General features: G+C 67.0%; 47 protein-coding genes and 2 pseudogenes (1 of these 49 only partly in view). 19 read left to right on the forward strand and 30 right to left on the reverse strand.

Annotated features, from left to right (window positions below):
* The 9 genes in view from NP4_RS30650 to NP4_RS30690 are tightly spaced (at most 35 nt apart) and all read right to left on the reverse strand, a layout consistent with a single transcriptional unit that may run on beyond the window.
* Positions 1–296 carry the start of an ABC transporter ATP-binding protein gene (locus NP4_RS30650; RefSeq protein WP_068005408.1) on the reverse strand. It extends 478 nt beyond the left edge of the window, so 296 of the gene's 774 nt are visible here — the first part of the coding sequence; the start codon lies at positions 294–296; its stop codon lies off the left edge, out of view.
* A complete protein-coding gene (locus NP4_RS30655) occupies positions 293–1,120 on the reverse strand; it encodes an ATP-binding cassette domain-containing protein (protein ID WP_068005410.1) in 828 nt (275 codons plus the stop codon). The genes NP4_RS30650 and NP4_RS30655 overlap by 4 nt, the downstream gene beginning before the upstream one ends.
* Positions 1,117–1,962 carry an ABC transporter permease gene (locus tag NP4_RS30660; protein ID WP_068005413.1) on the reverse strand — a complete coding sequence of 282 codons (846 nt, stop codon included), beginning with the start codon at positions 1,960–1,962 and terminating at the stop codon, positions 1,117–1,119. Before NP4_RS30660 ends, NP4_RS30655 begins: the two co-directional genes overlap by 4 nt.
* Positions 1,959–2,909 carry an ABC transporter permease gene (locus NP4_RS30665; protein WP_068005416.1) on the reverse strand — a complete coding sequence of 317 codons (951 nt, stop codon included), beginning with the start codon at positions 2,907–2,909 and terminating at the stop codon, positions 1,959–1,961. The genes NP4_RS30660 and NP4_RS30665 overlap by 4 nt, the downstream gene beginning before the upstream one ends.
* 10 nt (positions 2,910–2,919) lie before the next feature.
* Positions 2,920–4,473 carry an ABC transporter substrate-binding protein gene (locus NP4_RS30670; protein WP_068005418.1) on the reverse strand — a complete coding sequence of 518 codons (1,554 nt, stop codon included), beginning with the start codon at positions 4,471–4,473 and terminating at the stop codon, positions 2,920–2,922.
* A 35-nt stretch (positions 4,474–4,508) separates the two neighbouring features.
* Positions 4,509–5,522: a TauD/TfdA family dioxygenase gene (locus NP4_RS41765; RefSeq protein WP_068005420.1), complete on the reverse strand. Its 1,014-nt coding sequence runs from the start codon at positions 5,520–5,522 to the stop codon at positions 4,509–4,511.
* A 35-nt stretch (positions 5,523–5,557) separates the two neighbouring features.
* Positions 5,558–6,820, reverse strand: coding sequence for a tetratricopeptide repeat protein (locus tag NP4_RS41770; RefSeq protein WP_169813827.1), 1,263 nt, complete (start codon positions 6,818–6,820; stop codon positions 5,558–5,560).
* A 1-nt stretch (position 6,821) separates the two neighbouring features.
* The gene (locus tag NP4_RS30685) at positions 6,822–8,399 is read right to left on the reverse strand and encodes an NAD(P)/FAD-dependent oxidoreductase (protein WP_068005424.1); all 1,578 of its coding nucleotides are present in this window, start codon (positions 8,397–8,399) and stop codon (positions 6,822–6,824) included.
* Positions 8,396–8,818 carry a nuclear transport factor 2 family protein gene (locus NP4_RS30690; protein WP_114755936.1) on the reverse strand — a complete coding sequence of 141 codons (423 nt, stop codon included), beginning with the start codon at positions 8,816–8,818 and terminating at the stop codon, positions 8,396–8,398. The genes NP4_RS30685 and NP4_RS30690 overlap by 4 nt, the downstream gene beginning before the upstream one ends.
* Positions 8,819–9,008: 190 nt before the next feature.
* Between NP4_RS30690 and NP4_RS30695 the strand changes: the two genes are divergently transcribed.
* Together NP4_RS30695 and NP4_RS30700 are read left to right on the forward strand one after the other, a co-directional pair.
* Positions 9,009–9,965, forward strand: a complete 957-nt coding sequence (locus NP4_RS30695; protein ID WP_068005429.1) for a hypothetical protein — start codon at positions 9,009–9,011, stop codon at positions 9,963–9,965.
* Positions 9,965–10,831 (forward strand): P1 family peptidase, encoded by an 867-nt coding sequence (locus NP4_RS30700; RefSeq protein ID WP_068005432.1) that lies wholly within the window; start codon positions 9,965–9,967, stop codon positions 10,829–10,831. Before NP4_RS30695 ends, NP4_RS30700 begins: the two co-directional genes overlap by 1 nt.
* A 7-nt stretch (positions 10,832–10,838) precedes the next feature.
* Here the strand turns inward: NP4_RS30700 and NP4_RS30705 are convergent, their stop codons facing one another.
* The 10 genes from NP4_RS30705 to NP4_RS30750 form a co-directional block, all read right to left on the reverse strand.
* Entirely contained in the window at positions 10,839–11,429 is a 591-nt protein-coding gene (locus NP4_RS30705; protein ID WP_169813828.1) for a LuxR C-terminal-related transcriptional regulator, read from the reverse strand.
* 308 nt (positions 11,430–11,737) lie between these two features.
* Positions 11,738–12,922 (reverse strand): MFS transporter, encoded by a 1,185-nt coding sequence (locus NP4_RS30710; protein ID WP_068005435.1) that lies wholly within the window; start codon positions 12,920–12,922, stop codon positions 11,738–11,740.
* 26 nt (positions 12,923–12,948) lie between these two features.
* On the reverse strand, positions 12,949–13,902 hold the full coding sequence (locus tag NP4_RS30715) for an NAD(P)-dependent oxidoreductase (protein WP_068005438.1): 954 nt from the start codon (positions 13,900–13,902) through the stop codon (positions 12,949–12,951).
* Entirely contained in the window at positions 13,902–15,212 is a 1,311-nt protein-coding gene (locus NP4_RS30720) for a cytochrome P450 (protein ID WP_068005440.1), read from the reverse strand. The genes NP4_RS30715 and NP4_RS30720 overlap by 1 nt, the downstream gene beginning before the upstream one ends.
* Positions 15,175–15,852, reverse strand: coding sequence for a GNAT family N-acetyltransferase (locus tag NP4_RS30725; RefSeq protein ID WP_082876359.1), 678 nt, complete (start codon positions 15,850–15,852; stop codon positions 15,175–15,177). Before NP4_RS30725 ends, NP4_RS30720 begins: the two co-directional genes overlap by 38 nt.
* 70 nt (positions 15,853–15,922) lie before the next feature.
* On the reverse strand, positions 15,923–17,047 hold the full coding sequence (locus NP4_RS30730) for an ATP-grasp domain-containing protein (RefSeq protein ID WP_068005442.1): 1,125 nt from the start codon (positions 17,045–17,047) through the stop codon (positions 15,923–15,925).
* Positions 17,048–17,057: 10 nt separating this feature from the next.
* Entirely contained in the window at positions 17,058–18,176 is a 1,119-nt protein-coding gene (locus NP4_RS30735) for an aminotransferase class I/II-fold pyridoxal phosphate-dependent enzyme (RefSeq protein ID WP_068005444.1), read from the reverse strand.
* 8 nt (positions 18,177–18,184) lie between these two features.
* Entirely contained in the window at positions 18,185–19,150 is a 966-nt protein-coding gene (gene speB / locus NP4_RS30740; protein WP_068005490.1) for an agmatinase, read from the reverse strand.
* Positions 19,143–20,156, reverse strand: a complete 1,014-nt coding sequence (locus tag NP4_RS30745) for a methyltransferase domain-containing protein (RefSeq protein ID WP_169813829.1) — start codon at positions 20,154–20,156, stop codon at positions 19,143–19,145. The genes speB and NP4_RS30745 overlap by 8 nt, the downstream gene beginning before the upstream one ends.
* 29 nt (positions 20,157–20,185) lie before the next feature.
* Positions 20,186–21,415 (reverse strand): 4-hydroxyphenylacetate 3-hydroxylase N-terminal domain-containing protein, encoded by a 1,230-nt coding sequence (locus NP4_RS30750; RefSeq protein WP_068005446.1) that lies wholly within the window; start codon positions 21,413–21,415, stop codon positions 20,186–20,188.
* Positions 21,416–21,707: 292 nt separating this feature from the next.
* On the opposite strand from NP4_RS30750, the gene NP4_RS30755 reads away from it, so the two are divergent.
* Genes NP4_RS30755 through NP4_RS30790 form a run of 8 tightly spaced genes read left to right on the forward strand, consistent with a single transcriptional unit; the run spans position 21,708 to position 32,848 of the window.
* On the forward strand, positions 21,708–26,441 hold the full coding sequence (locus tag NP4_RS30755; RefSeq protein WP_068005448.1) for a type I polyketide synthase: 4,734 nt from the start codon (positions 21,708–21,710) through the stop codon (positions 26,439–26,441).
* Positions 26,438–27,280, forward strand: coding sequence for a 3-hydroxyacyl-CoA dehydrogenase family protein (locus tag NP4_RS30760; protein ID WP_068005449.1), 843 nt, complete (start codon positions 26,438–26,440; stop codon positions 27,278–27,280). Before NP4_RS30755 ends, NP4_RS30760 begins: the two co-directional genes overlap by 4 nt.
* A gap of 14 nt (positions 27,281–27,294) precedes the next feature.
* Entirely contained in the window at positions 27,295–27,549 is a 255-nt protein-coding gene (locus tag NP4_RS30765; RefSeq protein WP_062509753.1) for an acyl carrier protein, read from the forward strand.
* The gene (locus tag NP4_RS30770) at positions 27,549–28,673 is read left to right on the forward strand and encodes an acyl-CoA dehydrogenase family protein (protein WP_068005452.1); all 1,125 of its coding nucleotides are present in this window, start codon (positions 27,549–27,551) and stop codon (positions 28,671–28,673) included. The genes NP4_RS30765 and NP4_RS30770 overlap by 1 nt, the downstream gene beginning before the upstream one ends.
* An 11-nt stretch (positions 28,674–28,684) precedes the next feature.
* Positions 28,685–29,734, forward strand: coding sequence for an HAD-IIIC family phosphatase (locus NP4_RS30775; protein WP_068005454.1), 1,050 nt, complete (start codon positions 28,685–28,687; stop codon positions 29,732–29,734).
* Positions 29,731–30,480, forward strand: coding sequence for a thioesterase II family protein (locus tag NP4_RS30780; RefSeq protein WP_068005456.1), 750 nt, complete (start codon positions 29,731–29,733; stop codon positions 30,478–30,480). The genes NP4_RS30775 and NP4_RS30780 overlap by 4 nt, the downstream gene beginning before the upstream one ends.
* Entirely contained in the window at positions 30,477–31,142 is a 666-nt protein-coding gene (locus tag NP4_RS30785; protein ID WP_068005457.1) for a 4'-phosphopantetheinyl transferase family protein, read from the forward strand. Before NP4_RS30780 ends, NP4_RS30785 begins: the two co-directional genes overlap by 4 nt.
* Positions 31,139–32,848, forward strand: a complete 1,710-nt coding sequence (locus tag NP4_RS30790) for a fatty acyl-AMP ligase (protein WP_068005458.1) — start codon at positions 31,139–31,141, stop codon at positions 32,846–32,848. The genes NP4_RS30785 and NP4_RS30790 overlap by 4 nt, the downstream gene beginning before the upstream one ends.
* A gap of 3 nt (positions 32,849–32,851) precedes the next feature.
* Here the strand turns inward: NP4_RS30790 and NP4_RS30795 are convergent, their stop codons facing one another.
* Positions 32,852–35,800, reverse strand: coding sequence for an AfsR/SARP family transcriptional regulator (locus tag NP4_RS30795; protein WP_068005459.1), 2,949 nt, complete (start codon positions 35,798–35,800; stop codon positions 32,852–32,854).
* Positions 35,801–35,872: 72 nt separating this feature from the next.
* Positions 35,873–36,919 carry a cytochrome P450 gene (locus NP4_RS30800; protein WP_169813830.1) on the reverse strand — a complete coding sequence of 349 codons (1,047 nt, stop codon included), beginning with the start codon at positions 36,917–36,919 and terminating at the stop codon, positions 35,873–35,875.
* Between the two features lie 155 nt (positions 36,920–37,074).
* Here NP4_RS30800 and NP4_RS30805 point away from each other — a divergent pair, with 155 nt between their 5' ends.
* Positions 37,075–37,857 carry an ESX secretion-associated protein EspG gene (locus NP4_RS30805; protein WP_068005461.1) on the forward strand — a complete coding sequence of 261 codons (783 nt, stop codon included), beginning with the start codon at positions 37,075–37,077 and terminating at the stop codon, positions 37,855–37,857.
* 48 nt (positions 37,858–37,905) lie between these two features.
* Here NP4_RS30805 and NP4_RS30810 read toward each other — a convergent pair whose 3' ends face one another.
* The gene (locus tag NP4_RS30810) at positions 37,906–38,109 is read right to left on the reverse strand and encodes a cold-shock protein (protein ID WP_062509739.1); all 204 of its coding nucleotides are present in this window, start codon (positions 38,107–38,109) and stop codon (positions 37,906–37,908) included.
* 175 nt (positions 38,110–38,284) lie between these two features.
* Between NP4_RS30810 and NP4_RS30815 the strand changes: the two genes are divergently transcribed.
* From NP4_RS30815 to NP4_RS30830, 4 genes are all read left to right on the forward strand, one after another.
* The gene (locus tag NP4_RS30815; protein ID WP_147288122.1) at positions 38,285–38,464 is read left to right on the forward strand and encodes a hypothetical protein; all 180 of its coding nucleotides are present in this window, start codon (positions 38,285–38,287) and stop codon (positions 38,462–38,464) included.
* Between the two features lie 101 nt (positions 38,465–38,565).
* The gene (locus NP4_RS30820) at positions 38,566–39,399 is read left to right on the forward strand and encodes a DUF1206 domain-containing protein (protein WP_068005464.1); all 834 of its coding nucleotides are present in this window, start codon (positions 38,566–38,568) and stop codon (positions 39,397–39,399) included.
* 221 nt (positions 39,400–39,620) lie between these two features.
* Positions 39,621–40,223: a TetR/AcrR family transcriptional regulator gene (locus NP4_RS30825; protein WP_068005465.1), complete on the forward strand. Its 603-nt coding sequence runs from the start codon at positions 39,621–39,623 to the stop codon at positions 40,221–40,223.
* 205 nt (positions 40,224–40,428) lie between these two features.
* Positions 40,429–41,136, forward strand: coding sequence for a lysozyme (locus tag NP4_RS30830; RefSeq protein WP_068005467.1), 708 nt, complete (start codon positions 40,429–40,431; stop codon positions 41,134–41,136).
* Between the two features lie 69 nt (positions 41,137–41,205).
* On the opposite strand, the gene NP4_RS43465 is transcribed toward NP4_RS30830, so the two are convergent.
* From NP4_RS43465 to NP4_RS43470, 4 genes and pseudogenes are all read right to left on the reverse strand, one after another.
* Positions 41,206–41,550 (reverse strand): maleylpyruvate isomerase N-terminal domain-containing protein, encoded by a 345-nt coding sequence (locus NP4_RS43465; RefSeq protein WP_068005470.1) that lies wholly within the window; start codon positions 41,548–41,550, stop codon positions 41,206–41,208.
* Between the two features lie 15 nt (positions 41,551–41,565).
* Positions 41,566–42,471 (reverse strand): hypothetical protein, encoded by a 906-nt coding sequence (locus NP4_RS30840; RefSeq protein WP_068005472.1) that lies wholly within the window; start codon positions 42,469–42,471, stop codon positions 41,566–41,568.
* A gap of 345 nt (positions 42,472–42,816) precedes the next feature.
* Entirely contained in the window at positions 42,817–43,209 is a 393-nt protein-coding gene (locus NP4_RS30850) for a nuclear transport factor 2 family protein (protein WP_068005476.1), read from the reverse strand.
* 41 nt (positions 43,210–43,250) lie between these two features.
* Positions 43,251–44,605 (reverse strand): annotated as a pseudogene (locus tag NP4_RS43470) (carotenoid oxygenase family protein).
* A gap of 312 nt (positions 44,606–44,917) precedes the next feature.
* Between NP4_RS43470 and NP4_RS30860 the strand changes: the two are divergent.
* Together NP4_RS30860 and NP4_RS30865 are read left to right on the forward strand one after the other, a co-directional pair.
* Complete coding sequence (locus tag NP4_RS30860) at positions 44,918–46,918, forward strand: AAA family ATPase (protein ID WP_068005477.1); 2,001 nt, start codon at positions 44,918–44,920, stop codon at positions 46,916–46,918.
* A 519-nt stretch (positions 46,919–47,437) separates the two neighbouring features.
* On the forward strand, positions 47,438–47,776 hold the full coding sequence (locus tag NP4_RS30865) for a hypothetical protein (RefSeq protein WP_068005478.1): 339 nt from the start codon (positions 47,438–47,440) through the stop codon (positions 47,774–47,776).
* Positions 47,777–47,818: 42 nt separating this feature from the next.
* Here the strand turns inward: NP4_RS30865 and NP4_RS30870 are convergent, their stop codons facing one another.
* The gene (locus tag NP4_RS30870; RefSeq protein ID WP_245998760.1) at positions 47,819–48,892 is read right to left on the reverse strand and encodes an alkane 1-monooxygenase; all 1,074 of its coding nucleotides are present in this window, start codon (positions 48,890–48,892) and stop codon (positions 47,819–47,821) included.
* Between the two features lie 764 nt (positions 48,893–49,656).
* On the opposite strand from NP4_RS30870, the gene NP4_RS30875 reads away from it, so the two are divergent.
* Complete coding sequence (locus NP4_RS30875) at positions 49,657–50,916, forward strand: cytochrome P450 family protein (protein WP_068005479.1); 1,260 nt, start codon at positions 49,657–49,659, stop codon at positions 50,914–50,916.
* A gap of 86 nt (positions 50,917–51,002) precedes the next feature.
* Here NP4_RS30875 and NP4_RS30880 read toward each other — a convergent pair whose 3' ends face one another.
* The 3 genes from NP4_RS30880 to qhpG all read right to left on the reverse strand — a co-directional run bounded on the left by NP4_RS30880 (position 51,003) and on the right by qhpG (position 55,899).
* Positions 51,003–52,295: a cytochrome P450 family protein gene (locus tag NP4_RS30880; RefSeq protein WP_068005480.1), complete on the reverse strand. Its 1,293-nt coding sequence runs from the start codon at positions 52,293–52,295 to the stop codon at positions 51,003–51,005.
* Between the two features lie 66 nt (positions 52,296–52,361).
* Positions 52,362–54,386 (reverse strand): 3-deoxy-7-phosphoheptulonate synthase, encoded by a 2,025-nt coding sequence (locus NP4_RS30885; protein ID WP_068005481.1) that lies wholly within the window; start codon positions 54,384–54,386, stop codon positions 52,362–52,364.
* A 22-nt stretch (positions 54,387–54,408) separates the two neighbouring features.
* Positions 54,409–55,899 carry a flavin-dependent monooxygenase QhpG gene (gene qhpG, locus NP4_RS30890; protein ID WP_068005482.1) on the reverse strand — a complete coding sequence of 497 codons (1,491 nt, stop codon included), beginning with the start codon at positions 55,897–55,899 and terminating at the stop codon, positions 54,409–54,411.
* Between the two features lie 1,007 nt (positions 55,900–56,906).
* Between qhpG and NP4_RS30895 the strand changes: the two are divergent.
* Positions 56,907–57,374, forward strand: a pseudogene (locus tag NP4_RS30895) (hypothetical protein); the annotation flags it as partial.

Raw genomic sequence — 57,374 nt, forward strand, 5'->3', positions numbered from 1 at the left:
CTCAGCGGGTCCTGCAACACCACCTGGACCTCGCGGCGGAACCCGTGCAGGTCCCGGCCCGCGACCGCGCGCCCGCGATAGCGCACCTCGCCGCTGTCGGGTCGGTCCAGTGCGAGCAGCAGGCGCAGCAGAGTCGACTTGCCGGAGCCGGACTCCCCCACGATGCCCAGATGCGAACCCTCCTCGAGGGTCAGCCCGACATCGCGGACCGCGTGGCGCATACGACGCGGTTCCCGGAATCCGGTGCGCGGCAACCGATACGACCGGTTCAGTCCCTCGGCCTCGAGCAGTGTCACAGCGCCACCTCCTCGGCATCGCCCAGCGCGCCGGTCGCCCCGGCCGGGCGCCGGAACGAGGCCGCCCGCGCCTGCTCCACCAGCTGCCGGGTGGCCGGATGTCGCGAATGGGTCAGATCCTGGGTCAGATCGCCCTCCTCGACGAGCAGACCGTCGTTGAGGACGAGTACACGCCGGGTCATGCGCGCCAGCACCGCCAGATCGTGGGTGATGAACAGCAGCGCGGCACCCTGTTCGGCGACCAGATCGTTCATCAGCGCCAGCACCTCCGACTGCACCGTGACATCCAGGGCCGTGGTCGGCTCGTCGGCGATCAGCATCGCCGGGCGGGCCGCCAGCGCCATCGCCACGCATACCCGCTGCCGCTGTCCGCCCGAGAGCTGATGCGGGAACGCGCGCACGATGCTGTCCGGATCCGGAAGTCCCACGCGCGCGGCCAATTCGATCGCCGCGGCATGGGCGGCGCGGCGACCCAGCCCGCCGTGCAGTCGCAGCGGTTCCGACATCTGCCTGCCGACCCGCATCAGCGGATTGAGCGCCGACAGCGGCTCCTGGAACACCATGCCGAGGTGGCGGCCGCGAATTCCGGACAGGTCCCGATCGCTGCGGCCGATCAGTTCCACGCCGTCGAAGCGCACGCTGCCGCGCACCCGCGCCTCGGCCGGAAGCAGGCCCAGAATCGCCAGGGCCAGCAGCGATTTGCCGGATCCGGAGGCCCCGATCAGACCCAGCCGATTCCCGGCGTCCAGCCGGAAGTCGATGCCGTCCAACAGGACCCGGTCGCCGATCTCGACCCGTAGGCCGCTCACCTCGAGCAGGGTCATCGCCGCCGCGCCTCGTCTCGCAGCCGGACATCGGTGACGGTGCGCAGCGCGTCGCCCAGCAGGTTGAATCCGAGCACCGTCACCGCGACCGCCAGGCCCGGCCACACCACCAGCAGCGGACGCACCCGAATGAAGTTCTGCTGCTCGTAGAGAATTCCGCCCCACGAGGGCGAGGACGGCGAATTACCGTATCCCAGATAGGTCAGCGCCGCCTCGGCCAGCACCGCCAGCGCCATCATGGTCGACAGCTGCACGATCAGCGTAGGCCGCACGCCCGAGAGCACATGGGTGGCCACGATGCGCCACGTCGACGCACCCGATGCCCGTGCGGCGAGGACGAAATCGCTGTCGAGCACCCGGGCCACCTCACCGCGCATCACCCGCGCGACCGCGACCCCGGAGCTGATGCCGATGGCGACGGCCACCGTGAGCAGCGAGCCGCCGTAGACCGCCGCGAGCACCATCGCCAGCAGCAGCGCCGGGAAGGCGATGCCGAGATCGATGAACTGGGCGAACACCGACGCGACCGGCCGCGGGGTGAGCTGCGCGGCCAAAGCCAGTGCCAGCCCGAGGGTTCCGGCGATCAGCGCCACCAGCACCGCCACCGCGAGGGTCTGCCAGGCCCCGGCCATCAGCTGACTGAACACATCGTGTCCGACCCGATCGGTGCCCAGCAGATGGCCCTCGCGCATCGGCAGCAGCCACGCCCGCCGCGGATCGGTGCCGAGCGGGTCGTAGGGCGTCCACCAGATCGACACCACGCTCGACACCACCAGCACCGCCACCACCAACAGCCCGAACAATCCGGCGGGCCGCCGCCGCAGGGCCGCGAGTACGCTCACAATCTCGCCTCCAGTCTCGGATCGATCAGCCGGTGGATCAGATCGACGACGAACCCGATCACCAGGATCGCGGCGATCAGCAGCAGCATCTCGCCCTGGACCTTCACCAGATCCCGATTGGCGACATCGGACAGCAGCATGCTTCCGACACCGGGGAGGGTGAACACCCGCTCGATCACCACCGCGCCGACGATCAGCGTCGCCGACTGCAGGCCCAGCACCGACACCACCGGCAGCGCGGCATTGCGAAAACCGTGCCGCACCAGGGCCTGCGCCCACGGCAGACCCTTGGCCCGCGCGGTGCGCAGATAATCCGAATACAGCACGCCCATGGTCGCCGAGCGCACGAAGCGGAACAGCACCGCACCCTCGACCAGACCCAGCGTCACGCACGGCAGCACCAGGCTGCGCGCCGCATCGCCGGGATGACCCCAGCGATCGACCGGAAATCCCTGTGCCGGAAGCAATTTCAGCTCGACCGCGAAGACCAGGATCAGCAGCATGGCCAGCCACAGCGCGGGCACCGCGATCCCGATCTGGGACAGCGCGTTCATCAACCCGCCGATCCGGCTGCGGTGCCGCATCGCCGACCACGCGCCCAGCGGCACCGCGACGGTGAACGCCACCAGCAGCGACCCGATGATCAGGGGTCCGGTGACCGCGAGTTTGAGGGCGAGTTCCGAACCCACCGAGGTCCCGTTCAACTGCGAACGACCGAAATCACCGTGGAACAACCCGCCCACCCACGACAGATACTGTTCGTGCAGTGGGCGATTCAACCCCAGCCCGGCGCGAATGGCGTCCACCTGCGCCGGGGTCGCCTGCGCGCCGCCGATCGTGGTGGCCACATCGCCGGGCAGCAGGCGCAGCAGGGCGAAGATCAGGGCACTCGCCAGTGCCAGCGACAGCACCAGCAGACCGGCCCGCCGCAACGAATACCAGAGCACCGCGCCTCCGTCACTTGGCGACAGCGAGCCGGCTCAGCGGGAAGCGGTTGTTTGTCTCGTTCTGCGGCACCCCGAAGACTCCCTTGCGCACCACCGTATTCCCCTGGGCGAGGAACAACCAGTCGCACGGCGAATCCTCGGCGATCTGCCGCACCGCCTTACGCAGCAGATCGTCGCGCGCGGATTCGCTCTCCGCGGACATCGCCTGCTGGTACCACTGCTGCACCTGCTTGTTGTCGTATCCGAAGTAGTAACCGGATTGAACATAGATGCCAAGATCGCGAGCCTCGGCATGATTGACCAGACTCACCTCGTAATCGTGATTCTTGTACACCTTCGACAACCAGGTCTGGAACTCCTCCGAGCGCACGGTCAGCGTGATGCCGACGGCCTTGAAATCCGAGACGAGGATATCGCTGATCGCGGGCGGATAGTGATTGGAGATATCCAGCGTCAACTGCAGGCCGCCGCCGAATCCGGCCTTGGCGAGCAACTTGCGGGCATTGTCGGGGTTGTAGGCGTCGATCGAGGTGAGATCCTCGTACCAGGGATCCTGCGGCGGTACCGGGCTGCCGATCCGAGTGCCCGCGCCGAGCGCCTTGATGATGGCGTCCTTGTCGATCGCCTGCCGGATGGCATGGCGCACATCGGCATTCGCCAGCTCGGGTTTGGCCGGATTGAACGCCATCGTGTACTTGTCGGTCGTGGTGCCGCGCAGGATGGTGAATTTGTCGGTGCCGGTGAATCCGCCGAGCAGGGTCGGATCGGTCGCGGTCTCGATATCGGTCTGCCCGGTCAGCTGGGCGTTGTTGGCCGAATTCGATTCGACGATGAAGTGGAACGTCACCGCGGACACCTTGGGCTTGGGACCCCGGTAGTCGGGCACCCGGGTCAGGGTGATGGTGGAGCCGCGATTCCACTGGGTGACCCGGAACGGACCCGAGCCGTTGTCGGTCCCGTCGAGGGTCGGGAAGTCGGTATTCGCCTTGTACACGATACCGCCGCGCTGGGTGAGCTTCCACATCAGCATGGTGTCGCGACGGCTCAGGCGCAGCACGACCGTATCGGGATCGGGCGTCGAAACCTCCGAGATCGCCGCATAATCCGCCCCGCGCAGCGCCTTGGAGCCGGGCGCGGTCTGTTGGCGCAGCGACCAGGCCACATCCGCCGACGTCAGCGCCGACCCGTCGTGGAACTTCGCGCCGGAGACCAGGTGGAAGGTGTAGGTGAGACCGTCACCGGACTGATCCCAGGAGCTCGCCAGCCCCGGCACGATCTTGTCCTTGGCGTCGGTATCGACCGAGACCAGGCCCTGATACACGTTGTCCAGCAGGATCTGATCGACCGCGACACCCGCGGTGGTGAACGGATTGAGGCTGGTCGGCTCGAGCGCGAAGCGCACATGCACCGCGGCGTCCGTATCGAGCTGCTCGTCCGGCGGCGTCGCCGCCTGCGTCGACCCGCTCGCGTCCACCCCACCCGGACTCTCCTGGCCGGTGCCGCACGCCGACGTCGCGAACGTGGCAATCGCCAGCAGCGCCAGCGCAATTCGACCGAGTCGCATGGTACTCCGGTCCTCTCCCTCGAACTTCCGCCGCCTCACAGCGGCTGCTTGACCGGCATGCCCTCGCGAAAGGCCGCGTGGCCCTCCGGCGGGCGCGGCGCGTCGAACGGATTCAGCCACAGCCGCAACAACTCCCGGGCGATCTCGTCGGTGTCGACGAAGGCGGTCCGGGCGTGCACGATGACATTGTTGTTCAGCAACTGGATGTCACCGGGGCGAATCGCCATGTTCACCTTCAAATCCGCCCGATTCGCGATCGCCTCGAAGGTGTCCAGCGCCAACCGCTCGACCGGGGACAGGGCGATATCGAAACGCTCGTGCGCGGACTCCACGAACTGCCGCAAATAGTATCGGCAGGTCAGTCGCCCGTCATGCCAGGCGTAGACCGAATTGCGGTAGTAGGGCGGCTCGTCGCCGATCTGCTCGTCGCGCCGGTCGTAGTAGAACCCGGCGTAGTACAGGCCGAGCAGTTCGCGGTGGTGGCGCAATAGTTCGTTGTAGATGGTCACCGAACTGGTCAGGCTGCTGATCCCGCCCTGACCCGAATTCCGCAGGCACAGCAGTCCGACGATATCGGAGCTGTCGGTGTGGAAGGGCAGCGACTCGTTGGTCTGGTATCCGCGGGTGGAGGCGTTGAGCAGGCCGCCGTTGCCGTAGTTCTTGACCGGGACGATGATCTCGCCGAGTGCGTTCTGCGTGACCGCGATGCCCAGATGCGCGCACAGACCCCAATACATCAGCTCGATATCGGCGCGCGGAATATCGTCGCTGATCGGAAATCCGCTGAGCACCACGAAACCCCGGCCCGAGACCAGTTCCCGGACCACCCCGTCGAGTTTGTCCGCCAGCGCGCCGAGCGGGAAATCCGCGCGGGTGATATCGGCCAGTTCCTTACCGCCCTCGCGCGCGAACCGCAGCGCGGTGAACAGTTCCGCGGTATCGGCCGCGGTGATCGCGATCGTCCACTGACCCGGGTCCACGTAGTCACCGCTCACCCATGCCGCCGGTCCGGTGATCGGTTCGGTGCGAATGACATCCGATGAACTCATATCGGTTGGTCCAGTCCTCTCTTCTCGTGACACACTCAGGCGCCTCGGGCGGTGACCAGCGGACGCATATCGACCCGCGCGCCGGAGGGCGCCAGCAGATCCGCACCGCGGCCGTGATCGCAGTTGACAAGCAGTTCCAGCACCAGATCGCGCTGAATCATGCTGCCGCCCATGGCCGCGACCTCCGGCAGCACCGAAATGAGCCCGCGCACCGCCAGTTCCGGATTCGCGGCGCAGTAGTCCACGAAACTCTCCGCCACCCGCACCGCGGTGCGCCGGGTGCGCAGCAGATCCTCGGCGGTGCCCGCGCGCTGCTCGCCGAGCTCCGCGGCGATGCGGCGGGCCTGGTCGTGACGCTCGGCCCCGACGATCGCGAGCAGGGCGTGCAGATCGACGAAGGCCGAATTCGACAGCGCCCGAAGCTCGGTCGCCCGCGGCACCAGCGCCGCGAAGTCGTCCGGGCCGGCGATGCCCGCCAGCCGCAACCGCCACAGCAGCGATACCGCGTCGCAGAACTGCATCGCCGAGGACTCCCCCGCGACGACGCGCAGGATGTCGGACACCATGGCCTGCAATCCGTCCCGATCGGCGACCGCCATCGCGGTCAGGGCGCGATGCCAGGTCAGATGCGTGCGCAGCAGACATCGCTCGCCGCTCCAGTGCCCGCTCGTCGCGCTCAGCAGTCGCGCGGCCGACCCGTAGTCGCGCGCCTCGAAAAAAGCGTGCGCACAAGCGTGTACGGCCCACGGATTGTCCACCGGGGCCAGCGCCAGCGCGCGTTCGGCGGCGGCCGAGGATTCGGCGTGCTGATCGTTCTCGCCGTGGGCGAAGGCGAGCATGGCCAGCAGATATGGATACGCCTCCGTCTCGCCCTCGACGAGCAGGGGGCTTTCGAGCAGGCGGGAGAGCATCGTTCGCGATGCCCCGGACAGGAAATCGACCTGATGTCCGGCCGCCAGCGCGAGTTCGTCGTCGGGGAACTCCCGCGAGATTGCCAGCAGCCGGGTCCCGGCCGCGCCGTAGCCGCCGTTCAGCAGCAGCCGCACGACCTCCAGATGCGCTGTCTCCCAATCCGAGAGCGCGGCCGCGTCGAGTTCGCGCAGCGTCGCGGTGGTCGCCGCGGGCGGAAGCACGCCGCCCAGCAGATACTGATAGCCCCGCAGCACCGCGACGACAGGGGCCGCGGCCGTATCGGGATCCAACTCGTCCAACGACGTCGCCATCGACCGATCGAATCTCAACAGCCCGTCGACGAAGCCCACCACGGCCCGCGACGCACCCATACCACGAAACGTCATATCACCCGGCCCGCGGATCCGGATCCGACGGCAGCCCACCGAGATACAGCTCCCGAATGCCGGGCCGTGCGGTGCGCGCCCACGCGACGGCCTCGGCCACCTTCTCGGAGTCGATATCGAAGAAGGGCTGCGACATATCGGTCAGGCCGAACGAGGGCGGCATGAAGTCGACATCGGCGAACAGCTTGCGGAATTCGCGCACAGCCGTATCCACCTCGGTCTCCCGATTCCAATACGACTCGATGATCTGATCGGCACGCCGATAGAAAGCGTCGATGAAGCCGTCGATCCCGGTGGCGGGCGTGGAGATTCGCTCTCCGGGCGACGCCGCGGCGACCGTGCGCAAATGGTGTTCGGTGCGCATGGTGCCGGTCACCTGGTTCACCTGCCACACCCGGAACCAGGCGTTCCAGAGTTCGAAATCGGTGAACGAGCGGAACGCGCCCGAGACCAGGAAGTCGTTCTCCGCGATGAGGCCCTTCTGCAGGACGTCGATATCCTCGAACGTCTCCGGGACGAAGCCGCCTTCGAATCGGTTGAGCAGCCGCTCCGCGAGCCGGTCGACCACCACGGCCGTGTTCTGCATACCGCGCGAGAACAGCGGATCGATGAAACCCGCGGCATTGGAGGTCAGGCACCAGCGATCCCCGACGGTCTGCGTCGCGGTGTACTGCAACCGACCGGCGCTCACCCAATCCATCTCGCTGCGTGCGTGTTCGAACTGCCGGGCGACGTCGGGATGATCGGCGAGAAAGTCCGCGAAGGCCCGTTCCGGATTCGGCAGCGGCTTCTCGTCGCCGTCGTCGATGCGCCAGCAGATGCCCACGCTGCACAGCGGATTCGTGGACCGGTCGTTGTTGTCGAACGGGATGACCCACATCCAGCCGCCGTCGAAGACGTGATGCAGCGTGCCGGTGTGCCACTGCTTGGGGCCGTGGATATCGGTCACGTCGTCGAAGGGCGCCACGCCGGTCATATGGGTGAAGACCGATTTCGATTTGGTGCGCAGGCCGTCTGTGGTGCGCAGGCCGTAGTTCGCGGCCAGCTGCGAGTTGCGGCCGCTGGCGTCCACGACGTACTGGGCCGAAATCCGAGTTCCGTCAACGCCTTCGAAGAAGACGCCGTCCGCGTTGACCTCGATGGCGCGGGTGGGCATGCCCTCGAACAGCGCGCTGCCGCGATCGCGCGCCCGATACGCCAGCCAGCGGTCTACATCGGCGCGATACAGATGCGATTCGGTCTCCACGATCTGCGACAGCGGGAATTGATGCACCTTCGCGGGATCGGCGTGTTTATCGTGGTAGACAAAGCCGAAGTTGTTCTTCATTCCGCAGGTGCCCACGCGGTCGATCAAATTGTCGAACGACGAGAGCGCAGCCAGTTCCGGCGCACCGTACTTGATGCTCATCATTTTGTAGAGCTTGGAGGTGTTGGGAATGGTGGATTCCCCGATCGCGAATCGCGGATGCACCTTGGCATCGACCATGCAGGTGCGCAATCCGGAGGCCTGCAGGCACAGCGCCAGCGAACTGCCGGAAAGGCCGGATCCCAGGATGAGAACGTCGAATTCGTGATTCATTTCCGACCGCTTCCGGCCGACCGCGAACTCAGTGGCGTCTGCTGGTGATACTGCATCAGCCAGCGGCCGTCGCGCCGCACATAGATCGTGGAGATGGCGGCGTAGATGCCGTCGAGTCCGACCCGCTTCTGATACATCTCGTAGAAGACGAGAAAGGCCCCGGGCCCCAGGTCCCGCTCGTGGAACTCGAGAATCTGATATGTCTCGATGCGCGGGGCCAGCGCCACCGCGTCGAGCATGACCTGCCTGGTCAGGCTGGCGTGCGGGGAGGGCACCGCGAAAACCGCGTCCTCGGTCGTGGTATCCGCGTAGAATTCAGCGCCCGTTCCGGCGCTCAACTCACGCCATTGCCGAAATTCGATCTCGGTCGGACTCGGATCCGCCGGATCGTCCGCAACCGGTTCGCTATGGTCTTCCACCGCTCTGGTCATCATGTATCCAGTTCTGTCCCCGCCGGCCATCACGCAAAATACAGTCTGGAGTCTAAACAGGAGCCGGGGCGCGAACATCCCCCTGAATGGGGGGAATCGGCACGCCGACGCGATGGTGTAGCGTCGGGCCGACGAGGGCGGCCCGCACGACGAGACGGATAATTCCATGTGTACCTGCATGTTTCTCCTGGACGAGAAAGCCGGGCGTTTCATCGCCGCCGAGTCGCGCGAGCATTCGCCGTATCGGCCACACGGTTTCGACGCCGCCCGCAAACTCGGGCTGCATCCGCGGTATTCCTACGGCCCGCATTGGCACGATAATTCGGGTCTTGCGGAACGCGCGCGGACGATACCCGCGCCGGACCGCGCGGCGCTGGCCGACGTGTTCGGCGGCATCGATGCCGAGGGCGGCGCCTGGCTGGCCTTCAACAGCCGCACCGGTGTCTATTGCAAACTTTTCGAGAGCGATTACGGCACAGTGGATTCCATCACCCATGAATTGCCGATCGCCTGCGCTGTACACGAATCATCCCGTGCCGCAGCGGATTTCGCCGCAGAGATCCTGGGCCGCGACGATGCGGCCGTACCGCCGTCGCGGATGCTGATCGCCGACGGCCGCGAGATGTTCGTCCTCGCCCGGGACGAGGCGGGCGCGGTGACGACCACGCCGCTGGCCGCCGGGGCTCCGCACGTATTGTCCACCGCCGGAGACGGATTGGCCGAACGGCTCGCCCAGCGCGCGACGACCGTGCCCGCGCCGACCGGCGAACTGTACTCATGGGGCCCGTGGCTGTCGGCATACACCGACCCCGGCGCCGACGGTCCGGAGTATCACGACAAGGCGTGGACCGCTTTCTCCACCTCGGCCGTACAGCCTCCGTTCGTCACCGCCGGTGACGATCTGCACCGTAATGCTTCGCTTTTCCCGCCCGCGAATCCGGAGAATGTGGCGTGGACGAAGAGTGTGACGATATATTCCACCGGACCGGGTGGCGTCGAACTGTTCGCCTACAACGAGCGCCAGCTGTTCCCCGACCAACCTGTGCCGAGTGAGGTGACGAGAATGGGTTTTCCGGCCGCGCCGGACGATTTCTTCGTCGCACTCGCGCACGCCGAACAGATGCGAGGCAGATAATGACGATCGGCATTCCCGGAATCGGAATCGGACATTGGTCCGATCCCGACGGCGAGACGGGTTGCACCGTCGTGCTGTTCCCGGAGGGCACGACCGCATCGTGTGAGGTGCGCGGTGGTGCGCCGGCGAGCCGAGAGCTCGACGTCCTGTCCCCGGACAAGACCGTATCGTTCATCGACGCGGCCGTGCTGACCGGCGGTTCCGCCTTCGGCCTCGCCGCCGCGGACGGGGTCATGCGCTACCTCGAGGAGAGCGGACGCGGCGTGCTCACCCCGGGCGGCCGGGTGCCGATCGTGCCGACGCTGGCGCTGTTCGATCTGGCCGTGGGCAATCCGGCCTCGCGGCCCACCGCCGAGAACGGTTATGCGGCGGCCCGTGAAACATCGGGTGAACAGCAGGTAGTAGCGGGCCGCATCGGCGCGGGCACCGGCGCGTACACCGCGCACTGGCGCGGCCCGCAGCGCAAGCCCGGCGGTCTGGCCTATGCCGAACGCCGCTGGGACGAACTGGTCGTGGGCGCGTTGTGCGTGGTCAACGCCTTCGGCGATATCGACGACGGCTCGGCCGCGGAGGTCTCGCTGGATTCGGTGATGATGCTGCACCAGGTCGATCTCGAGGCGCGGATGAACACCACCATCGGCGTGGTCGTCACCAACGCGAAACTGGACAAGGTCGGTTGCCACATCGTCGCCCAGGGCGCCCACGACGGCCTGTCGCGCGCGCTGACGCCGCCGCACGGGCGATTCGACGGCGACGGATTCATCGCCGCCGCCACGGGTTCGGTGGACGCCCACGTCGATGTGGTGCGCCTGATGGCGCTGGCCGCGGTGACCGAGGCGATCCGCTCGGTCGCCGCCGCGCACTAGCGTCAATTCAGTATTCGAACTCCGCGCGCACCGCGAGGACCGCGGCCTCGATGCGGCTGGTCACCTCGAGTTTGCCGAGTATCCGGCTGACGTACTCCTTGACCGTGTCCGGGCTGATGCGCAGCCGGATGCCGACCTCGCGATTGGACAGGCCGTGGGTGACCAGCATCAGGATTTCCCGCTCCCGGCTCGTCAGGGTCGAAAGCCGCTCACGGGCAACGTAATCCACCTCCGGCTCGTCCTCGCGGGCGGCGCCGGAACGCGGGCCGACCGATACCAGCGCACCCGACATCAGCACGTGCAGGGCCTCGAGGATCGCCAGGACGCCGAATTCGGCGGAGATCACCGCGTCGAGTTCGGCCACATCCGCGGTGGAGGCGGCCTCGCCGAGCAGGAAGATGATGCGCGAGCCCCGGTTCAGCGCGCGCAGTCGGCGCACCGTATCGGTCCAGCCCACCGCGGGTTCCACGGAGCCGTCCAGGACCACCATGTCCGGGCGCAGTCGCTTGCAGTAGTTCAGCACCTCCCGTCGGCCGCAGACGGCCGCGAGGGCGAATTGCTCGACCGATGCCACGGTCTCTTCAAACTCTGTTCGCATGAGCGGGGCGTCGGACGCCACCACGAGTGTTCGGGGCCGCGAGGAAACTGGATGACGCTGATTCGGAATCGCATTCGACGCCGTTCTCGCGACCGCACCGCACTGCCTCACCTCGGTAGTCATGACACTCCCCCGGAGATCGTCAGCCGCGTTACGTGTCCAAAGTTACCACCGACCGGATTTCTCCGGCACCCACGTTTTCGGGGCCTCCTCTACGAGGTTTTCATCGAGTAGGGTGGCTAACTATGTGTCGTGGTTAGCTGGGAAAACCTTTGAGGTTCACCATAATCCGACCCCGACAATACTTGTCACGACGGCGATCTCTGCTCCTCCCGAACCAGCGCGGCGCGCGGCGCCGCGAGCGCGATGACGAGATAGGCCAGCGCACCGAGAATCGCGGCGCTGATCGGCATCGAGAACGGCCCGAACAGCGACAGCACCGCACCGCCGGCGATGCTGCCGAGCGTCACGCCGAGGTAGGTCGACGACGAATTGAGCGCCACCACTTGGGTTTCCGCGCCCGGCGCGAGGTTCAACAGCATGGTCTGCACGGCGGGCACGTTCCAGTAGATCGACAGCGACCACGTGATCGTCAACGGCACCAGCACCAGCTGCGGTACGGGCGCGAAGGGATACAGGATCGAGAACACGATCATGGTCAGCAGGAACAGCCCGAAGCCCACCCGCAGCGCCGGGGCCGGACCCTTCTTGTCGACGTACACCCCGCCCACGACCGAACCGACCAGACCCGCCACCCCGGCGATGGCGAACAGCAGACCGCGTTCGCGCAGCGTCGAATCGGCGAAGGCGGCCGCGAACACGCCGAAGTAGGTGAACATCATCAGCGACCCGCCGACCAGCACGGTATTGCCCAGCAGGATCGTCAGCACGGGTCTGCTCGACAGTGACGCCAGGCTCTCGCGCGCCGAGACCGGTTCCGCGTCCACCGACAGACTCCGGCGGCAGCCGAACAGCATCAGCAGCGCCAGCGCGCTCAGACCGGCCAGGAACAGGAAGTTCCCGCGCCAGCCGAATACGCTCGCCCCGAGGGTCCCCAACGGAACTCCCAGCGCCAGCGCGCCGACGATGCCCGCCGAGACCAGCCCGATGTAGGCGCTGCGGCGTTCGGGCGGGGCCAGGGCCGATACCAGCGCGAACATCGAGGGCACGCAGGTCGCGGCGGCCGCACCGGCCAGCAGGCGCAGGATCAGCAGCGGCCAGAACGAGTCCACCATGGCCGACAACAGATTCGCACCGATGAAAACGCCCGACGCACAAGAGAATACGAGCATTCTGCTGCGGTGCGCCGAGGCGAACGCGATCAGCGGGGCGCCGATGACCAACATCAGCGAATACACCGAAACCAGCTGTCCGGCAGTGGGTTCGGAGACGTGCAGATCGTTCGCGATCTCGGGAAGTACGCCCGCGATCATGTAGTCGTCGGTGTAGAAGACGAACACCGAGAAGGCGATCGAGAGCAGCCACAGCGGCATCGAGACTCCAACGGGAGGTGAGATTGTCAGGGAATCAGGTAGTCCTCGGCGATCTCGCGCGGATCGATACGTACCCTCCCCTCCGCCGCGGCGGCGCCGGGCGTCGCGGTGGCGTAGATGTCGAGCCAGTCGCCGTGGTACAGCGGATCGTGGTCCCACGGTTGCCAGGCGATATGTGGTGTCAGGGTAACTCGGTCGCGCTCGGCCCAGGGGGCCAATCGCCGCTCCCGTTCTCCCTCTTCGACATCCGCGGTCAGGTGGCCGGAACCGGATGCGAGCCAGCGCAGTAGCGCGTCGAAATCCACCGGCGACGGGCGCGCCGGATTGACGATATGACCGTCGGGACGCAGGCAGCGCAGCAGCTTCTCGTCGATGAATCCGGCCAGCTCCGCCATCTCGGGCAGCGCCACCACCAGTAGATCCGCCGCGCGGTCCGGCAGCTCACCGAGCGCGATCGCCGCCTGTTCACGGCCGAACGGATGCGCGGTGCGTGAGCGCGGGCGAATCACCGTGACCCGGACGCCGAGCCGGGCGAGCGCGCCCGCCACGGTCCGCCCGAACGCTCCGAATCCCACCACCAGCGCCGTCCGACGATTGAACGGTTTGGGCACCGCGCCCGCCGCCTGTCGCGCGCAGTACAGAACGTGATGTGTCACAACATAATCCGACAGCGCCGCGGCGTAGGCCCGGGCGCTGCGGGTCACCAGATTCGTCCGTGCGAGCGCGGCCACATGCGGATAGCCGAAACCCGAGGACACCAGGTGTACCCAGGAATCGGCTGTGCTGGAACATATTTCGGCCAGCTGCGCCGCGGACAGATCGTGTGCGGCCAGGGCCACCATTTTGTGCGCGAGCGGCGCGCCCGGCGCCGCCGGTTCGACCCGCACCCGGCTGACGCCGAGTCGGTCGGCGACGGCGGCGGGATCGGTGGACGCGCCCAGACAGTACAGGGTCGAGCCGTCCACCTCGACCGCGCGCATCAGGCAGCGCCGCCCAGCAGCAGCGGGGCACGCACATATCCGTGCAGCACAACGGAATCCCGCCACTGCCGGCCCGGCCGCAGCACCGCGTTCGGATACGCGTCCAGGAACGCGCCGACCGCGACCTGGGATTGCACCTTCGCCAGCGACGCGCCCAGGCAGCGATGCACCCCGATCGAGAAGCTCATACTGGTCCGCCCGTCGACATTGGCCAGCGACAGCTCACCGGGATTCGGATAGGCGCGCGCGTCGTAGTTGGTCGCGCCGACCCAGATCAGCGCCCCGGTCCCGGCGGGTACGACGCGCGTGCCGACCTTGGTGTCCACCCGCGCGGTGCGATGGGTCAGCTGAATCGGCGAATCGAACCGCAGCAGCTCCTCGAACCAGGCATCCGACAGCCGCCCGTCGGTGAGCACCTCACCGACCAGTCCGCGCTCGAGTACGGTGACGATCGAGTTGGCGATGAAGCTGACCGTGGTCTCGAAACCCGCGGCGAAGACGAAGCCCACCAGCGTGACCAGTTCGGGGAAGGTGAGCTCACCCGCAAGATGCTGTGTGACACATTCTTTGAGGAAGCCGTCGGAGAGCATGTCCGGATTCGCGCGGCACTCCAGAATGAAATCGGTGAACCGGCGCGCGGTCGTCATACCGCGCCGGTACTCCGGATAGGTGATCCCGACATCGAGCAGTTTGGCCCCGCGCGCGCCCAGACCGTCGACCATCTCGGAGCCCAGCTCCGGGATGCCGAGGAAATCGGAGATCACCCGGATGGGGATCTTGCGGGCGAAATCCTCGACCAGGTCGATCTCGGTGCGTCCGTCCAGCTCTGCCAGCACCGCCTTGGTGTGCTCGGCGATCAGATCGGCCGAGCGCACCACCGCGCGGTGGGTGAACAGGGGGAACACCATTTTTCGCAGTCTGGTGTGTTCGGGCGGATCCATGAACACCAGCGCCGGGGCGTCCAGCGCGACCGGTTTCGAATGCCGCATGAGCCAGCGGTAGAACCCCGCGGCGGCGGGGATCGCGACCGGCTGATGGGCCGACCAGTCCTCGCTGCGCAGAATGAGTTCGGCCTCCTCGAATCCGGTGACGACCAATCCGGCGGCGCTGTCGTGCACCCCGGCCGAGCGGCCGAGGTCGGTCAGCATTCGCCGATAGGGATCACCCTTCTCCGGCGGCCGCAGGAACAGCCGCCCGGCGTCGCCCTCGGGGCCCAGCATGGAGTCCGGCAGCATGCGCAGCGGCCCGTGCAGCAGCAGCCAGCGCAGCGGATCACTGATTCGCGAGCTTACGGAGAACAGCGTCGACACCCCCTTGTCGATCCATGGCCGCGGCGAAGTTGTCCCGTTCGAAGCGGAACAGCGCGGCGCGCTTGTGCGGCAGATCGATCTCACCGATCTCGGTGCCGTCGACGATGGCGCAGACATTGCGGTCCAACGCCTTGACCAGGTGATTGCTGGCGGTGGGATCGGAGATGACGCCGGTGCAGTCCGGATAGGCGTCGAAGACGCCCGCGATCAGCACGATCCAGAACGGCAGGGCGTAGCCGAAGTACTCCATCTCCCCGATACAGCCGTGCATGCCCATATCCCGTTCGGGTGTGTCGTAGTAGTCCGCCACCACGTCCATCGACACCCGATACAGCTCCACGTAGCCGCCGCGCTCGCCCCGCTGCCCGACCAGGAACGGCCGAGTCTTGTTGTCGGAGAACTGGAATTCCATCTCCTCCTGCCAGCCGTCGCGACCCCAGTCCTTGTTCATCGCAAACTTCACATGCGCCTGCGACATCCAGAAGGCCACCAGATCGATCTCGGCGGCGCTCGACGGTGTCACCGGGGTCAGCTCCCACGGCTCGGCGAGCGTCAGCGGCTTCCATTCCTGCATGGCGAAGGGACTCGCCGGTTTCCCGGAACGCCGGGACCGGTCGATGGGCTGGCGTCTATTGCTCATGCTGCATCTTCCCGCGGACGAGTGGGGGCCTGAGTGGTTACACTGCGCTGCCGCCTCCGGCCCTGACCACTCATCCGCTATATCCTTCGTTCACCGCCGCAAGGATTTCCAGCGCGGACATGACGTTGTCGACGCTGTCACCCGACAGGCGAGCACGCCCACCGAGCTTGATCGAATCGAATACGGCCTCCACACCCAGTTCCGCGATCCGCTCGGCCCCGGCCACCGGCCGTCCGACATGCCAGAGCCATCCCGCCGACGCGCGCTCATCGATTTTCGGTTCGGCGCACGGCAGTCCGGCCTGGAGCGCGAGGTTGAGCGCTTCGAGATCGACCCCGGCGATGACGCGGGACTGGAACGGCACCTCGCCGCCGGAGGCGCGGGCGCAGACCTCGCTGACCACGATATCGGCGGGATCGTCGGTGGCCGAGAGGTATTCGACATGCGCGGTGAACGTGCCGTCGAGCCCGAGGGCCGCGCAGGTGCGTACGGCCAGATCGGCCAGCAGGGTTTCCAGTGCGGGCTCGACCCGTGCCGAGCCGGACGGAATGCCCCGGGTCAGATCCAGCAGCGAGCGGATGTAGCGGCCGGAGAACAGCGGGGTCACCACGCCGTCGACGACCAGGACCTCCGAATGGTATTGCGGCCCGGTCAATTCGCGTTCGATGAGCCCGTCGCCGAGTTCGGCCGCAGCCACCTCGGCGAAGCGCTCGATGCGGATGCCGCGCAGATTGGCCTCCGCCGCCGGTTTCACCACGACCCGATCGGCGGCCGCGAATTCCGCTGCCCCACCGGCGTTCTCGGTGCGGCCCCCGGTCACGATGAGCGATTCGGTGACCGGTACGCCCGCCGCCTCGAGCAGCCGCCGCATGACGCCCTTGTGCCGATAGTTCGCCCAGGACCCGGGAATCGTTGTGGCCAGGCCCCGCTCGAGGCACAGCTCGCGCGCCAGACCCAGCAGATACTCGTCATTGGTGACGATCGCGCGGGTATCGGACGGCAGCAGCGATCGCCACTCGGCAAGGTCGGCGATCTGTTCGACGGCCGTATCCGGTTGCGGCACATCGCCGTCGCGGACCATATTCAGCTCGCCGGTCCGTAGAATCCGTAGTCCCGCACCCGCGGCCGCGACGGTCGCGGCGAATTCCGCGAGCCCCTCCCGGCCGAGCGCCTGTTTGGCCTGCAGCAGGACCACGGTTCCACGATCAGACGATGACAACGCGCCTCCAGTGTTCGAGATGCTGATTGACTCGCTGACAGCCTGCCGTAATCGACTCCGGATCGCGGGCCAACGACACGCGGATCATGCGGGTGCCGAGATCCGGCGTCTCCCAATAGAACAGCTCACCCGGCAGGATGTGCACGCTCTGTTCCTTCAACTGCAGATACAGCTCGTTGGCTCGCACGCCGTCGGGCAGTTGGAAGGTGTCCACCGAGATCCGGGAGTCGGGATAGGCCGGTCGCAGATCGATATGCCTACGCGCCAGCGCCCGATTGGCCTCGATATCACGGCGCAGCCGATCGTAGCCGCCGTGGCGGCCGTCCTCGGCGAACAGCTCCACCACGCGCAGGATGAACGGCGAGGCCGACAGCATGTGATCGGAGTACATCCGCGCCAGCGGCAGTGGATTGTGCGCGTTCCAGTTCAGGAAGCCGGCCTTCAATTCCTGTAGCGGCCAGAGCTTTCCGGTGTCCTCGATGACCACCCAGTCCAGCGGATGCGCGGTCAGCACCTCGTACATGTCGTACTGCGCGCGCACGTCCTGGGCGCGGAAACAGGAGTCGATGACCAGGACAGTATCGCGCGCGGCGCAGGCGGCGGCGATCTCGTGCAGTCGCTCCCGGTCGATCACCGTACCGGTCGGATTGTTCGGCGAGACGATGAACAGCACGCCGCCTGTCGGCGGCAGCTCGTCCAAAGGCCCTGTCAGCACATCGCTTTCGGCCACCGAGCCGATGCTCAGACCGTGTCCGGTGAGCAGATCGTGCAGATTGTCGAAGGTCGGCTCGACCATGGTGATGGCGCGGCCGGTGGCCCGAATCGCCTTGCCGACCATATCGATCGCGGTGGACGACGAATAGCAGCTGCGGAACTCCACATCCGGATCGAAGGCGCGGTACTGGCCGATCGAGCCGAGAAATGCCGTGCGCGCGTTCAGTTCGACCGTCGCGACCGGCACCTTGGTCGTCTCGGCGAACAGTTCGGCGAACGAGGCGACGATATCCTGCTGGGAATCCGACAGCGATTGGCGGGGATGCCCGTCGGACAGGTTGACACCCTCGGCGAGTGCCCGGACCTCGAGATCGGTGATGTTGTCGCGCATGCGTCGCCTCATTCCGGAGCGTCGTGGGTCTGCTTCGCGGCAGCGACCATTGCCAGGAGTTCGAAGATGACCGCGACACCGAGGTGCGCGGTGATATCGGCCGTGTCGTACGGCGGGGAGATCTCGACCAGCGAGATGGTGCGGACATTGCGCAGTTGGAGCCGGCGCAGCAGCCGCAGGGCGAAGGCCGAGGACGGACCGCCGACCTCGGGTGTTCCGGTACCCGGCGCGTAGGCCGGATCCACGAAGTCGATATCGAAGGTGAGCGCGACCGGATTGTCCCCGACCCGCTCGGCGATGATCCGGGCCAGCTCATCGCATCCGGCCTCGAGGGCCTCATCGCAGGACAGCACGGTGAAGCCGAGTTCGTCGGGGACCAGATCCTCGCGGGGCACACTGCCGCGCATCCCGATCTGGATACTCGAGGTGGGATCGATCAGGCCCTCCTCGGCCGCGCGCCGGTACACCGTGCCGTGGAAGTGCTTGACCCCGAAGTAGTCGTCGAGCACATCCCGGTGCGCGTCGAGCTGGACCAGCGAGAGCTGCCCGTGATGGCGTGCGGCGGCGCGCAGTTCGGCGATGGCCAGGCTGTGGTCGCCGCCGATCAGGATCGGCAGCGCCCCGACCGCGTGTACCGCGTCGACGCCGCGTTCGATCAGTTCCAGGGTTTCCAGGTGATACCCCGGAACGATGTGGACGTCACCGCCGTCGACGACGCTCAGCAGTTCGTTGATGACCAGATCGCGTTCGCGCGAACCCAGGCGCGCCAGGGTGCTCGCGGCCCGGACCGCCTCCGGCCCGAAACGCGCGCCGCTGCGATAGCCCGTGGCGCCATCGATCGGCACGCCGAGGATGACCGCGTCCACCCCGTCACCGGCCGTCATCGAACCCACCGGAACGTGCGGCAGCCGGAAGAAGGTGCGCGGACCCGAACTCAGCCGGGAAACCGCCTGGCTGTCGGTGAAATCAGTCATCGACGGCATCCTTGGCCCGCACCAGCAGCGCGGTCACGATGCCCGTCTCGTCCAGGCCGGGTGTGTCGACATCCTCGACCACGATCTCGAGCCCCGCGCTGTCGAACAGGTCCACCCAGTACTGCTTCGGCCGCAGGCGCTGATCGGTGAAGGGATGCAGCAGGAAGTAGTGGTTGTAGTAGTTGACGCAGTGCGGATCGCGCATACGCTCGGGATCGTCCCAGCAGTAGTCGATATCGATCACCAGCAGTTCCACACCCGGATTCGTCTCGAACAGCGAGCGCAGGAACTCCCGGACACCGAGTTCGCCGTCCTGGCCCAGGATCTCGTGGATGACGAAGCTGATGATCGCGAAATCGAAACGCTCACCGGTCTTTTCGAGGAATCCGATTGCATCGGCATTGGCGATCTCGATGCGGTCGGCATGCGGCGAACCCGCCACGAACTCCACGGCCGCGGCCGCGCCCTCGGGGCTGGGCTCGATGCCGGTGAGCCGCATCTCGGGAAATCGCTCGGCCAGGGTGGTCAGGAAGATGCCACTGCCACAACCGAGATCGATGCCGCTGCGATAGGTCTTGCCGCGGCGATCCAGCACCCGCTGCACCAGCGGAATGGCATCGTGCACGCTGATCTCGCAGCTGCCGACGCCCACCATGCGGCCGTCGCGCGGCACCGCGGCGGGATCGGTGAAGCCCCGGCCGATCTCGAGGAAGGTCCGGCCGTATCCGCCGATCATCATCTGATACCAGCCGCGGGCCTCCCAGATGCCGACGAGTTTGTCGGTGGCGCTGTCGTTGTCGGTGTATCCGGCGGTATTCAGGAACAGTGCCAGCGCCTCGGTGCGTTCCGGTGTCAGCCCGGCCGTGGCCAGCGCCTTGCGCGCCGGAATCCCGTTCACGACGATCTGTTCCAGAATTCCGTGCTCGATCAGGTTGTACAGCACGGCGGCCTGCACGTATCCGCTGAACGGTTCGAGGGCGTCGATCAGGCGCTCGCGGCTCAGCATATCGGTAGTACCTTTCTGTTCGTCGCCGGTCATTCGGCGGCCAGGCGGTCGGCGTCGCCGACGAACGCCAGTTCGTACTTGTTCTGCCGGAATCCGTAAGCGCCCGAGGCGAGATTGGTGAACAATGTCCAGTCCGACACCTGCGGCGCGGCGGGCAGCAGTCCGCGGCGATCGGTGCGGCCGGGCTTCGGGCAGATCAGATCCAGACCGGCGATCTGGGACAGCAGCGTAGCCGCGCCCTCGATGCGTTCGGTGAAGTTTCCGATGCCCTGCAACAGGATTCGCCGATCCGCGGCCCAGAACCCGTAGCGCTCGTCGAAGGTCGCCGACTCCACGGCCCGCGCGAAATCACGCTCACAGCTGGCGGCGAAGCGGCCGAGTTTGGCGAGGATCACGCGGGGCTCCTTGGCCGAGCTCGGCCCGCTCTCGAGCACCCGCTCGGCCAGGGTGCGATACATCTGCGCCTTGGCGGCCATCCGCGCCAGCGCCTGCAGCCAGGCCGGATGGGTCATTCCCGTACGTTCGCGCAGCCGATTGCACCGTTCCACCGAGCCGTCGATGAATACCCGCTCGTACGGTACGAAGGCGTCGCGGAACTCGACGATCGCATCCTGTTCGTCCAGCGCATCGATGGATTCGATCGGATTCTGGTGCGCCAGACCGAATCCCGGGCGTTCGTATACCGATACACCCGGGCTGTCGGGTTCGACGGCGAAGCACAGCGCGTAATCGTCGTCGCTCGGCGCCAGCTTGCGGTAGGGGTAGACCAGCAGCAGATCGGAGTAGGGCGCCAACGTCGCCAGCTGCTTGAAGCCGCTGAGATACAGCCCCTGCGAGTCGCGTCCCACCACCCGCAGCAGACGGTCCTCGGACAGCCGGCCGCCCTCGGAGATATCGGAGATGGCGTGGGTCAAGATCGAATTCCGGATAGCGCACTCGCGGTGGAAATCCCGCAGCCGGTCGGCGGCCTCGCCGAAATGTCCCGCATTGGCCGCCCAGGCCGTCACGATGGCCGCGAGGAAATCGGGGCTACGACCCAGCAGCCCGCCGGAACGATTAGCAAAAGAACGTAATTGCCGGGCATATTCACAGAAATCCTCGAGGGTTTCCGGAGCCTGCCAGATACGTTCCCAGAACCGCTTCAGATCCGGGTCGGACCGCAGCCCGTCCAGCGTCTGCGTGAACGGCCGTCGAGTCGCTTCGTCGACCATGGCCGGTAGGGCCTCGGCCGGTAGGCCGATGATCTGCCCGGATCCCAATAGGATACACCTCCGTCGTTCGACCGAAGACAAAAACTTGTTGGGGCACAACGCTGTTCGGCAGCCTCACCATGACGTGCAAGACCACCGGAGGTGGCACCACCCGAGCACGCGGCTGCAACACTCGCCCCTGGCAATTCTGCGTCGGCGCGAAACTCTCCGCATCCCCCCAACCGGGTAGTTTCGAATAGCAGTGGATTGCACGACCATTGCACGGGTCGCGCGGTCGGTGCTAGATTCGGTCCGCGCCGATCGGGGAGGGTTGCGGTTCGGACTTCGAAGGGCGATACGGGTGGATACGAATGAGGTGACGGCGAATCTCACGGATGGATCGGCCCTCGAGAATTGGGTCGTCGAAAAGGTCGGTGAGATAGCCGGAATAGATCCGCATGCGGTCGATCGGACGATGACTTTCGCGGCCTACGGACTCACCTCCGCCGATGCCGTGGGACTTTCGGGTGAGCTGGAGGAATTGCTGTCGCGCAAACTTCCCGAAACCCTGCTCTACGAGCATCCGACGGTGCGCCAACTGGTCGCCGCGCTCGTCGAGGGCCCGGCGGTCGCGGCGGCGGTCGACGACGATGCGCCGATACCCGCGCACAGCGCGCGCGCCGAATTGGGCATCACCGGTATGGCCTGTCGTTTCCCAGGAGGGGCGAATACGCCGGATCTGTTCTGGCGCAACCTGTTGGCGGGCGTCGACGCATCCTGCGAGGTTCCCGCAGACCGCTGGGACGCGCACCGCTACTTCGACCCCGATCCGTACCGGCCGGGTACGGCCTACACCACGCGCGGCGGATTCATCGATGACATAGCGGGTTTCGACGCCGCCTTCTTCGGCATCTCCCCGCGCGAGGCCCTGCGCATGGATCCACAGCAGCGGCTGTTGCTCGAAATCACTTGGGCGGCACTGGAGGACGCGGGCCTGGCCGCCGACGGGCTCGGCGAGAGCCGCACGGGCGTCTTCGTCGGCATGATGGCCGGTAATCAATACGCCAGCGTGCTGACCGACCGCGCGGGCGACGGCGAACTCGACGATCCCTACCTCGGATTGGGCACCGCGCCGAGCGTGATGGCCGGACGCATCTCCTATCTGCTCGATCTGCGCGGACCGAGTCTGGTGGTGGACACCGCCTGCTCGTCCTCCCTGGTCGCCCTGCACCTGGCCGTCAACAGCATTCGCGAGGGCGAATGCGATCGGGCCGTGGTCGCCGGTGTCGGCGCGACCCTGCATCCCGATACCGTCCGGCAGGCATGCAAGATGCGCATGCTCGCCGCCGACGGCCGATGCAAGACCTTCGACGCCGAGGCCGACGGCTTCCTGCTCGGCGAGGGCTGCGGCGCGGTTGTGATCGAACGAGTCGCCGACGCGCGCGCCCGTCGGCATCGGCCACTGGCGATCCTGCGCGGTTCGGCCGTCAATCAGGACGGCACGAGCAACGGCCTGACCGCGCCGAATCGCGCCGCGCAGGTCGCGGTGATCCGCGAGGCGCACCGGCGGGCGGGGGTCGCGGCCACCGAGGTCGGCTACGTGGAGGCGCACGGCTCCGGCACCCAGCTCGGCGACGCGATCGAAATCGGTGCGCTCACCGAGATCTTCGGCGATCCGCAGCGCCTGCTCGAACCCATGCCGGTCGGCGCGGTCAAGACGAATATCGGTCATCTCACCGGCGCGGCGGGGATGGCGGGTCTGATCAAAACCGTCCTGGCGCTGCGGCACGGCGTGATTCCTCGGAATCTGCATCTGCGGCAACCGAATCCGGCGATCGACTGGGCCGCCGGGGTCATTCGGCTGCCCAATCACACGGTGCCCTGGCCGCGCCGCGACGCCGCCACCCGCACGGCCGGGGTCAGCTCCTTCGGCTGGTCGGGGACCAACGCGCATGTGGTGCTGTCGGCCGCGGAACCCGAACCCGCCGCGTCACAGGACGATACGCCCGACCATCGGCATGTGCTCCCGCTGTCCGCGCGCACACCCGACGCCCTGGCCGCCTACGCGCGGACCATGTCGGCGTATCTGCGCGAACACGACGAGCTCGAACCCGTGGCGGTGGCCACCACCCTGCAATCGGGCCGCAATGCCATGGAATATCGCGCCTGCGTGCCGTTCCGGACCGTCGCCGAGGCCGCGGCGGCGCTCGACGGGGTCGGCGAACCCACCCCGATCACCTACTCCCCGCGCGGACATGTCGCCCGGGTGCATTTCGCACTGCCGGGCACCGGCGACCAGTTCCCCGGAATGGGCCGTGGGCTCTACGAATCCGAACCCGGCTTCCGCGAGGCGCTCGATCGGTGCGCGGAATTGGCGCGACCGCTGCTCGGCATGGATCTGCGCACGGCGCTGTTCGCCGACGCCGCCCCGGCGACTCCCGATCCGTTCGCGGCCCTGCGCGGCGAATCATCCTCGGAACCCACGGAACTCACCACACGCACCGATCTGGCCCACGCGTCGGTGTTCGCCCTCAACTACGCCGCGGCCCAGCTGTGGCTGGACTACGGAATCGAGCCGGACGCGCTGCTGGGCTACAGCCTCGGCGAGTACTCCGCGGCCTGTCTGGCGGGCGTACTCGAGCTGGAGGCGGCCGTGCCGCTGGTGGTGCGGCGCGCGCGGCTCATCGCCGACGCCGAGCCCAGCGGCATGCTCACCGTCGCCACCTCGGCGCAGCGGGTCGGCGAGTATCTCGGCCCCGAACTGTCGCTGGCCATCGTGAACAGCGACACCACCGTGGTGGTCGCTGGTCCCGACGCGCCGCTGCGGGAACTCGAACGGCGACTGGGCGACGACGGCATCGTGTCCCGGCGGGTCGCTACGGCCCGGGCCGTCCACGCCGAATCGCTGCGACCGCTGCGCGAACGGCTGATCGCGCTGTTCGACGACGTCGAGCTGCGCGCTCCGCGGCTGCGGTTCCTGTCCAACGTCACCGGCACCTGGATCACCGCCGAACAGGCCACCGACCCGAGCTACTGGGCCGAACATCTTTGTTCCACGGTGCTTTTCGCCGACAATGCCCGCACCCTCGCCGAGGCCGATCGATGCGTCCTGCTGGATCTGGGCGCGGGACAGCTCGCCAGCCTGGCGCTGCAGGCCGTGTCGCGGCCCGATCGGATCACTGCCCTGCCGACCTTGGGCGGCGGCGTGTCCCGCGATCCGGACGATCTGGTCGTCGCGCGCACCATCGGCAGGCTGTGGAGCGCGGGCGGCGCGGTGGACTGGACCCGCGCCGGCGCGGGCGGGGATTCGCTGTCGCTGCCGACCTATCCGTTCGAGCATCGCCGATTCTGGCCCGACGAGACCCCGCATCGACCCGTGCGCACGGGTCCGCAGGTGCTCGAACCGCATTGGGCTCTGGAGCCCGCCTCGGATATCGAGGCGGGGCGGGGTCCGTATCTGCTGATCGCCGATCCGGCCACACCCGGTGGCGCGCTGGCGACCCGGCTCGCGGGGACCCTCGACGACGCGGAAGTCGTCATCGTCTCCCCCGGAACGGAATTCGCGACCGCGGACCATGGCGGCTACCGCCTGCGCACGGACTCCGCCGACGACTACACCCGACTGTTCGCCGCACTGGCGAAGCGGGATCTCCTGCCGCACACCGTGGTTCATCTGCTGTCGGTGACCGGCCAGCAGTCCGAGGGCGCGGACACCGTGCACGCGCACGTGCGGCGCGGCTTCGACAGCCTGGTCGCCCTGGCCCGCCCGCTCGCACAGCAGCGCGCCGAGGGCTGCCGCATTCTGGTGGTCACCGATCACGCACAGCTGGTCGACGCCGACGACATCCTGCATCCGGGCAAGGCGACGCTGACCGGTCCGGCCCTGACCATCGGGCAGGAGTATCCGGGGCTGGCCGTACGCACCGTGGACCTCGGCGCGCTCGACCCCGCCGCGGTTCGCGCCGAACTCGGCTGGCCCGCAAACTCTTCCACCATCGCCCACCGCGGGCGGCGCAGATCGGTGCAGCGCCTGCGGCCGCTGGCTCCCGAGGATTCGGGCACACCGTATGTGCGCGACGACGGCGTCTACCTCATCACCGGCGGCACCGGCAGGATCGGCCTGCGAATCGCGGCACATCTCGCGGCGGCCGCCTCGGGCGTACGGCTGGTTCTGCTGGCCCGCTCCCCGATCTCGGTGGTCGGCGACGATCCGCGCATCGCCGCCATCCGCGCGATGGAGGCCGACGGCGCGCATGTGACGGTAACGCGTTGCGATATCGGCGATTACGCGGCGACCGCCCGTACCATCGCCGAGATCCGCACCCGCTTCGGTCGTATCGACGGCGTCGTGCACGCGGCCGGGGTGCTGTCCCCGGACGCGTTCGCCACCCTCGAAGCCCTGTCGGCCGACACGGTTACCGGGCATTTCCGCGCCAAGGTGGACGGCACGCTGGCCCTGGCCGCGGCCCTGCGCGGCGACGAACCGGATTTCGTGGTCCTGCTCTCCTCGATGTCGGCGGTACTGGGCGGTATCGGATTCACCGCCTACGCGGCCGCCAACGCCTTCCAGGACCGGTTCGTCCAGACGCGCTGTCTGCCCGGCGGTTCCGCGTGGCGCACGGCGTGTTGGGACACCTGGCGCGAATCGGCGGCGGCCGGCGGCGGCAGTCTCGACAAATATTCCTTCGCCGTTCCCGACGCGCTGACGGTCTTCGACCGGCTCGTCCGCGGCGGACCGCGCCGGGCGGTGGTGTCCGCGGGCGATCTCGACCAGCGCATGGCGGCGTGGGTGCCCGGCGGCGATCCGCTGCGTCACACGCATTCGCCAGCGCCACAGTCGAGTTCGGATCCCACCGTGGACGACTATCGGCGGCGGCTGACCAAACTGTGGCGCGAGGCGCTGGGCACCGAACATCTCGGGCCACACGACGACTTCTTCGAACGCGGCGGCAATTCGCTGGCCGGACTGCAACTGGTCAATGCCATTCAGGACGAGTTCCGCACGGTCGTCCCGATGATCGCGCTGCTGGAGGCGCCGACCGTCGCCGGGATGGCCGATCGGCTGCTCGCGACCGAAAGGACCTCGGACAGATGAAACAGATAGGAGTGGTCGGCGCCGGTGTCATGGGCACCGGGCTGGCGCAGGATCTCGCGGCCCACGGCTACACCGTCGTGCTGGTGGACCGGTCCCGCGAGCAGCTCGAGCGCGCCGAACACGAGGTCGTCCGCTACTACCGCACCGGGCGGCTGTTCGGCCACGACACCGACAAATACGGCGATCTGACCCAGCGCGTCACCTACACCACCGAACCCGCCGACCTCGGCTCGGTGGAATTCCTCATCGAGAACATCACCGAGAACTGGCCGTTGAAGGCCGAGCTGTATCCGGTGCTGGATCGGATCTGCCCGCCCGAGACCGTCTTCGCGGCCAATACCTCCTGCATCCCGATCACCAAGATCGCCTCGGTCACCGGTCGCCCGGCGGCGGTGCTTGGCATGCATTTCATGAACCCGGTACCGATGAAATCGACCGTCGAGGTCATTCGCGGCTGGCATACCAGCACCGAAACCCTCGACACCGCACAGCAATTGCTCGCGGGCCTGGACAAGCGCGGCATCGTGGTCAACGATATGCCGGGCTTCGTCTCCAATCGGGTGCTCATGCTGACCGTCAACGAGGCCATCGCCCTGGTACAGGACGGCGTCGCCGAACCCGCCGAGATCGACGACATCTTCCGGTCCTGTTTCGGGCACGCCTCCGGTCCGCTCGAGACCGCCGACCTCATCGGCCTGGACACCATCCTCTACAGCATCGAAGGACTCTACGAGTTCTACGCGGATCCCAAGTACCGGCCCAGTCCGCTGCTGAAGAAGATGGTCGACGCCGGGCTGCACGGCCGTAAATCCGGCCGCGGATTCTTCACCTATTCCTGAACGGACGCCGAATCATGTTCTCCGACGCTCGCACCGAACTACACGACTTCACCGCCACCCGCTTCCCCGGCGGGCAGTTGCGCGACGATCAGGACATCTTCAACAGCGGGTACGTGAACTCGCTGTTCGCCATGGAACTGGTCATGTTCATCGAACAGCGCCTCGACAGCCGTATACCCAACGACGAACTGCGGCTGGACAACTTCCGCACCGTCGAGGCCATGCTCGCCCTCGTCGACCGGCTCACCGCGCGCACCGAGGTGGCCTAGTGCCCCCGCGCGCCGATATCCGAGAATTCGTCGAGAAATTCGTGACCCCGCGGGCGGGCGAATTCGACCGCGAGGCGCGCATCGATCCCGAGGTGCTCGCCGAATGCGCGGCGCGCGGATATTGGGGCGCGGTGCTGTCGACGGTCCGGGGCGGCACCGGCGAGGGGATGACCGCGCTCGCGGAACTGCACGAGGAGATCGGGCGCGGCTGTTCGTCGCTGCGCAGCCTGCTGACCGTGCACTCCATGGCGCTGTACGCCCTCGACCGCTGGGGCGATCCGGCGACCCGCGACCGCTGGCACGACGATCTGGTGCACGGGCGCGCCCTGGGCGCGTTCTGTCTCACCGAACCCGAAGCGGGCAGCGACTTCTCGGCCCTGCGCGCCACGGCGCGCCGCGACGGCGACGGCTGGGTTCTCGACGGCCACAAGCTCTGGATCACCGGCGGGCAGCTGGCGGATGTGCTGCTGGTCTTCGCGCGGACCGAGGCGGGGCCGACGGCATTCCTGGTCGACGCGAAACAGCCCGGTGTGCAACGCATTCCGATCACCTCGGTCACCGGGACCCGCGGCAGTCAGCTCGCCGAGATCCGTTTCGACGGCTGCCGCGCCGGGGCCGACGCCGTCGTCGGCCCCGAGGGTATGGGCCTGGCCATCGCGACCGGGGTCTTGGACATCGGACGGTTCTCGGTGGCCGCGGGCTGCGTCGGACTGCTACAGGCGTGTCTGGAAGCCGCCGTGTCCCATGCCAATTCCCGCGCGCAGGGCGGTTCGCTGCTGCGCGACCATCAGCTGATCCAGCAGATGATCTCCACCATGGCCACCAATGTCCGCGCCGCGCGGCTGCTGGTCTGGCAGGCCGCGCGGCTCAAGGACACCGGTAGTCCCGACACCCTCATGGCCACCTGCGTCGCCAAGCAGTTCGCCGCCACCGCCGCGGTCGCCGCCGCCAACGACGCGGTGCAACTGCACGGGGCGCGCGGCTGCACCGGCGACCATCCGGTCGAACGCTATCTGCGCGACGCCAAGGTGATGGAGATCATCGAGGGCAGTACGCAATTGCAGCATCAGCTGATCGCCGACGACGCCTGCCGCAATCAGGCGCGCATCACCACGATCGAGTGAGGACCTTCGCGATGAGCCAGGACGATCGGCAGCGCCCGCGCCGGATCAAATGCGTGGTCTGGGATCTCGACCACACGCTGTGGGACGGCGTGCTGCTGGAGAATGCCGCAATCGACGATCTCAAACCGGGTGTCCGCGACACCATCGTCGCCCTCGACGAGCGCGGCATCCTGCACTCCGTCGCCAGCCGCAACGATCCCGACACCGCCCTGGCAAAACTCGCCGAACTGGGTATCGCCGACTACTTCCTGCATCCGCAGATCGGCTGGGACAACAAGTCCACCGCGGTCGCGGCCGTGGCGAAGGCGCTCGACATCGGCATCGACACACTGGCTTTCGTCGACGATCAACCACTCGAGCGCGACGAGGTGAGCTTCGTACACCCCCAGGTGCTGTGCCTGGACGCCGAACTGGCCGCCACACTGCCGCAGCGGCCGGAGTTCCAGCCGAAATTCGTCACGCGCGATTCGCGGCTGCGCCGCCAGATGTATCTGTCGAGTATCGAGCGCACCCGGGCGCAGGAGCGGTTCTCCGGGACCAATGAGGAATTCCTGGCCACCCTCGATATGCGCTTCACCATCGGCCCGGCCACCCGCGCGGATATCGGCCGCGCCGAGGAGCTCGTGGTGCGGACCAATCAGCTGAATTCGACGGGCATCATGTACTCGGCCGAGGAGTTGGCCGCGCTCACCGTATCCGATGAGCATCTGCTGCTCATGGCCGAGCTCGAGGACAACTACGGCGCCTACGGACAGATCGGGCTCGCGCTGGTGCACACCACGCCGCGGGAGTGGACCCTCGAGCTGCTGCTCATGTCCTGCCGGGTGATCTCGCGCGGGGTCGGCACCGTACTGCTCAATCACATCATGCGCCTGGCCCAGGACGCCGGAGTGCGGCTGATCGCGAAATACGTACCCTCCGAACGTAATCGGATCATGTACATCACCTACCGCTTCGCCGACTTCGAGGAGTCGGGCGAACGCGACGGTGTCACACTGCTGACCGCGTCCGCGAAACCCGCTCCCCCGCCACCGCCCTACCTCACACTCGTCACCGCATGACCGCCGCGACCGCCGACTCGGACAGGTGGATGCCGTATCCGCCGACCGGCGGTGCGCCCATCACCCTGTACTGCCTGCCGCACGCGGGTTCCGGCGCGTCGGCCTATCTGCCCTGGCGCGCGGCGCTGCATCCCGAGATCGAGGTCGTCCCGCTCCAGCCGCCGGGCCGGGAGATGCGGATGCGCGAAACACCGCACACCACACTGGAATCACTGCTGACGGAGTTGCTCACCGCCATGCAGGGCCGGTGGCGGACGCCCTTCGCGCTGTTCGGCCACAGCGTGGGCGCGCTGATCGCCTTCGAGCTCGCGCGCCGCCTCAGCGCGCCGCCGCCGCGGCGACTGATCGTATCCGGGCGACGCGCGCCACAGTCGATCTCCCCGAATCCTTTGGCGCACACCGTCTCCGATGACGCCCTCGTGGAGCTGATCGCCACATTCGGCGGCGCGGTCGAGCCATTGCGCGCCGACAGCGCGCTGCGCCCTGTGCTGCTGGGGCTGATGCGCGCGGATCTGGCCGTCGACGAGACCTATCACCACCGGCCGGAGCCACCGCTGGACATTCCGATCACGGTGCTCGGCGGCAGTGACGACACGCGCGCGCCCACAGGGGAACTCGACGGCTGGCGCGACTGCGGCACGGCCGGGGTCGAGGTCCGGATCGTGCCGGGTGATCACTTCTTCGTCGTCTCCCGCCGCGAGGCCGTGGTCGCGCGCATCCGGCGCTGTCTCACGGGGTCGCCATGACGACACGCGGCGATATCGAGGTGTGGGTCCTGCCGCTCACCGGTGAGACGACTCCCGAGGAACGCGGACTGCTCTCCGCGGCCGAACTGGATCGCGTGCGGCGATTCGACGCCGTCGACGCGGCCTGCGATTATGTCCGCATCCGCGCGACGCTGCGCCGCCTGCTGTCGGAGCGCACCGGATGCCCACCGCGGGAACTGGTCTTCGTCACCGGACCGCACGGCAAGCCCGAATTACGCGGCGCCCCGGTGCCTTTCAATATCACCCACACCCGCGGCCTGGCGCTGCTGGCGCTCGCGAAATACGGTTCGATCGGTGTCGACGCCGAGGCCGTCGACACCGATGCCCGCGATGTGACCGGCCTGATATCGCGCGTGCTCACCCCGCGCGAGGCCGCGGCCGTCGGTGGCGATCGACGCCTGTTTCTCGAGCACTGGGTCGCCAAGGAGAGCTATCTGAAGTGGCTGGGACACGGGTTGACCGTCTCCCCCGACGAACTCGAACTCGACACCGATTCCGCCGGGCGTCCGGTGATCACCTCGCCCGGCCGCCCCACCCATCCCGTCCATCGCCTCGACCTGGGCCACGACCATATCGGCGCCGTCGTCTGTGACGGGCATTCGCCCCGAATTCAGCTGCGGCAGATCGGAGGACCACCATGACCACCGCCCCGGAGTCCACGACCCTGGTCGAATTGCTGGCCGCCCGCGCGGCCACCACCCCGGACCAGGCCCGCTTCCAATTCCTCGGCGACGGCGAACAGCTCACGGCCACACTCACTTTCGCGCAGGTCGACCGGGCCGCCCGCGCGCTGGCCGCCCGGCTCGCCGAAATCGCCGCACCGGGCGATCGCGCGCTGCTGCTCTATGCCCCCGGCCTGGATTTCGTGACCGCCTTCTACGGCTGCCTCTACGCCGGGGTGATCGCGATCCCTGTCGCCCCGCCGCAGCCGAGTAAACTACAGGCCGGACTCGAGCGGCTGGCCGCCATCACCGGCAATTCCGGTGCGCGACTGCTACTCACGACCGCCGACCTGGAACCCCTGCTCGCTCCGGCGCTGCAGCTCGACGGATTGTCGGCACTGCGCACCTTCGCCACCGACACCGTCGATCCCGCCGAGGCCGAGAGCTATCGCGCCCCGGAGATCCGCGGCGACTCCGTCGCATATCTGCAGTACTCCTCCGGTTCCACCGGCGAGCCGAAAGGCGTTGTGCTGACCCATCGCAACGTTCTGGCCAATCTGCGGCTGATCACCCAGCACGCGACCGCCGACGAGCACAGCGTGGGCGTGAGCTGGCTGCCCACCTATCACGATATGGGCCTGCTGATCGCGGTGACCCAGCCGGTGTACAGCAACAGTCTGGTCGTCGGCATGTCCCCGCTGGCGTTCGTGCAGCAGCCGGTGCGCTGGATCGCGGCCCTGTCGCGCTTCGGCGCGACCCATACCGTCGCACCGAATTTCGCTTTCTCCCTGGCGGTTCGGCGGGTGTCGGCCGAGCGCGTCGCCGAATTCGATCTGTCGCGGCTGCGGGTGGCGCTGTGCGGCGCCGAACCGATTCGCGCGGAGACGCTGACCGCCTTCACCGACCACTTCCGGCCCGCCGGTCTCGACCCCGCGGCCCTGTTCCCCTGCTACGGCCTGGCCGAGGCGACGCTGTTCGTGAGCGGCGGTCCGGTCGGCAACGGGCTCACCACCCTCGAGGTGGATTCCGCCGCGCTGCTGCGGGATCGAGTCGAACCGACCTCCGACGGTCGGGCACTGGTGGCCAGCGGCGCGCTCAACGACGGTTTCGAACTCGTCCTCGTCGATCCCGATACCCTCACCCCGGTACCCGCGGGCCGGGTCGGTGAGATCTTCCTGCGCGGTGACAGCATCGGCCTGGGCTACTGGGCCGCCCCGGAAACCTCCGCGGCCACCTTCGCCGCCGAAATCCCCGGGCGCACCGGCCATTTCCTGCGCACGGGCGATTTGGGCTTCGTACACGACAACCGGCTCTACATCACCGGCCGCCGCAAGGACCTCATCATCGTCGACGGCTACAACCACTATCCGACCGACCTCGAGGCCACCGCGGTTCGCAGCCACCGGGCCATTCGGCCGGACCGCTGCGCCGCCTTCCAACTCGACGGCGAGGATCGCCCCCGGCTGGCCCTGGTCGCCGAACTCGACCGCGAGTGGACGCCCACGGCCGGGCTCGACGAGGTCGCCACCACGGTCCGCCGGGCCGTCGGCGAACAGCACGGTCTGCGCCTGGACGATGTCGTCCTGGTCGCCGCCGGTTCGGTTCCGCTGACCTCGAGCGGAAAGGTGCGCCGCTTCGCGGTCCGCGATCAGTACCGGGACGGTGCGCTCACCGCGCTGCGCTGAATTTCACACGGCGCGAACGGGATTCGGCGGCGGAGTCGGATCCGGCGGGAACAGGCCCAGGCGGCGGCTCAGCTGCGCGGCCCGGCGCAGCACCTGGCTCGCCTCGTGGGTGCGCCCGCTCGCGAGCAGGGCGCGACCGTAGACGTGCAGTGCGCGCAGGCCGCGCACCGGCGCGGCGACCTCGGTCAGGGCTTGCACGGCCTCCTCGGCGATCGGCACCGCGGCCTCGGCGTCACCGCTGTAGAGGATGACCTCGGCGAAGCGGGTCAGGGCCCAGCCCTCCTGATGTCGGCGGCCGCCGCGGCGGGCGACGACGAGCGCTTCCAGGCACAGTCGCCGGGCGGCCTCGGCGTCGCCGCATCGCAGGGTCGCGAAACCCAACTCGTGCAGGGCCATCGACTCGAGTCGCAGGCTGCCGACCGACCGCGCGATATGCAGCGCCCGCTCGGCCGCGCCGACGGCCTCCTGCCAGCGTCCCGCGTCACAGTAGGCGCGCGCGATCGCCGCCCAGCCCATGCCCTCGGCCCATCGGTTGTTGTCGCCGTGGCCCACGAGATCGATCGCCCGGCGGAAATGTTCCACGGCCGCTTCGGCATTGCCGAGATGGGAGGCGGTCGTACCGAGCATCTGCTCGGCCATGACCGCGGCGGGCCGGTCGCCCAATTCGCGCAGCACCGCGGCGGCACGCCGCAGATCCGGCGTCACGCCCAGATCGCCGAGCCCGACAAGCCGGGCGGTGGCCGCCGCCAACCGGGCTCGGGCCATCGCGCGGCGATCGCCGTCGAGTTCGGCGGCCCGGCTCAGCACCTCGAGCGCCTGCGCCACCTGGGCCAGATGTTCGCCCGCATCGCCCGCCACCGCCGACAGCAGTGCGAGATCGACCGCGAGCGTGCGGGTTCGGGCATCCGGGCAGTCGGCCACCTGCCGGTAGAGGGCGACCAGGCCGAATCGCTCGGTCACCGCCCAGGCGTTGCACTCTCGTTCGTCGGTGAACTCCAGTCCGGCCGTCTCGGTGGCGGCGTAGTAGTGCGTGCCCGCGCCGGTATCGCGCAGCCGGGCGATGTTCTTCGCGGTGGCGAGATGGAAATCGGCGAGCCGGCGCAGGGCGTGCGGCCACTCCTGCCGCAGCTGTTCATCGGCCACGCCGCGCGCGAACAGCCGCAGCAGGTCGTGGTACCGGTAGCGTCCGACCTCCGGGCTCTGCAACATGCTCAGATCCACGAGCGCCTCGCAGATCCGCACGGTCTCGGCTCGGTCGCGGTCCAGTAGCGCGGCGATGGCGGCGACGGGCAGATCGGGTGCGTCCGAATGCGCGACCAGGGCGAAGGCGCGGGCCAATTCCGGGTCGAGTTGCCGATAGCCGTCGCGGAACACCGATTCCACGGTGGTGTTGCCGACCACGAGTTCGGCCAGTCGGCAGCGTTCGTCGGCCAGCCGCTCGGCGACCGCGGCCAGCCGCCAGCCCGGCCGGGTCGCCAGGCGCGCGCCGACGATCCGCAGCGATACCGGCAGCCGGCCGCAGGCGTGCAGGATCTCCGCGGCCGCCGCGGGCTCCGCGGCCACCCGACGCTCGGAGACCATGCGCTCCAGCATCATTCGGGCCTCGCCGGGGGTCAGCACATTCAGCGGCACCAGTCGCGCGCCGAACAGCTCCGCCAGGCTGGAACGACTGGTGATCAACGCCGCGGCCGCGCCCTTGACCGGCAGCAGCGCGGCCACCTGGTCGACATCGCGGGCATTGTCGAGCAGCAGCAGGAGACTCTTCGTCTCGAGCACACTGCGCCACAACGCCTGTCGCTCCGCGAGTTCCGGCGGTATATCGGCCCGGTCCACGCCCAGTGAGCGCAATGCGATGCTCAGCAGCACATCGACCGACCGCGGCCGCTCGTCCATGCCGCCGAGTTCGAGATACAGCAGGCCGTCGGCGAAGCGGTCCTGGATCCGATGCGCGAGATGCACTGCGAGCGTGGTCTTCCCGATTCCGCCCATGCCGGTGATCGCGACCACCGTGCGGCCGGAGTCGGCTCTCAGCAGCTCGGTCAACTCCCCGACGAGCTCGTCGCGACCGACGAAATCGGCGATATCGGGCGGAAGTTGCCAGGGTACGTAGGTCGGAAGTTGTTCGGACTGCGGCGTTTCGGCGTCGGCGGCGCCGCTCGCGGGCTGCGCGGAGAGAATGCGGTGCTGTAATCGCACCAGCCGGGGGCCCGGTTCCAGGCCGAGTTCGTCGGCGAGTATGCGCTGGGCGTTGCGATAGACCTCGAGGGCTTCCACCCGGCGGCCGCTGCGATACAGCGCGTCCATCAGCATCTCGTGCCAACGCTCGCAATGGGGTTCGGCCGCGACGAGCGCGTCGAGTTCGCGGACCGCGGCCGCGTGATGACCGAGATCCAGCGCGACCGCCATCATGGATTCCCGCAGTGCCGACCGCAGCCGCCGCAGCCGCGAGCGCTCCTGTTCGGCCCACGGCCCCGGCAGGCCGACCAGCGGATCACCGCGCCACAGCGCCAGCGCCGCGGTCAGTTCGGCATCGGCCACATCGAGTGCGCCTGTGCGCCGGGCGGATTCGGCCGCGGCGATCAGCCCCTCGGCTCGAACGACATCGGTGTCCACCGCGACGGCGAGCCGATATCCGCCCCGGGTCGAACACAGCCAGTCGTTTCCCGCGCCCGCGCCGCCCTGGGCGTCGAATTTCCGACGCAGGGCCAGAACATGATTGCGCAGCACCCCGATCGCCGAGGCGGGTTGGCGATCGTCCCACAGCGCGGCGGTCAACTGCGCGGTCGACAGGGTCCGATCGGGTTCGGCCGCGAGGATGGCCAGTACCGTTCGCTGTTGCGGGGAGGCGATGTCGAGTCGGGTATCACCGAGCCACACCTCGACGGTTCCGAGCAGACGCAGCCGGAGCGTCCGCGGCCCCGTCGCGTCGTTCGGGTCCTGCTCCGTTGCCACACTGATCCCTCACATCCACCGCGGCCCGCTAACCCGCCGCGCGATTCGCCAGTGTACTTCCGGCTGGGAACTTCAGCGCAGCAACGCCCGCATGGTGATCGGGCCCGCCGGATCGCGCGGGGCACCGGCGGGCAGTTCGAGCCGATAGGTCTGGGCGATGGTGGCCAGAACCAGCGTCGCCCGCAGCAGCGCGTAATCCTGTGCGATACGCCCGGCCCGGCCGTGACCGAACGGCAGATACGCCGATCGCGGATGCGTCTCGGCCAGGAAGCGCTCCGGACGGAACGCCCCGGGCCGACGCCACAGATCGGGCTGGCGGTGAATGACACTGGGCGACAAGACGATCGCCGCGCCCGCGCGCAGCGACATACCCGCCACGCTGTCCGCGCGCACCGCCCGCAGCGCGAACGTCCGCACCGGCGGATGCAGCCGCAGCGCCTCCGAGGCGATGGCCTGCGCCCACACCAGCCTCGGCACATCCTGTGGCCGCGCCCGTCGCCCGCACAGCACGCTGTCCACCTCGGCCTCCAGCCGCGCCCGCGCCTCGGGCGCGTCGGCCAGAAGAAGCAGCATCCGCACGAGATCGGCCGAATCGGTGGCCTCACACGACGATCGCAGCAGCAGCCGGACCGTCACCGGCACGATGGGTCGTCGGCGCAATTCCGCGTAGGCCCGACCGACCACGGCCGCGTCGGCGGCCAGACTCGGGCGCAGCGCGGCGCGGCGACGGAGGTCGAGGGTGACTCTGCGCAGTTCGACGCCGAGATCGACAATGCGCCCGTCCCACCACGTGCCGGTGACCCAGGAGGTCGCATTGGCGATCTCCGGCACGAAACCGGCTGGCCGCCACGTTCGTTCGATGGCGGCCGGGCTTTCGAACCAGTCGGCGTAGTTGTCGCGGCGGGCGTGCAGCACCCGTTCGATATGGTCGGAACCGCTCAGCAGGTACACCCCCGCGCGGCCGAGCGGAAGACCCGCCGCCCCTCGATATCTGGTGACGATTTCGGCGTAGGAGGCCAGCGGATCGCGCACGAGCCGTAACCACCACCCGAACGTTTCCCGATAGCCGACCATGTGGAGCCGATCCGGTGCGACAACCGGGATCGCGGGTGAAAGCATAGTTTCTCCAGACATTCGCGCGCCGCCAACCTACGTCCGCGTCCGATATCCCGCGATCACATCCGCATCACCGCCGCCCGCGCACGGTCAGATCTGTGTCATCGCCGGGTGCGATCCCCACCGAGAGGTCGCGTTCGACGCCTACCTTGCATCGTGTGACGGCTGTTGCGAAGAACCCCACCTGGACCTTCACCGATTTCGAATTCAACGCCCTGTGGTACGAGGCGACGGGGGAATGGATGCCCTGGCCGTTCGCCTTCACCACCGATATCGCCAGTTACGACGAATTCGTCAGCAGGCGCCGCAGGACCATGCCGCGTCTGATTCGGAGCCTGCGCTCGTCGTTCGACCAGGTGCTGCGGACCTTTTCGGCGCCCGAGGCCCGCGTGGTGGTGAACGGCTGGGGCGGTCACTCGCACCGGGATCCGGACGCGGTGCTGCGGCTGTTGGCCGTGCGACGGGGGGACCGGGGATATCTGGTCACCCAGGCGCCGGGCCGAACCTATTGGCACGGCGAGGTTCTCACCGTCACCGAATGCGATCCGCTGCGCCTGGCCGATACGGTCGTGCGGGCGCTGCCGGAACGACGGCCCGGCGGTGGGGCGGACATCGTCCTGCCCGACGGCGATATCGACGACGATCTGGACTACTTCTTCAGCGACGCGGCGGGCGATCGGGCCCGGCAGTTCCTCGACGCTCCCCTGGTCTGCGCGGGCGCCATTCACGTCATCCAGCATTTCTCGGCCTACGGTCCGCGCGGCAGCGCCCGCTACCGGCTGAACTGGCGCGATCTGGACGGCGACGGCCGGTACGTGATCGACGGCCGGGCCCCGACGATCGCGACCGCGGCCGACCATCATCTACTCGTCGCGCTGCTCGACGGCCGGATCGACGATGCCGTGGCGGCCAGCGGCCAGCGCGATACCCGGGCCGGATGAGATACAAAAAAACCCGCGCCGTTGCGCGGGTTTCTTGTGGTCTGCAACTTAGATGATGCGGACGCTCTGAGCCTGCGGGCCCTTCTGGCCCTGACCGATCTCGAACTCGACGCGCTGACCCTCGTCGAGGGACTTGAAGCCGGAGCCGGAGATCGCGGAGTAGTGGACGAACACGTCGGGGCCGCCACCGTCCTGGGCGATGAACCCGAAGCCCTTTTCGCCGTTAAACCACTTCACACTGCCTTGCACCATTACTGTGTATTACTTTCTTGTTGCGGGCCGAGCGATCACTTTCAACAACCCGTACCCAGATGGAAGCATGCCACATCTTGGGACCCCTTCGCCAAAAGGGTGCCGCAACACACACCGCGACCACGGAAAACGGGCGGATTCGCCGCCACCGGCCCCCATGGAGGACGATACGGGGGTGAATGATGAGCCTTCGCCATCCCCGAGTCTGTTCAGCCATCCCGACGCACCCGTGACCACCGGCCCGGCGGCCGCCGGCGCCACGGCGTCCCATCCGTTGTTCAGCAGCGCCGTCGTACCCACCCCCAAGACGCCCGACGAGGCTACCGACATCGCGGCGGGCGGTGGCGATCACTGAGCGTCGGCCACCCGCCGATCGCCAACGAGCGCACCGGGTTTCGGTGAACAAAGCCAGGGCATTCCCCTCGTGTTCGATATCGGTGAGAACTGAGGGTTCTGATGAGTGTGCTGTCAGGTGGGCAATCCGGGTCCAGGTCCGACACCGCAAGCCGGTTCGCGCAGAACAGCGTGCTCGAGCGCTTCGCGCGCGGGGGGTTCGTGATGACGGGGATCGTGCATTTGATCATCGGCTACATCGCGATCCGCATCGCCATCGGTGGCGGCGGCGGAACCGCGGACCAAACGGGTGCGATGGCGGAAATCGCGGCCAAGCCCTTCGGCCGCATCGCGCTGTGGATCGCAGTGATCGCGTTCGCGGCGCTGGGAGTCTGGCGACTCGCCGAGGCCGTATTCGGCAGTGCGTCCAAACCCGACAAGGACAGCACGCGGGCTGAGGCGTTCCGGCGCGCCAAGGCGGCGGCGCTCGCGGTGATCTACTTCGCCTTCGCGGTGTCGGCCTCGGTATTCGCGCGCGGCGGCGGCAAATCCAGCAGCGGCCAGAGCACGGGAATCACCGCGCGGCTGATGCAGCACACGGCGGGCACGATCGCCTTGATCCTCGTCGGACTGGTCATCGTCGCTGTCGGCGGCTACCACGCCTACAAGGGCGTCACCCGCAAATTCCTCGACGACCTGCGCGGCCCGACCGGTACCGCGGTGCGCCGACTCGGCACCGGCGGCTATATCGCCAAGGGCTTGGCCGTCGGCGCGGTCGGCCTGCTGGTGATCCTCGCCGTGACCCGCTCCGAGCCCGAGAAAGCGGGCGGCCTCGACGCCGCCTTCAAATCCCTCGGCGCGCAGCCCTACGGCGTCCTGCTGCTGATCGTGGCCGCACTGGGCATCATCGCCTACGGGCTGTACTGCTTCGTGATGGCGCGTCTGGCCAAGATGTAGCGCCGCGGGCGCGCCGATGGTCGCCACACGTACGCGGCCCTCCCCTCCAGCGAGCCGGTCCGTCTCCGCTGCCCGCACTCCCAACCGAAAGCGGCGGGTGTAACGAAAATCCTTGCAGCGCAGTTTATGTCGACCCATCGGCACATCCGCCTCCCTTTACCTTGGCAGGCAAGGTAAAGCTAGCAAGAGCAACCTTTGCGGTCAAGGTAAGATTCCGGGCCGTGGCCGCTTCTCGAGTACGCAGAGCCCCGGCGGAGGCTCGCCGATTGATCCTCGACGCCGCGGCGGCGCTTCTCGACCAGGGCGGCGTCAACGCCGTGCAGGTACGGGCGGTGGCCGCGCGGGTCGGTATGACCGACGCCGGGGTGGCCCATCATTTCGGCAATCGCGACAAACTGCTCCACGAACTCCTCCGCCACGGGGCACAACAGCTGCGAGTCGAACTGCAGGACCTCTTCGAAACATGGCTGTCCGACGAGGCCGACATCGTCGGCCTCGTCGAATTGCTCCACGCCGTCTACCGCCGCGGCTACGGAGAGCTCGCGGTGTCGTTGATTTCATCGGGATGGCGTGAGCGGGGCAGCGGATTGCTGGATACGGTCGTCGACGCACTGCATCGACGACGGCCGCCCGGCAGTTCGCTGGATGAAACGCGTCTCGCGGTCGCGGCACTGCATCAGGCGATGGCCACAGAGGCTCTCTACGGCAGCGGATTCCGACGCAGCGCGGGTTTCACCGGCGACCAGGCGGACGATGCGACCGCGCAATTGCGTTGGTGGGCAAGACAACTACACCTCGCACTCGGAATAGAGTCGGCGCGATAGGGGGCCGCGCCTGTATCGATTCCGCGTCCGACCGCCTTCCTGGATACTGAATCCGCAAGCGGTAGAACGCATCTCATACGTTTGGACCGAAGGCGGTTTCATGTCACCGACAAGATCGCTCGCAATCGCGCTCGGCGCGGCGTCCCTGTTGCTGGGGGCTACGTTCGCGCAGGCCGCGCCACCTTCCGACGATGACAATCACGCGATGGGTTCACAGATCGCCATTCACGAGGGCGGCGGGACCGGCGATCCGGGGCAACCCGATATTCGCGCGGCCGCCTCGGTGCCGGGTATGGACGTCAGCTCCTATCAGGGAAATGTGAACTGGCAGAAGGCCTGGAACGACGGGGCGCGGTTCGCCTATGTGAAGGCCACCGAATCGACGACCTATACCAATCCCGATTTCGCGCAGCAGTACAACGGTTCCTACGGCGTCGGCATGATCCGGGGCGCGTACCACTTCGCCCGACCGGACAAGAGCGGCGGCGCGGCCCAGGCCAACTACTTCCTGGCCCATGGCGGCGGCTGGTCGGCGGACGGTAAAACGCTGCCCGGCGCATTGGATATGGAATACGCGCCGTCCGGCGACAAGTGCTACGGCCTGAGCAAGACGGCCATGGCCAATTGGATCCGCGACTTCAGCGACACCTACCACGCCCGAACCAAGAAATATCCCGCGATCTACACCTCGACCAGCTGGTGGGGTCTGTGCGTGGGCCAACACGACTTCAGCTCCACCAATCCGCTGTGGGTGGCCCGATACGCCAGCACCGTGGGCGCGCTGCCCTACAACTGGAAGGTCCACACCTTCTGGCAGCACGCCTCCTCGGGCAAATTCCCCGGCGACCAGGACCTGTTCAACGGCTCCTACGACCGGCTGCAAGCCCTCGCCAAGAACCACGACCTGCGCTGAACGCCTTCGCTGGATCGGGGTGAGCCCTCGCTACCCTCGCCGCGGCTGGTGTTGGAAACCAGTGTGCCCCTAGCCGGTTTCCTCGCCGAAGCGCGCGGTGAGCGTGGCGAGGGCGTCCAGGTGAACGTCGGCTGCGCGGGGCCGCGTTCGGTCAGCTGTCGCAGCAATTCGTCGCGGTGCCCGACGAACCACGCGGCCAGATCGGAACCGCGTTCCGGCGGCGAGGTTCGGTGGTTCGCGGCCCAGGACCATGCACAGATTCTTGTGCTCGTAGACCTGACCGACATGGCTGAGCACTGTCGAGGCAGTCCATCCCGGGCACGAGGGCGTCGGGACGCTGGGATCCCGTCGCACCGCGGCGAGCAACGCATTGCTGTCGCCGAGGATCAGTTCGAGGTAGCGACGGAATTCCACCCGTCGATGATGCCATCACCGCGAGGTCGCCAGATCGATTCGTATGCCGTCGATGCGGGGAATGACGAAGACCCGGTCTCGAAACCGCTTCCACTGCTGGGGAATCAAGATGTAGGCATCCGAGGTTCGGGTCAGCAGACGTAGGCCGCTGTAGACGTAGTGGTATCGCTCGCCCGGGACGCTGATCTCGCCGACCTGGGTGCCCGTGCCTTCCAGACCGAGGCGGTCGGTGCTCAGCACGAGTACCGAGGGCCGTCCTGTGAAGGCGTACTCGGCGAGATTGCGTGCGTCCGTTGCGCCTTGACGATCCGCGTAGGTACCGATGCCCCAGACGAGGCCGACGACCGCGAGCGCGATCAATGTGGACAGCAGGATCTGGGGCGGACGGGTGCGCGTCCGACGGCGGCGCGCGCGACCGATCAATGCCGCGTATTTCGATCGGAGCAGGGCGGCATGGACCAGCAGCAGAGCGCCCGCCATGAGCAGATACGGCAGCCAGAAGTTCAGCACGGGACCGACGAGCGAGCGAAAGACCGCCGAAACCGCCACCACCGCAACGAGTCCCGCACCCCAGACGGTGGCGCCGCCGACCCACCAGCGCAGGACTCGCCGGGGCCGCCGCGTTCCGATCGCGATGATCGCAGGCAGGTGGCGGAGGTACTGGAGAATCAATGCGATCAGCAATCCGGCGACCACCGGCCAGAACGCGGTATTGATACTTCGCAATGTGTAATCGGTGACCGAATATCCGAGCATGCCGACTTCCACACCGTAATAGGCGTACCAGGCATGCGTATACACCCAGCCGAAATAGTAGAGCACCGCGGTGAGCAGAAAGGCCTGCGACGAGATCGCTCCGGTGAGGGCGAACGCCGACGACAGCGGAGACCAGCCGATCGCGCCGCCGGGTCGATCGCTCACCGCCTGGTCGGGGGCGCGGTGGTGCTCGGCGCTCCGGGACGGGGCGAACCGGTCACCCCGGGCGGACCCGCGGGTTGCTGTGGACGAACCCCGGTGACCGCGGGCGCGGTCCGCGGAATCACCTGCCCGCCGCCACCGGAATTCTCGGTCGTCATCGTATGCGAATTCGCCGGCGGCGCCGGAGATGTCTTGCACCCACCGGCGACCGCCACGACCGCGAAGACAATCGCCACCACAACCGTCGTTCTCGAGCGCATTCAGCCTTCTCCCGCAGTACTACGGTTTCATTTTCCCACCGCGTGGCTCGGCTGGTGACGCTATTGATCGATGGCCGAGGGCAATTGCTCAGCGAGCGCTGCCCAGCGCGCGGTCCTCCGCGGCGCCCTCGAGCATGAGGGTGGTCTCCTCGATGCGGCGGAAGCGGCCGTCGGGTGCGAACTCCGCGAACAGGTAGACCTCCATGCGGACCGTGGCGCCATTGGTTTTGGTGACGGTCACCGTATGCCGATCGGCGTATCGGTCGCCGTTCACGAGCTCGTCGTGCACCTGAACCTCGCCCGCCGCCACGACGTCGCGCAGATGGGCGATATGGGTCAGGAATTCCCGCCGATCGTCCCATCGGCCGTCGGTCCGCTGACGGTAGTCGGGAGCGAAGTGGCGGTCGGCGGCGACATCCAGGTCGAGACCCGGGGTGAACAGCAGATCGGTGAGAGCCGAGCGGATATCGGTGCGAAACATGGGTTTTCCTTCTGTAACTGGGATAGGGAGGGTACGACGGATCAGTTGTGCAGGTCGGCGTCGGGGATCCAGGAACCGTGGATGCCCGCGGGGACGCGGCGCGGGAGGTGGACGACGGCGATCTCGTCGAGACCGGAGGCGTCGAGAACCAGCAGCCGGGAGGCGTTCTGTTTGAGGTCGGATACGACGGTGAGCAGGTAGCCGTCGTCCTCACCGGTTCCCGCGGCGGCGGGCACGAAGACCGCTTCGCTGGGCAGCCGCGCGTCGCCGATCCGGCGGATGCGACGGGCGCCGGTGGTGCGGTCGTATTTCACCACGCCGTAACCGCCGAAACCCTTCTCGTCGGGGAAGGAGATCGCGTACTGGTAGCGGTGCTCCACGCCGAGATAGTCCTCGTTGAGCGTCGGGAATTCCACCGCCAGATCGTCGATGATCTGCTCGTCCACGGTGCCCTCGACCAGATCGATCACCCAGCGCCGGGTGTAGGAGCGAGCATTCGGCTCGGCGCCGCGGCCCGGGGCCGCGACCCACCAGTTCCAGGAGAGCTCGAATCCGACCCGATCCACGGTCGGACCCTCCAGCACGATGCGACCGCGCCCATCCTCATAGGCGTTGGCGGCGTGCAGCATATTGCCCGGCTCGATCGAGAACCAGCGAATGCGCTCCGCCCCCTCCGGACCGCGCGGCATGACCCGATGCGGGCGGGCTGCTGATCGTTCCAGCCGTAGGGGATTCCGGAGTGCTCGTTCGGATCGAAGGTGACGGTGCCCTCGATGAAGACCACATGGCCGCGGGTGATGGCGAAGTCGTGCTTGAGAGAGGCTGTGGCCCCGGGTATTTCGACGCTGTGGAGGAACTGTCCCTCGGCGTCGGCGACGTGGTGGATCAGATAGGGCGGAAACGGGGAGGAGCCGAAGAAGTGCAGCTCCCCCGTGACCGGATCGGTCTTGGGGTGGGCGGTCATGGCCGAGCGCAACTTGCCGTCGAAGTCGTAGGCGCCCAAGGTATCCAGCTCCGCGGTGAGTTCGAAGGGCAGGTTGGCCTCGCACAGCGCGAGCAGGCGGCCGCCGTGTTCGATGACGTGGGTGCCCGCGACGCTGGCGGTCAGATCGGGGCCGTGCTCGGTCATATAGGGCGCGCCGTCGAGTGCGGGGGTGTGCACCCAGCGATTGCGGTACCACTCGGCGCGGCCCTCGCGCAGGCGGATGCCGTGCACCATGCCGCTGCCCTTGAACCAATGGGTCGGGGTGACACCGGGTTTGGGGTTATGGCCGTTGCGGATCAGTCGGCCGGTCAGTTCGGGCGGCAGGGTGCCCTCGACGGTGAGTTCGGCGGCGGTGATCTCATCGGCGACGGGAGTGTAATGGCCTGTCAGATAGGGCTTTTCGACGGTCATGGCGGATGCCTTCGTTCGGCGGTTCTATTCGTCAGCGGATTTGTTCGGCACGGGCTTCGGGGCTGGCGAGCCGGTTGACGGTGAACTGTGCCCCGGCCAGCGCCGCGAGAGCGGCTCCGGAACCGCGGGTGGCGGCGGTGGCGTTCATGACCCAAAGCCTGTCCTCGATCGCTGTCCACTTTCCAGCCCCCGACGCTGTCCAACCCTGTCCACAGCTGTCCACGCGGTACGGTTGCGCCCCCTGTGGTTAGGATTTCGACGGGCGAGGCTCGAGATGGTACGGGCGCCACGGCATGGGAGAGGCGACGCCGCATGGCATCCGTGAGAGACAGACTGGCCAGCGCGCGCGTACAGGCCTTCGTCGGCCGCGAGGACGAACTCGGCCGCTTCACCGACGCATTGACGGGCGATGCCTCGGCCCCCTTCGCGTTCTACCTGTTCGGCCCGGGCGGTATCGGCAAGTCGACCCTGCTACGACGCCTCGCCGATCAGGCGCGGGCGGCCGGTCGCACGCTGCTGGATCTGGACGGCCGCTTCGTGAGCCGGGACCCGGCCGATTTCGAACGCGACGCCGCCCCGTTCCTCGAGGTACCCGGCACCGTGCTGTTCATGGACTCCTTCGAACACTGCCAGTGGCTGGAAAGCTGGCTGTGGCAACGCTTCCTGCCGCGCGCCGCCGAGGACGCCCTGGTGATCCTCGCGGGCAGGCTCGCGCCGCAATCGCAGTGGACCACCGACCCCGCCTGGTCCGAGGTGCTGTATGTGCGGGAACTCGAGCCGTTCTCCGAGGAGCAGGCCCACAGCCTGCTGACCACCACCCGGGTCCCGCCCGCGCTGCGGCCACGCATCCTGCGCTTCGCCGGAGGCAACCCGCTGGCCCTGTCGCTCGCGGCCGCCGCCGGAACGGCCGACTGGGGCCCGGAGGAAACCTGGACCCCCTCGGCCGACACCCTGCGGACCCTGCTGGCCGGTCTGATCGGCGAGGTGCCGACCGCCGCCCATCGCCGCGCCTTGGAGGTTGCGGCCCAAGCCTATTCGACGTCGGAGGAACTGCTCGCCGCGGTGCTACCCGATCAGGACGCCCACCTGCTGTTCACCTGGCTGCGCGACCTGCCCTTCGTGGAGTCCACCCATCGCGGGCTCTACCCGCACGACGCGGCACGCGAAACCCTCGCCGCCGACCTGCGCTGGCGCGCGCCCAACGCCTTCGAGACGATGCGCCGACGCCTGGCCGAGGAGTATCTACGCCTGCTGCGCGAGGCCCCCGAAGATCAGGTCTTCACCGTGACCGACGAACTCTTCCACCTTTTCCGCGGTGGTGAGATCGTGGCGCGCACCCGGACCTGGTCGCGTGAGGACGAGGTACACGACCGCCCGCTGCACGCACAGGATCTCGACACCGTGCTGCGCATGGCCGAACAGAGCGAGGGCGTCGCCTCCGCGGAGCTGGTCCGCTACTGGGCACAGCGACAGCCGCAGGCCTTCAGCGTCTACCGTCTGGTGAGCACCGGCAGGATCGTCGCGTTCACCGCTCGGCTGGCGCTGCCCGCCCCGGCCGATCCGCAGGACGTGGCCACCGATCCAGTCGTCGCGGCCGCCTGGGCATTCACCGAGGCCACCGCGCCGGTGCGGTCGGGCGAGCATATCGGCATCAGCCGTTTCTCGATCTATCCCGAGCGGTATCAGGTGCCTTCGCGCGTCATCGATCTGAGTAGCTCACGGGCCCAGGCGGAATCGGCCCGCGCCCGCGGTCGCGCGTACGGGTTCGCCGTCTGGCGCGATGCCGAGACGTGGGCGACGCGGGTCGCGGGCACCCTCACCGATACCGGTGCGCGTCCGCGGGTCGGCGAACACACCTACGGCGTATTCGGCATCGACTGGCGTCGGGTACCCGTGGAGACCTGGCTGCGCCACTTCATCGCCGCCACCGCCGTGCCCGCGTCGTCGGGGCCCTCGGGCTTCTCACGCGCCGCGTTCGACCAGGCCGTACGAGAAGCCTTGTCGCACTGGGGCAATGCCTCCGGTTTCGCCGCCTGCGCCCTGATCCGCTCTCGCCTGGCGGCCGATCTCACCGACCCCGCCGAGCAATTGCGCGTCCTTTTGCACCGGGCGGTCGACGACCTCGCCGCGGATCCGCGCGGCGTGCGCGCCCGCGAGGCGCTCACGGCGGGCTATTTTTCCGGCGCGCCGACCCAGGAGGCGGCGGCCCGCCGCCTCGGCCTCCCGTTCGGCACCTACCGGCGTCACCTACGCCACGGTTTGGACCTGCTCTGCGACGCGCTGTGGCAGCAGGAGCTGCACGGCGCCGCGTGAAGACTTCGCGCGGAACACCTTTCGGTCGGTTACAGGCCCGATGTGATCATCCGACAGACCGAACCGCCGCGCCCACATCGACCGCGGGCGAGCCCGAGGCGGGCCGTGCCTCGGCCAGATCGGGAAATCGCTGCAGCAACTGCGCGATCAACCGGCGCACCTCCCCGCAGTTGCCGATGTGAATCGCCCTGCGAACCAGCCAATCTGCTCCGCCGATCGCTTTCCATAATCTGTATCAAGTCGGTGAGCACATTCGCCTCGGCCAATTCTTTCGAGAGACTTCGGCACGGTTTGCCCATTTCCGTCGCGCAGCCGCTCATCCGCGATGATCTCCGGCTTCAGGGCCGCACGCCGAGCCATCGAGGCCGCACCCCTTATTGGAGGCGAAATCTATTGTGGTTCAGCATTTTTCAGCTACATGCTCAGTTGGACCGCTGATACGATCGGCCTCGTCGACGTCGACTGGCCGGTTCGACCCTCTCCCACTTATGACCTGGTGGTCCAACGAAAGGCTGTCCCATGAAACCCATTGGCAGCGCACTGGTTACGGTCGGCGCAATCGTCGCCCTGACCCTCGGCGCACCCCTCGCCAACGCCGGCGATCCGGCTCCCGGCGCCAACGCTCCCGCGGAGGGCACATTCCTCTATATGCAACGCGGCCAAGAACATCGTTTGAACAACCCCGACAACGGCCGGTGTTATCACATCCAGGGCGACGGCTTCACCTGGAACAACACCAACCGTGACGCGCGGCTCTATCGCGGCGACGACTGTCGCGGCGACTACGAGACCCTGGAGGCCAACGGCGGCCACGAACAGTACGCCAACTTCGGTTCGGTGAAATTCCAACGGCGATAAGACCCCGCCGATTTGTCTCCCCTGCTGCCCGCAGGGGAGACCTCAGCGACTCTCGACGCTATCGATCCACGGGTCTCGAACTTCGAACCCACCTACCTGATTCAGTTCGTGATGCCCATGGGCCGCAAGGATTTTGGCCCGTTTACTGGGCTGGATGTTGGCCTTGGTGATGTCACCGTCGTAGTGCGCGAGCACCCGCGGATCCATTACCCGCCGCCACAGCGGCGGAATGGCCGCGCACAGGATCATCGTCATATATCCGGCCGGAAGCTGCGGCGCCTCCTCGGAACAGCGCAACGTCTGATACCGACGTCCGGTATTCATGTGGTGATCGCTGTGCCGCTGCACATTGAAGATGAAGATATTGGTGACCAGCCAATCGCAGTCCCAGCTGTCCCGGGGCGAGAAGCGCGCCCATGCGCCGTTGGGCTTGCGCTCGCGCAGCAGTCCGTAGTGCTCGATGTAGCCGATGGTCTTGAGCAATGCCATACCGATCACCGCCTGCAGCAACAGGTACGGCAAAATGCCCCAGCCGAATACGGCGATCAGCCCACCGAACAGCGCTACCGTGATCGACCAGGTCTGCAGGATCTGATTCCGAATGCTCCACCACCCCTGCCCTTTTCGACGTAGCCGGTCCCGCTCCAGAATGATCGCGGCACGGAAGGCGGTGACCAGATAGCGCGGCAGGAACTCCCAGAGCGATTCCCCGTATCGCGCGCTCGAATGATCCCCGGGCGTGGCCACCCACACGTGATGTCCGCGATTGTGTTCGACCGTGAAATGACCGTAACCCGATTGCGCCAGAACGATTTTCGACAGCCACCGCTCCAATTTCTCGACCCGATGCCCCAATTCGTGCGCGGCATTGATACTGATGAAGCTCACGAACCCCACCGATGCCGTCAGGCCCAGTTTGTCCACCACACTCAACTCGTGCCCCGACCACATGGCGCACGCCACGATCAGCCCGACCAGCTGAACCGGCAGGAACAGATACGAGCACCACCGGTAGTACCGATCGTTCGACAGCAGCGCGTAATCCTCGTCCCGTGGATTCCTGCGGTCCTCCCCCACCAACCGATCCAATACCGGAATAACGATGAATACGACCATCGGACCGCTCCACCAGAAGACCGGCCACCCCGTTCGCAGCACCAACTGCGAGGGCAACAACGCGATCGCCGGCGCGATGAACCCCAAAACCCACAGATGCCGCTTGGGATCAGGTGATCCCGGGCGTTTGCCTAGTATTCGCACGTCTGCCCTTGGATGCGACTCGAAACTTCATTTCGGACGGTCGAAGCATACGACGAGACCGCGAATATTTTCATTGGAGACCTTTCAGTTAAGCAATACCTAAAGGTGGTCATGGCAATCCGGCCCCCGGCAGTTAACCGCGGCTTATATCACCGGTCGGCAGCACACCGACAATTCACAATCTTCCGTTGTGAGACGCTCGAGATTTGCTGCGATCGAGAGCGCGGTCTGCTCGACAACTCGGAAAGGCAACTGCTCCAGCGCATTTCAGCTCATGAGGAGCCAATTGGACTGAGCACGAGCGGAACCCGCTGCGATGCCGGGCCCGATCCTCTCTGATCACCACCGAGTGCGGAAAGCCCGTTTTGTTCTGGTAGCGCGAAAAGCTCGGTTTCACTCGTCATGGTCGCGCGGTACCGTCCGGTCGGGTGAGCGATTCCCATTTCGGGAATATCTTTGTCGCGCAACGAGAGCTGACCGCGTCGTATACAGTGATTCGGCGTCCACACGTCTACGAGGCGGATCATCGTTATTTCCTCGCACTCCGAACAAAGGGAGCCACACATTCCGACTTACCGGAATGCAGGTGGTGTCCGTCCGAAACAGTCTGGAGTTTACTCGTGAGTTCCCCACGACCACAGGAACCGGAACAGTACTGTCCGGTCGTCCACGGCTCGCCATTCGATTCCGAGGGCCCACGCGTGCACCTGCATTCGCACGGGTTCGCCGCGAATCCGCACCCGACCTACCGTGCGATGCGAGAGCGTTACGGCCCCTTGGCCCCCGTCGAACTGGCGCCGGGGGTGCCGGCCACGTTGGTGATCGACTACAACACCGCCGTCCGAATCCTCAACGACCCCGATCACTTCCCGGCCGATCCGCGCGCCTGGCAGAAGAACGCGCCCGGCGACTGCCCGATCCTGCCGCTGCTGGAGTGGCGGCCGACCGCGGGCAGAAACACCGGAACCGATTTCGTACGTTACCGACGGGCCGTCACCGAAAGTATCGACCAGGTAGACCTCTATGCCATCCACGGCCGCATCGAACAGCTCGCCGTCCCCCTGATCAACGCGTTCTGTGAGAATGGCGCGGCCGAACTCATCCGGGAGTACGCCTTCCCGCTCACCTTCCAGACCATGACCGCCGTACTCGGATGTCCGCCGGACATGGCGCAACGACTCTCCGCGCGAACCGCCTCGATCGTCGAGGACGCCGACACCGGCGACAGCAACCAGCTGCTCCATGGGGTGCTGCGAGACCTGGTGGCGCTCAAGCGAACCGAGCCCCGAAACGACGTCACCTCGGCGCTGCTGCGCCATCCGGCCGGACTCACCGAGTCGGAGATCGTGCACAATCTCGCCCAGATCTACAATGCCGGAATCGAATTCCTGCTCAATCTGATCGCCAACACCCTGCTGCTGATCCTCACCGAGGAGCGATTCGGCGGCAGCGTGCTGGGCGGGAACCTGTCCACCCGCGACGCGATCGACGAGGTGCTGTTCAACGACCCGCCGTTGGCAAACCTGCTGATCACCTACCCACGTCAACCGATCCTCATCGAGGATGTCTGGCTGCCCGCCCACCAGCCGGTCGTGATCAGTGTGGCCGCCTGCAACACCGATCCCACGATCCAGACCGATGATCTGGCAGGCAATCGCGCCCATCTGGCCTGGGGCCTGGGCTCACACACCTGCCCCGCACAGCCGATGGCATATCTGATCGCGCAGGGCGCCATCGATCAGCTCCTCGACGCGCTGCCGGATATGGAGGCGAACATGCCGACCGACGCATCCACATGGCGGCCGGGTCCCTTCTACCGAGCCCTGACCGCGCTGCCGGTCACCTTTCCACCCTCCGCACCCTTGAACACTCCTCGCTGATCGGCTGGACCGGTGTGTTGCCGACCGAAATCGCTTTCGCGGCAACCACACCGATCACGACATAATCGAACTTGCGGGCCGCGCGTTCAGATGTGCAGCTGCGCGGATTGCGGAAATACGACCGGCAGCGCGGTCAGCGCCCGATGGAAGGGACCCGGTCGCCAAACCAATTCGTCCATCGGCACCGCCAACGTGATATCCGGCAACGCGTCGAGGAGTTGGTCGATGGCTTCCTGCACAGTCAGATACGCGATGGACTTGGCCGGGCACGTATGCGCCCCCGTACTCCACGCGAGATGCGACCGATTACCGACCCGGCTGCGGCCCGGATCGCTGGTCCCGCGGATCTCCGGATCGTTGTTGCAGGCGGCCAAACTGATCACGACCGGCTGGTGGGCGGGCAGCCAGACGCCGTCGAACATGATCGGCTGCCGTGGATATGTGGTGCAGAAGTTCGCGATGGGCGGATCGTTGAACAGCACCTCGTCGAGCGCGTCGACGGTCGACAGATTTCTGCCGAGACCGTCGCTCCCGAACCGGAACCGATCATCGGTGATCATCAGCAGCAGCGCATTGGTGATCAGGTTGCGCTGCGCCTCGAAACCCGCGCCGTAGAAACTCATCAGCTGGGCGAAGACCTCGACATCGTCCAGATCCGTCGAATGCTGCGCCAGCCGTGAAGTGATATCGTCACCAGGACACACGCGTTTGTACTGAATCAATTCCATCAGAGCCTGTTTGAGCATCTTCATGCCCTCCGAGGCCCTGACCGTATCGAAACGCGCTGCCATACCGTTCGCGACCTGCGCCCCGATATCGGCCGGGCACCCGACCATCCGATTGAGCACCTCGAGCACGAGCGGAAACGCGTACTGGGCCACCAGATCCGCGGAACCTACCTCGCAGAAGGTGTTGATCAACGGAACCGCTGCCTTCTCCACAACGGAATGCATACCGTACAGATCGATTCCGGCGATGCTCGCGACGGAGGCGCCCCGATAGCGGGCATGGAGGGCCCCGCTGTTGTAACGAGCGGCCGGATACCACTCCATCATCGGCCGAACCGGAGAGTCCGCGGGGATGGTTTTCTGCCAGCTGCGCGGGTCGGCGGGGAAATGTTCGGGGTCGTTGAGGATTCGCACGGCGGCCTTGTAGCCGATCACCAGTGTGGCGGGCACGCCCGGCGCCAGCTCGATGGGTACCAGTGAACCGTATCGGTGCCGCATTTCGCGGTAGGCGCGGTGCGGATCCGCGACGAATTCCGGGGTGTACAGCGGCGTTCGGGGGCCATCGATATCCGCGTACTCCGGGTGCGCGACGGGACAGGCGCCCTCGGCGGCGGTGTGAGACTCGAACGCGGAGAACTGTGGTGTGGTCAAGGAAGTAGCTCCAGACGGCAGACGAGTGGGTTGAAGCTACAGCGTCCCTACGCCTGCCGTCCAGGATCAGGCGTCCAAAACCTGGCGATGCACGGAATTCGGCAACGTTGTCGCAACGTCCAACTCCTTGGCGGGCAGGCTTTTTCGCGACAAGCCACGCAACTCGGTCAGAGCGGCGACGACACAATGCAGTGTCTGCACGGGATTCAATCGCGGGTCGCACCGGGTCCGGTGCTCGGCCACCGAATCATCGGACTGCCGAGCACCCCAGCCTCCGACGCATTCGGAGACGGCCTCCGGCGCGCATTCGAGATGCAGTCCGCCGGGAACCGTGCCGGTGGCCCGGCAAGCCTGGAAGAACGCGCGGATCTCCGCCACGATGTCGTCGACCCGACGAATCTTCTGCCCGCGATACATTCGCGTATTGGCGTGCATCGGATCGCATATCCAGCACACCGGACTTCCGACGGCCGCCGCGGCGTCGAACAACGCAGGCAGTCCGTCGACCGCGCGCTCGGCCCCCAGGCGGGGGATGAGTGTGAGTCGCCCCGGCCGGTTCTCCGGATTCAAACGCGCGCACAGCGATTCGACATCGCGCGGGGTGGCGGCCGGACCGAGCTTCACCGCCACCGGATTGTGCACTTCGGCCGCGAACCGTACATGCCCCTGAGCCGGGTTTCGCGTGCGGTCGCCGATCCACAGCAGCTGGGTCGAGCAGTCCCACCACCGACGATCCGAGCCGCGCCGGGTCAGGGCGGCCTCGTAGGGCAGGATCAGCGCCTCATGGGAGACGTGCAGCCGCGAAATCGAGCTGTACAACTCGCGGGAGCGCGCGGGTGCGACCGCGGCGGTGGACAGCAGTCCCGCGACCGCACGCAACAGCTCACGCGGCACCGGCTCGACGCATCGATCCGCCGCCTCCACAAGGATCTTCGCGCACAACGTCGTCGGCGGTGCGGCGCAGCGGCGCAGGTAGTTGAGCGTGGCCGCCGCATGGAAATACGCGTCCAACAAGCGGTTCGGATCGGGCGTACGGACCGCCGGATCACGTTCATGACCGTTGACCATGTCGCCGTAGTAGGACATCAGTCCGGTGCCGGGCTCGACCGGCGTGGAGCGCGGTTTGGCGTACTGTCCGGCCAGCCGTCCGATCGAGACGATCGGCAGCCCGAGGCCATGGGCCAGTACGGACGCGGCGGCATGCATCAGGGCGCGGCGCGCGGCCAGCGCGCCGGTGTCGCACATGGCGAATGTCTCGGCGCAGTCACCGAGGTGCAGCACGAACGCCCGCCCGTGCACAGCCTCGGCCAGATCGGCTGTGAGCGAACTACATTCGTCCGGGTGCACCAGCGGCGGCAGGCCGCGCAGGCGTTCCACGGTGGTACGCAGCGCCGCGGTGTCCGGCCAGGGCGGCTGATACTGCGACGTCTCATGGCCTGCCGCGGGCAGGGCCGTCGCCAGGTCGGTCGGTCCCGGATCCGACGTTTCGGGCTCGTCGCCCCAGTGCGGATCACCGCCGTCGGTGTAGCTGTGATCGGGTGGAATAACACTGGGGTTGAACGACTCTCGGATGTAGCAGAGAGGTCGGTCACCCAGCACGATCACATAGGATTTCGCCGCGCACGCGCGCCCGTCGGGCCATCTGGCCAGACCGACTCGCAGGATACTGCGCCTTTGGGACACACCCCGGGCCATCAAGCTGTATCCGATCGGCATCCGGATATCGTCGACACCGCTCGCGGCGGCGGGTTCGCTCACGGTGACGACGTGGTTGACGGATACGGTGCGCATGTCGGGATCCATCAGGCACGATCTGCGGACGATGACATGATCGTTGCCGGACGATCGCAACGCGTCGCTCACCACAGCCGGTAGCCGCTCGGCCGACAATTCGTCCTGTCGCAGCACGCGAACCTCGAGCTCGGTGCCCAGTATCGCTTCGAGAACCGGCATGGTGAAGCCGTCGCTCGCCAGCAGCATCCGAGTGAGCGGGTGATCGAACCGGGCGATTTCGACTCTGTTCGTCCGGAACCCCGAACCGCCGGCGGGGATTTCGCCCGGCAGATCGGGAACGGACTCGGTGATGGTCATGGCCTTCGCGGTTCGACGGCGATCAATGCACGGCGGAGCCGACACGACGCGGGGGATGGAACGGTCGCACGACGCCTTGCCGCTCCGTCTCACTGCGCGGCCGCTTGGTCAGGCCGAGCACCGGATCGGTCGTGATGCGCATATCGCCCATCACCGTGTCCGGTCCGAGTGGGTCGCGCCAGATGTTCCATACCGGCGACATGTCCAAGCCACCCATGTATTTGATGTTGGATTCGGCCGCTCGCTCGTGGACGTGTTCGGTCTCGGTCACGATCGCGTCCGTCTGTATCCGCCGCTGCTGTCCCGAGGACTCGTCCACATCGGTCAGACCCGCCATGATCCTGGTGAACGACTCCTGTGGCGTGTCCCCATCGCGTTCTTCGGTGAGAGTGCTCGCGTGCGAGAAGTATTCGTCGGACCCCACGTATTGCTTGTACAACCGGGAGACCAGAACCAGGAACCGCGAGTACGCGCGTCGATAGGTGTAGTCGAAGAAGGCCAGAGCCTCCGGCTCACTCATTTCACCGCGCAATGCGGTCGAAATCGACGCGGACGCGACCAACGCGCCGTAGGTGGCCAAGTGAACACCGGTGGACAACAACGGATCGAGGAAGCAGGCCGAGTCTCCGACGATCGCGTATCCGGGGCCACAGAAGCGATCGGAAACATAAGAGTAGTCCTGTTCGGCCCGAACGGTATCGACCTGTTCGGCTCCCGCCAGCATTTCGCTCATCGCCGGGCTGCGGCGGATGACATCATGGTAGTAAGCGGCCAGCGAACCATGCTCTGCTCGCATCGCACCGGCCCGGCGCGTGGAAACCACATAGCCGACGCTGAATCGCCCGTCTGACAGCGGGATATGCCATAACCAACCGCCCTCGCGGGTCGATACGACATTGATCGCACCTTCGGGACTTTCCGAATGCAGGCGGGCGCCGCGCCAGTACGACCAGATCGCGATGTTCCGGAAGGCCGCGTGCGGCCGACGCATATCGAAATGCCTCCGCGACAACATGCCGGCACGTCCCGAAGCGTCGACGAGAAAGTCGAACTCGGTGGTTCGCACACGTTCGTCGCCGAACCCGGTCCATTCGACGGCCGTCGGACGATCGCCCTCGAACAGGACACGCCGAGCGGTGGCCTGCTCGATCACCTCGGCGCCCTGATCAGAGGCGTTGCGTAGTAGTAGGTCGTCGAACACGGCCCGATCCACCTGCCACGACCAGGCCTCCGCGTCCACGAGTTTGGACCAATCCAACAGCCAGGTGTCCTTCTGCCATAAAAACACGCCACCCCGTTTCACCTGAAAACCGGCCGCGGCGACCCGGTCGTAGGCGCCGGACAGGCGAAGAGTCGACAGGCAGGAGGCCAGGAGTGACTCGCCGATGTGATAGCGAGGGAATTTCTCTCGTTCCAGGACGGTCACTCGCATTCCCGATCGCGCGAGTAGGGCGGCAGTGGTCGAGCCCGCCGGGCCGCCACCTATCACCAGAACATGCGGAATGTGCTCCATCGCAAGCTCCCTGAACTTATCGATAACCGGTAGTGGCCCTGTACCGATGACAAAGCGACTCGGGCTCGAATCCCGGGATAAGCCCGGATCAACTGATGCCATTGTGCGGGTCGACTACAATGAGAACGTATTAACCGTAGCATGAGTAGCTCGATCATATTGCGAAAACGGATGCGGCAGTGCACATTTAACCTCGTCCACTGCACGGTCGGAGCTGTCTCTCGATACGAGTTGATCACATTTCCCCAGCCGATTCGAACGTGCCGGACATGTCGCCGAGAGTACGCGGGCGAGAGTTATCAATGAATTTATCTCCACGACAACAGGGATGACAGCGGTTCGCCGAAAGTTATCTCCGGTCGGCCATCTTCGCGGAGCCAGTGCATGTCAATAGGTTTCGCCGGCGTCGACATCCGAGCGAACGGGCGCGAAAATAGCACTGCCATCGAAACTCGGTGCGTAACAGAGCAACTGGACAATTGACTGCCGAGTCGATGATGTGTCGCCGAACCGATCCCCTTCCCCGGAGGCTCGCGAGCGTTCCCGTCGTCACCATCGCCCCAATTCAACCTACCGGTCGGTTGTGTCGGATCGTCGGCGGCGGTCCGGATGCGTCGCCCGCCCCCTGCGCGGACACCCGCGCCACCGCGCCGGTTCCCGCCCGCCGCGGCGCAGACAATTCGGAAATCACAAACCGGTCGTCCGAATATCGATTTGCCGCCGCCCACCCACATCCACCGTCAGGCGAGAATTCAGTACCGGCAATCGATGAACAATCTCCAAACGAAAAGGTTACTGTTCGAGGGAGCAGCTGGTACCGTATGGCCGTCGTCGTCGAGCGGTGGAGCGCATGATCTTCGGTCAGGCTCTCCTTCGACCCGAAAATGCTTGTCCGGTAATTGCTTCGACACATTTGAATCCGGTAATAAGCGACATTTTACGGGCACGGCGTGCGATCGACGAGACCGGAATGGACGAGGCGGCCGCGCGGCCGACGAGGAAACCTGATGAATCACCCTGCTGTCGTAACGCTTTCGTGGATCCTCACCGCAATATCCCTGTCTGTCGTCGCCGCAGCCCTATACGCGTTGACCTATGCGGCACAACAGCGTTCCCGGGCGATCGCCGCCGAACGAGCGCTACGCGTCCACGACGAAGACAGTGCGGCCGCCCTCCGCGCCTGCAAAGCCGCCGCGGAGACAGCGCGCCGAGATCACGAAGCCGAACTCGAGAACGCGCTGCTGGCCCGGGAGGCCGAACTCGAGCATTTCGCCGTTACCACGATGCCATTCCTGGTCGAATCGGTCCGCCGCTCCGGTAGCACCATCGAGATCCCGATAGGCAACAGCGACAACCGCTTCGAACAGATCCTCCGCGGTCTCGCCGACCGCTATATCGCTGACCTGCGCCTGGTTGCCGACGAGGCCGGTGAGCTCGCCCGTCGCGAGACGTCCGCCGCCGCCGCGCGGGCCGCG

The organism is Nocardia pseudobrasiliensis NBRC 108224 (assembly GCF_001613105.1).
GTDB classification, from domain to species: domain Bacteria; phylum Actinomycetota; class Actinomycetes; order Mycobacteriales; family Mycobacteriaceae; genus Nocardia; species Nocardia pseudobrasiliensis.

Coding starts and splice junctions, on each gene's coding strand:
- NP4_RS30655 (WP_068005410.1), bottom strand. CDS start 1,120: ATGACCCTGCTCGAGGTGAGCGGCCTACGGGTCGAGATCGGCGACCGG.
- NP4_RS30670 (WP_068005418.1), bottom strand. CDS start 4,473: ATGCGACTCGGTCGAATTGCGCTGGCGCTGCTGGCGATTGCCACGTTC.
- NP4_RS41765 (WP_068005420.1), bottom strand. CDS start 5,522: ATGAGTTCATCGGATGTCATTCGCACCGAACCGATCACCGGACCGGCG.
- NP4_RS41770 (WP_169813827.1), bottom strand. CDS start 6,820: ATGACGTTTCGTGGTATGGGTGCGTCGCGGGCCGTGGTGGGCTTCGTC.
- NP4_RS30685 (WP_068005424.1), bottom strand. CDS start 8,399: ATGAATCACGAATTCGACGTTCTCATCCTGGGATCCGGCCTTTCCGGC.
- NP4_RS30695 (WP_068005429.1), top strand. CDS start 9,009: ATGTTTCTCCTGGACGAGAAAGCCGGGCGTTTCATCGCCGCCGAGTCG.
- NP4_RS30700 (WP_068005432.1), top strand. CDS start 9,965: ATGACGATCGGCATTCCCGGAATCGGAATCGGACATTGGTCCGATCCC.
- NP4_RS30705 (WP_169813828.1), bottom strand. CDS start 11,429: ATGCGAACAGAGTTTGAAGAGACCGTGGCATCGGTCGAGCAATTCGCC.
- NP4_RS30710 (WP_068005435.1), bottom strand. CDS start 12,922: ATGCCGCTGTGGCTGCTCTCGATCGCCTTCTCGGTGTTCGTCTTCTAC.
- NP4_RS30715 (WP_068005438.1), bottom strand. CDS start 13,902: ATGCGCGCGGTCGAGGTGGACGGCTCGACCCTGTACTGTCTGGGCGCG.
- NP4_RS30725 (WP_082876359.1), bottom strand. CDS start 15,852: ATGAGCAATAGACGCCAGCCCATCGACCGGTCCCGGCGTTCCGGGAAA.
- NP4_RS30735 (WP_068005444.1), bottom strand. CDS start 18,176: ATGCGCGACAACATCACCGATCTCGAGGTCCGGGCACTCGCCGAGGGT.
- speB (WP_068005490.1), bottom strand. CDS start 19,150: ATGACTGATTTCACCGACAGCCAGGCGGTTTCCCGGCTGAGTTCGGGT.
- NP4_RS30745 (WP_169813829.1), bottom strand. CDS start 20,156: ATGCTGAGCCGCGAGCGCCTGATCGACGCCCTCGAACCGTTCAGCGGA.
- NP4_RS30760 (WP_068005449.1), top strand. CDS start 26,438: ATGAAACAGATAGGAGTGGTCGGCGCCGGTGTCATGGGCACCGGGCTG.
- NP4_RS30765 (WP_062509753.1), top strand. CDS start 27,295: ATGTTCTCCGACGCTCGCACCGAACTACACGACTTCACCGCCACCCGC.
- NP4_RS30775 (WP_068005454.1), top strand. CDS start 28,685: ATGAGCCAGGACGATCGGCAGCGCCCGCGCCGGATCAAATGCGTGGTC.
- NP4_RS30780 (WP_068005456.1), top strand. CDS start 29,731: ATGACCGCCGCGACCGCCGACTCGGACAGGTGGATGCCGTATCCGCCG.
- NP4_RS30785 (WP_068005457.1), top strand. CDS start 30,477: ATGACGACACGCGGCGATATCGAGGTGTGGGTCCTGCCGCTCACCGGT.
- NP4_RS30790 (WP_068005458.1), top strand. CDS start 31,139: ATGACCACCGCCCCGGAGTCCACGACCCTGGTCGAATTGCTGGCCGCC.
- NP4_RS30800 (WP_169813830.1), bottom strand. CDS start 36,919: ATGCTTTCACCCGCGATCCCGGTTGTCGCACCGGATCGGCTCCACATG.
- NP4_RS30810 (WP_062509739.1), bottom strand. CDS start 38,109: ATGGTGCAAGGCAGTGTGAAGTGGTTTAACGGCGAAAAGGGCTTCGGG.
- NP4_RS30820 (WP_068005464.1), top strand. CDS start 38,566: ATGAGTGTGCTGTCAGGTGGGCAATCCGGGTCCAGGTCCGACACCGCA.
- NP4_RS30830 (WP_068005467.1), top strand. CDS start 40,429: ATGGGTTCACAGATCGCCATTCACGAGGGCGGCGGGACCGGCGATCCG.
- NP4_RS30850 (WP_068005476.1), bottom strand. CDS start 43,209: ATGTTTCGCACCGATATCCGCTCGGCTCTCACCGATCTGCTGTTCACC.
- NP4_RS30860 (WP_068005477.1), top strand. CDS start 44,918: ATGGCATCCGTGAGAGACAGACTGGCCAGCGCGCGCGTACAGGCCTTC.
- NP4_RS30865 (WP_068005478.1), top strand. CDS start 47,438: ATGAAACCCATTGGCAGCGCACTGGTTACGGTCGGCGCAATCGTCGCC.
- NP4_RS30870 (WP_245998760.1), bottom strand. CDS start 48,892: ATGGTCGTATTCATCGTTATTCCGGTATTGGATCGGTTGGTGGGGGAG.
- NP4_RS30885 (WP_068005481.1), bottom strand. CDS start 54,386: ATGACCATCACCGAGTCCGTTCCCGATCTGCCGGGCGAAATCCCCGCC.
- qhpG (WP_068005482.1), bottom strand. CDS start 55,899: ATGGAGCACATTCCGCATGTTCTGGTGATAGGTGGCGGCCCGGCGGGC.